Raw genomic sequence first — 52040 nt, 5'->3', positions numbered from 1 at the left:
ACAGGCCCAGCACGGCCAGCGCCATGCCCCACTCGCCGCCCAGGGCCCCAAAGGCGCTGGCGCGCACGGCCTTGATGGACCAGGTGAAGGGCAGCCAGGGGCTGATGTCGCGGTAGAAGGCGCTGGTCAGCTCCACCGGCAGCACGCCGCCGGCGGACGACAGCTGCAGCACCATGAGGATCAGGGCGATGGCCTTGCCCACGTCGCCAAAGGCACGCACCAGGGCCAGGATGACGAGCATGAAGGTCAGCGACGTGACCGCCATGGAAAGCGCCAGGCCCAGGGTGTTGACGGCCTGTATGCCCAGCATGAACCAGACCATGAGCAGCACGCAGGCGGTCTGCACCAGGTTGACGCTCCACAGCACCCCGAGCTTGCCCAGCAGCAGCGACACGCGCGAGTAGCCTGCGGCCTCTTCGGGCAGCCGGCGCAGGTGGAAGATGAAGGCCGTCATCACCGCGCCCAGCCACAGTGCGATGGGAATGAAGTTGGGCGCCAGGCCCATGCCGTTGTTCTTGACCGGCGCATCGATCTCGATCTGCGGCTGGACCGAGATCGCCAGGCCGCTGGCCGTGCCCTCCATCCCCGGGCCGACGGTAGGCAGGGCGGCCTCCAGCGTGTCGAGCCCCAGCACCAGTTGCGAAGATCCATCCTTCACCTTCAGCAGGCCTGTGCGCAGCTCGCTGGCGGCGCCCGCCAGCGCCTTGCTGCCGTCCACCAACTGGTCCACCTTGGCGTCGGCCGGCACCTTGGCTGCCAGTGTGGATGCGCCGGCCGAATAGGCGGCAAAGCCGTCCGCCATCTGGGCCACGCCTTGCGACAGGGCCTGCGCGCCCTCGGCCAGTTTGGCCTCGCCCTGGCCGGCCTGCTGCAGGCCGCCACGCAATTGGGTGGCGCCATCGGCCAACTGCCCGGCGGCGCCCGAAACCTTGTCGCCCACGAAGAGGATGGATTTCGACTCGTCGCGCAACTGCCCTGCCCCATCGGCCAGGCGCTGCGCACCGTCTTCCAGCTGCGGCAGGGCCTGCTTGAACTCGCCATGCCCGCTGGCCAGTTGCGCGGCGCCGGTCTTGAGGGTCTGCAGGTCGGCAGGCTCGGGCTTTTTCGCATCGAGCGTGCGGGCCCCCGCGCCCAGTTGCTTGATGCCATCGCCCAGCTGCGCCACGCCGGTGGAGAGGTCTGTTGCGCCCTTGGCCAACTGGGCCGAGCCGCCCTCGGCCTTGCCCGTGCCACTGTGCAGCGCCGCCGCTCCCTCGCGCAGGCGGGCCACGCCCTCGTGCAGGCGCTGCAGGCTGTCGGCCGCCGAAGAGCTGGCGCCCAGCACCACCTCCCAGCGCTTTTCGTTGAGCGACTCGTTGACCTGGTGGCCCAGCTCTTCGGCAAAGCGCTTGGCAAAACCGGCGCCCGCGTAGTTGTTGCCCTCGGACGCAAACACCACCAGCTTGCCCGCCCCCGGCGAGCCCGCCGCCATGGCCCCGGCGCTGAAATCGGCAGGGATGACCAGCGCAAACAAACTCTTGCCCTGGCGCACGGCTCGCCGCGCAGCATCGGGGTCGCCCTCTTCGTAGAAGCCGAACTGCTGCTTGTCCTTCAAGGTCTGCGCCAGGTCCATGCCCAGGTTTACCGCCTGGCCGTTGGCCATGGCACCCCGGTCCAGGTTGACGATGGCGGCCGGCAGGTTGCCGGTGTGGCTGGCAGGGTCCCACACCGATTCGAGGTAGATGAAGGCATAGAACGCCGGTATCACCACCACGCCCAGCAGCGACCAGCGCAGCTTGGGAAAGCGGCGAAACAACCGCGCCTCGAGCATCGAGACGCGCAATGCGTTGCTGAACAGGCGCATGGGCGGCGGGGCGGCTTTTGTCGTGTTGTTGTGTTTTGCACGGCAAGGCGAAACAGGCCCTTGCGGCGTTGCGCTGCAGGCGTCTGGAGTACCTTGCCGTTATGCCCCGGAGTGTGCCTTGAAGTGCGCGGTTTCGCAGATGCTGCGCCCTCGGCGCTACAGCGCAAATGTGTAAAGATTTATGTAGCGAGCGGCAGTGTGGCCAGGGCTTCGCAGCTGTGCACCACCGTAGGGCGCTACGACCTGGCAACCCGTGACCGCAGCGAAACCGGGAAGGGAACTGCCCCACATGCTCCAACGGCCCACGATGGGCGGCAGGCGCTTATTTGGCGGATGAAGCGCCCAGAGCTGCGGGCGCACCTGCGACGCCAGCGGCCCGGATTCTTTCCAGCTGCCTCGCAAACCACTGGGCGCTGGGCTGCACGGTTCCGTTGCACCGGACCTGGTAGGCCTGGCCCGAGGCGCTGCTCGACGAGGCGGCCAGCTCGATGAATTTTTCTGCGCTGGGCAGCGTGCTTCGCTTTTCGATGTATTCCAGCTTGCGCAGCAGATGGGTCTTGGCCTCCGTGGCTGCGTGCCACGAACCATTGCGCTGGAACTCGCAGTTGGAAGCCTGCAGCGCGGCCAACAAGGCATCGATCTCGCCACGCACCGGCGCGGCCGCAGGCGCTGCAAGCGAGATGGCTGCAGCCAGGCCGAACCAAAGACCGATCAAAGTACGTAGCATAGGTATCGCGATTTTTTAGAGGAGTGCGGCCCCGGCTCAATCAATGGCTCGCTCCAGGAATTCGCGCGGAACGCAGAAGGAGTGGCCGCTGTAGCGAGCTTGCTCTTCCAGATCGACCGTGCCTCCAAAGCCCAGCCAGAAATACCCGTAGGCGTCGATGTCTGTCACCTCGGTGATCTGGCCGACGAAGGCCCGCAGCTCCGTTTGCTCGTCCTGCGGGAGGTCGTGCACCAGCCAGTCCGGCAGGCCCAGCAACCGCACCCGGTCACCTGCCTGGATTTCAGCCACGGACATCCGCATCGCTCCCGGCCACGCTTGCGTTTTCAGCCCGGCTCGCCGGGTGGACGCAGGCAGGCGCGGGGGCCATCCATGGGTTCAGATCGGCTGCGCGATCAAATCGTGCCCGCGCACGCCCACGATGCGGGCGCGCGTGAACTCGCCCACCTTCATGGTCTTGCTGATCTTCTCGGGCGGCAGCAGCTGCACCGTGCCGTCGATCTCAGGCGCGTCGGCATACGTGCGGCCCACGCCACCCTTGCGGCCCAGGCCTGGGGCGGAGTCCACCAGCACCTGCATGGTGGCGCCCACGCGGCGCTGCAGGCGGGCGATGGAGACTTCTTCGGCCACGGCCATGAAGCGGGCGCGGCGTTCTTCGCGCACTTCCATGGGCAGCATGCCGGGCAGCTCATTGGCGGCGGCGCCGTTCACGTCGCTGTAGGCAAAGCAGCCGGCACGGTCGATCTGCGCCTCGCGCACGAAGTCCAGCAGATGGGCAAACTCTTCTTCCGTCTCGCCGGGGAAGCCGGCGATGAAGGTGCTGCGGATCACAATCTCGGGGCAGGCCTCGCGCCAGCGCTGGATGCGCTCCAGATTGCGCTCACCGCTGGCGGGGCGCTTCATGCGCTTCAAGACGTCAGGGTGGCTGTGCTGCAGGGGCACGTCCAGATAAGGCAGCACGCGGCCCGTGGCCATGAGAGGAATCACCTCGTCCACGCTCGGGTAGGGGTACACGTAGTGCAGGCGCACCCAGGCACCGTAGGGCTCGGCGATCTCGCCCAGGGCCTGCACCAGCTCGAGCATGCGGGTCTTCACGGGCTTGCCGTCCCAGAAGCCGGTGCGGTACTTCACATCCACGCCGTAGGCCGACGTGTCCTGGCTGATCACCAGCAGCTCCTTCACGCCACCTGCGAACAAGGCCTTGGCCTCGCTGAGCACGTCGCCGATGGGCCGCGACACCAGGTCGCCGCGCATCGAAGGGATGATGCAGAAGGTGCAGCGGTGGTTGCAGCCCTCGCTGATCTTGAGGTAGGCGTAGTGCTTGGGCGTGAGCTTGATGCCCGCCACGCCGAAGTTGCCGGGCACCAGGTCGATGAAGGGGTCGTGCGGCTTGGGCAGGTTCAGGTGGACGGCGTCCATCACCTCCTGCGTGGCATGCGGGCCGGTCACGGCCAGCACGCTGGGGTGCATCTGGCGCACCATGTTGCCGCCATCCTCGCCCGCGCGCGCGCCCAGGCAGCCGGTGACGATGACCTTGCCGTTGGCGGCCAGCGCCTCGCCAATGGTGTCCAGGCTCTCGCGCACGGCATCGTCGATGAAGCCGCAGGTGTTGACGATGACGAGGTCGGCCCCCTCAAAGGTCTTGGAGGTCTCGTAACCCTCGGCGCTCAACTGCGTCAGGATCAGTTCGGAATCCGTGAGGGCCTTGGGGCAGCCAAGGCTCACAAAGCCGACTTTGGGTGTTTTCGTGGGGGACAGTACTTCGCTCATATCCCCGTATTGTCCCAGTTCCGGGGGCAAAGGGGTATGGAGGGGGCTCTCCAGGCGTTGCACGCGGGCCCAAGGCGCCACGATGCCCGGATTTTGTCCACCCCAATACTGCGCTGCGTGCCCAGAAGCAAAACCACGATTGATCTCTCCTCGCGAGCTCATTGCCCACCCGCTTGGGCATGTGCTGAAGGGAGGCTGTCGCACTCCTTGGTCTCATCAATCGATGAATTTTTCCCAAAGATTTCAGGCTCAAGACCTATTTCAGCATCTGCTGAAATCAGCGGGAAAAGTGAAATCATGGGCTATATTTCAATAAATGTGGTATTTTCAGCGCATGCTGAAAGATGCACTTCCAATGAAACAAGGAGAAACTCGTGCGGGTGAGGCATTGCGCCAGCTGCTTGAGAACATCCCGATTCTTCAGATCGAAAGCATAGAAGCGCAAGCTGTGGCTGGCGACTGGAGGCCAGACCTGATCGCCCGGCTGCTCGTGGACGGAAGGCAGCACTTGCTCGTCTGCGAGTACAAGTCGAATGGACAACCCCGGTACGCCCGGTCCGCGTTGCTGGAACTGCGGAACTACGTGGCGCAAACAGCTTCCCAGGCGACACCCATCTTCATCGCGCCTTACATTTCACCTGCGGTAAGGCAGCTGTGCGAAGAGAAAGGCGTGGGCTATCTCGACCTGGAGGGCAACGCACGCATCGCCTTTGGCAGCGTTTTCATCGAGCGCATGGTGGCAGAAAAGCCAGCGGCCGAGCAACGCGAACTCAAATCGCTGTTCAGACCGAAGTCAGCGCAGGTGCTGCGCACCATGCTGCGCGAGCCCGCCCGTGCATGGCGTGTCACCGAGTTGTCGGAAATCTCTAAGGTCAGCCTGGGACACGTCAGCAACGTACGCACCGGTCTGATTGATCGCGAATGGGCGCGCGCCTCGGACGATGGCCTCGTACTCTCAGCGCCCGATGCACTGCTGGACGCATGGCGGGAGAGCTACACCTCGCCACCAGGTGAACGGCTGCACTTCTACACGCCATTGCATGGCAGCACGCTAGAAGATGCAGCGCGCGGCGCACTTAGCATCGACGACGGTACCGGACGTGCCGCTTTCGCATCGTTCTCGGCAGCGCAGTGGCTTGCTCCTTACGGGCGCACCGGAACACACTATTTCTTCGCCGACGAGGATGGCCTGCGCAAACTCAAAGCAGCGCTAAAGCTCGCACCCGCATCGAAGGGGGAGAACGTGGCCGTCATCGTGCCAAAGGACCTAGAACTGCTTGCCGACACCGTTGAACCCGCGCCTGGCGCAGTGTGCACGAGCCCGGTTCAGACCTACCTCGATCTATCCATTGCCGGCGAACGCGGCGCAGAGGCCGCCGATCACTTGCGCCGAGAAAGGCTTTCATGGCCCAGATAACACCACCCCAGGAACCACAGTCGGCCGCAGAGTACGACGACCGCACAACTGCGGCCGTGAAGTCCGTCCTGATCGAAATCGGTCAGATCCTTGGCAGCTTCAAGGGTAAGTTCGCCATCATCGGCGGCGCGGTGCCCTGGCTGCTGCTGGCCAACGAGGACATGCCACACGTCGGCACGCTCGATGTGGACGTCGGGCTGAATGCAGAAGCACTCGGAGACGGTGAATACGCAAGCTTGATCGGCGCTCTCCAGGGCCATGGATATTCCCAGCGTGAGGGGCTTCGGCGCTTCCAACTGGTTCGCCAAGTGCCCGCGCGCGATGGTGGCGAGGCGATCAATGTCGTGGTCGATTTCTTGATGCCGCGCGACGCGGCAATCGTCAAAAACGATCCGCCTTTGATCAGCGACTTCGCGGTGCAGCGGGCGGACGGCGCCGACCTGGCCATGCGGTTCTACCAGTTGGTAGCGGTAGCTGGCCCAATGCCGGACGGAGGGACAAACCGCGTGGAGATAGCGGTGTGCTCCATCCCCGCACTGCTTGCGATGAAGGGCCACGCGCTGGCGGGCCGCTACAAGCAGAAAGACGCCTACGACATCTACTACTGTGTGCGCAACTACCCCGGAGGAATTGAGGCGCTGGCACAGGAATGCCGCCCACTGCTGAGACATGCGAGCGGCGAACGCGGCTTCCTGCACATCGCCAACAAGTTCGACACCTTCGAAGGGCACGGGCCCACGTGCGTGAGGCGTTTCGTCCAAGACACGCACGCGCTGGGTGATCGCACGCCAGACCAGTGGCAGCAGGATGCGTTCGGACAGATCGACGCACTGTTGCGCGCCATGGCATTGAGGGGTTGAATCGGCCACCATGGACTACGCACAACTTCGTAACCTGCTGGAGCCACTGGTTACTGGGCTGAAGGATGCTGGTACGCACACCATGCTGCCGACGCTTTGCGAAGAATTGGGACTGCCTGCTCCTGCGGCTGATGGCTCCAAGCGAGAGCGCATCACGGCCAGCTTCGACGCGGCGACGGACAGAGACCTGCCCGGCATTGCCTGCAAGCTGCTGATACGCCACCCGCCCACCTCAGCATTGCGCAACCAGATCCAGGACATTCTCTGGAGTGAAAGTGCATGCCCACCCATCCCCAAACGGTACCGGCGTGAAGTCGCACGCAGGCTCAACAGCGAAGACCTGTATATCGATGCTCGCAGGTTTGATGACTTGCTGGAACGCTTGTGGATTTTGGATACTGATGACTGGATGGGCTTGCTGAGCGGGAAGCCCGCGGGGTTGCGAGCCGAAATTCAGCAGCATGTCCATCGCGACCCAGAGGATTGGCCAGCCGAAATTCTGTTCGACCAGTTGGGTGCCTTTGACGCATCGGACCGGCGCTTTGCGCTGTTCCTGGAGGAGCTGGCTTCGGCTGAGGTGCGACCTGACGAGGCAGCACAAAGGCACTTCATTGCTTGCATCAACGAATCGCTGCGCGGTTGCGGTGTTGAGCTGCGCGAGACGGACTCCAAAGGGGGTTATCCAGTCTTCTCATTGGTCTCGCTGCATATGGCGGTCAAAGGCCGGCCGAAGAACCTCATCTTCGCTTCGCCCGAAAAGCCCGACTTGCGCTTTAGTGATGCGCTGGATAATGATGTCGAGATCGTCACCAATGCGGACAAAGTCCTTGTCTATGACCGGTCCATCGGCAACGATGGTCTGCGCTGGAACGACCTGCAACAGTGGTGGAGCGAGGTCGAGCACATCGCTGATGCTACGCAGGCCAAACGCTCGCTGTATGCGCGTCTCAAGGCCAGCCTGCCTCAAAATTCCCCACCGCAAACACTGCTGCTCGACGCTTTCTTCGAGGGGTTTCGCAGTGCGGTGCCTACCCTGCCGGCGCTGCTACCGGAAGTCTGGCTGCACTGGGATCCTCGCACGGTCAGAGAGCGAGGGCCAGACGCGCTTTTGAGGTTTCGAATGGACTTCTTGCTCCTGTTGCCACAGGGTGTTCGAGTTGTCATCGAGGTCGATGGCAAGCACCACTATGCAGACACCACCGGCAGTGCCGATGTGCAGCGCTATGCCCAGATGGTCCGGGCCGATCGCGAACTCAAACTTACCGGCTATGAAGTCTTTCGCTTCGGGGCAGCAGAACTGCAGTTGCCGTCTGCGAAGGCCGATGTAAAAGCATTCTTCGAAGCCCTGTTCAAGCGCTACGGTGTACCAACCCATTGAACATGGCAAAGAGCAGGGGCAAAACAAGACGAAGCCTCGTTCGGAGCTCCCACACGAGCAAAGAACCAGCACTGTGCTACCCACTCACCTCCACCCGCACCACATGCTCCCGCTCGATGTAGCAGGTGAAATGGCGCCGCGCCGCCACACCCTGCAGGCACTCGAACGACAGGTCCCAGGGCTTGAGTTCGTCGCCGTCGGCGGGGATGGACAGGGCCACCCACGCGAAAGCCTCACGCCAGTCGGCCGGAAAGGGCTTGCGCAGCCACTGTTCGTACTCGCCGACCAGCAGGTCGGCACCCTTCTCGAACGCCGCATCGGGGTGGCTGGTGTAGCGCTCGAAGAACGCCACCTGCGCGGGCCCCGGCTCGGTCCCGCCGGGGGCCTCGATGGCCAGGCTGAAGGGACGGCCCAGGAGTTCGGTTTCGCCCTCCCAATAGGCACTGAGCTTGGCTGGCATGAGCCGAAGCTGGCCGAACACAGGGTGGGTGATTCTGCGGTCTCCCCCACCCAATGAGAACAGGCGCCGCAGGAAGCCCATGGCGTGCTCCGGCCCGTATCAGCGCTTGAGGCCGAAGGCCCCCAGCATCTGCTCCGTCTGCTTTTGCATCTGCTCCTGCATCTGCGTGAGCATGGACTGGGACTGCTCGACGTAGTTGCCCATCATGCCCTTGAGCATGGGCGACTGCAGGTTCATGAACTGGGCCCACATCTCGGGCGTGACGCTTTGCGACTGCTCGGCCAGCTTGGCTTGCACGTCGGTGAAGGCCTGCACGTTCTTTTCGAGGTAGGCGCCCATGAAGCCCTGCATGGCATGGCCGTAGAAGCGGATGATGTTGGCCAGCACGGCCTCGGTGAACATGGGGGCGCCGCCGGCCTCTTCTTCCAGGATGATCTGCAGCAGAATGCTGCGCGTGAGGTCCTCGCCCGTCTTGGCGTCGCGCACCACCACGGTGTGGTGGGCCATCACCAACTCGCGCACTTCGGACAGCGTGATGTAGGTGGAGGTGTCGGTGTCGTACAGGCGGCGATTGGGGTACTTCTTGATCACGCGCGGTGCAGACTTGCTGGTGGCAGATGCGGCTGCGGTGGCTCCAGCGGGGGCGCTGCTCTTCTTGTCGGGCACTACGGACTCCTCGGGCGCACAGGCCCATCATGGGTGGTATCTGTCAATCTATTGCAGTGCAACAGATTCTAGGCAGTGCCGGCCCCTGGCCCGGCAAAGGAATACCCTGATTCGCGAGAGTCGCGCAGTTGACAGCACGGTCCCGTCAAAGAATGGCGCTCCGAACCCCAAAAATGAAAAAGGGGCGCGCACTGTGTGCCGCCCCTTGCGTACCGCGCTTGGAGGCGCGGATCAGTGGTAAACGTAGGTCGCGCTGTAAGGCACGGCCAGGCCCGACACACGCAGCGTCATTTTGATGGAGCCCGTGCCCGAGATGACATCGAAAGTGCAGACATTGAGCGTCCAGTTGTTGGCCAGCGCGTTTTGCTGGCTCTGGGTGATGGGCAGGCGCAGCGACGCATCGCTGCAAAACTCCTGCTGGCTCAACGGCCGGGTCACATTGACCAGCGTGATGGGGTTCTGCGCCGTGCTCACGGCCGTCACGCGCACGTCCAGCAGGTGGCCTGTGGAGCCAGTGCCGGTGAAGGGCGGGTTCGTCACCACGCCGCCATAGCTGACCAGGCTGAACGAAGGATTGCCCAGGCTCACCTGGGTGAACAGGTCCTTGCCGATGGTCAACTGGGGCAGGTGCAGCAAATTGCCGGTGCTCAGGAACTGGATGTCTTCTCCCACCACGGCAGGGTCATTGGCCTTGAGCAGGCCCACATCCAATAGCTTGATCACCACACTGAAGTACCTGGCGTTGTCGATCTGCAGCGTGGGCAGGCTCAGCGTGCCGGTGGCGCCATCGAACACCGCCGGGTCTGCTGCCTGGGCCCCTGCCATGGCGCTCACGAGAAACGCCGCAACCGCGAGGTTTTTGGGGTTCGGTTTCACGTCTGATCTCTCCTGGGCCCTTGTCAGGCCTGTAACCGTTAACGTACATCGTAACCAACTGAGTCAGGCAACAATCTGTGGTGCCCGACGGGAGGCGTAGCGCATGCACCACACCTCAATGGGTGTATTGTCCGCCGGAGTGGGGCTGCTTGCTGGTGATCAAGGACACATCCCCGTGCAGAACGCGCCTCATTTTTCAGCACCAAGGGCCACCATTCACCTCACAGAATATGACAATAAGCGCCAGCCCGACGCATAAGGCGCTTCACCATTGCCAATAACACCGCAACGGGGCGCCCAGCCCGCCGCAGGTATAGGCATTGGCTGGCATACGCGGCCCGGGGACAGAAGTACGGTGGTTGCCAGACCACCACTATCCAAGGAGCTCGCCATGCCCGCACCCGCACCCCAGCCCATGCCTCCCATCGACACACCACCGCTGGAGCAGCCACCCCAGCCGGCCTGGACGCCCGCGCCGCCCCAGGGCGATCCGCCACCCGGCCCTGCCGAGTCGCCCGTGCAGGACCCGCCACCGCATTTTTGAGCGGTGGTACAGAGGCGAAGGGGCCGTTGCTGCACGCAGGTGGCAGCCGCCGAAGGCGGTTGCGCGGGCCGCTGGGCGTCTCACAGCCGGGCGCGCCTGCCCAAGGCCCGCCCCGCCCGGCGTACCGCAGGCTCGCGCTGAATCAGAGGTAGTTACCGGTTGGGCTGCGGCACCGCTGCGTAGTTGGACGCAATGGCCTGTACCACGGCACCGATCAGCACGGCATCCCCCGCTTGGGTGGGCAGCACGTCCTTGACAATCTGCACGGCGTACTGAAGCTGCTCCTTGGCCAGCGCCGCAGCCATGGCATTGCCACGTTTTTCATTGGGCGCAGCATCGCGGATTGGCAGGGACATGGGGAGCTTTCTCAAGAGAGGAAAGCACAGAGTATGGACCTCGCCCGATAGCCCTTGCCCACGCACTGCTCGCCTGACGCAGAAGCTGCGCCTGCAACGACAACGGCCTATGGTGCTGAATTGCGTGCGTTTTGCGCCGGGGACTGTTAGAACGTGTTTACGATCTTGAACAGATTCTGACAAGCAGGGGTAGATGCTTCTCCCGCGCCACCGGTGCTGCCCAGACAGCCAGTGCGCGCGGCTCCACTTTTGCGACAGGGATGGATGAAAGGCAAGGCCTGCCAGGTGTTTTCCCCGCGAACCGGCGCTCCACGGTCTGCCAAAGACCGCTCATCGCTGCGGCTCGAGCCGTGGCGGGTGTTCCTGTTCGTGTTTGCATTGGCCGGGGTGGCCATCGTCCTGCAGCTGCTGAACGCGCGCCACACCATCCGCGAGGCTGAGGAGGCGCGGTTGCAGGACGTAAGCCGCTATGTGTCGGAAAACCTCACGCGCCAGCTCAAGGGCCTGAACGAGGCGCTGACCCGCATCAGCCGCGACTACCGTGCCACGGCGCTCACCGCATCCAGCGCCGATGCATCCCGGCAGCTGCACCTGCTCACCGACGTGATCCAGGCCGTGCGCGGGCTGGCGGTGCATGACGCCAATGGCACGGCCGTCGCGTCGGACCGCGCGGCCGACGTGGGCCGGGATTTTTTCGCGGCAGAGTTCTTCCGCGGCGTGCACGGCCGGCCCGACCCGCGCGTGCTCTACCTCTCGCGCCCCTCGGCATCGGACGACGAGGGCGTGGCGCTGTACCTGTCGCGGGCCATCTTCGATGCCGAGGGCCATTTCTCGGGCGTGGTCAGCGCCACGCTGGACGATGAGTTCTTCGCCTTCATCATCCGCTCCGCGCTGTTCGCGCCGGACATGCGGGCCACGCTGGCGCATGCCGATGGCGAGGTCTTCGTCACCGTGCCCAGCATGGGCACCGAGCGCATGGCCAACCTGGGAAGGCCGGGCTCCGCGTTTGAAGCCCATGTCAAAAGCCAGCGACAGACGACCGTGTTCGAAGGCCTGGTGCCCGCCACGGGCCGCGAGCGGCTGGTGGTGCTGGCCAGCGTGAAGCCGGTGGGCCTGGGGCTGGACAACACCGTGGTGCTGGCCGTGAGCCGCGAGCGCTCGGAGGTCTACGCCCCCTGGTACGCCCAGGTGCGCATGTACGCCATGCTGTACGCCGCCCTGCTGGCAGCGGCCACCGGCCTGCGCCTGATCGAGCGCCGGCGCCTGCGCCGGCTGCTGGCGCAGGAAGAAGCCTCGCAGGCCGCGCTGCAGCTGACGGCGGCCCGCCTGGAGCGCGCGCTCGACGGCGCCCAGCTGGGCCTGTGGGAGCTGCAGGTGGACTCGCGCCAGTTGCGCATCGATGCACGGGGCGCGCGCATGCTGGGCTATGGCGACGCCGAGGTGGTGCGCCCCATCGAGGAGTGGACGGCCACCTTGCACCTGGCCGACCAGGCCGCCAACGCCGCCGCCTTCTCCGAGCACCTCAGGGGCGCCAGCCCGGCCTACGAGAATGAGTTCCGCGTGCGGGTGCAAGACCGGTTCGTGTGGCTCTTCAGCCGCGGCAAGGTGACCGAGCGCGCCGAGAGCGGCGCGCCCCTGCGCATCATCGGCACGTTCATGGACATCACACCGCGCAAGACCAGCGAGGCCGCGCTGGCAGACGCCGTGCTGCTGCAGAAGAAGTCCGGCGAAATCGCCCGCATCGGTGGCTGGACGCGGGACCTGACCACCGGCCAGTCGCAATGGACCGACGAGGTCTACCGCATCCACGACCTGGATCCGGGCGGCGCGCCGGACCTGCCGCGCACCCTCGACTTCTACACCGAGGCGTCGCGCCCCCTGGTTGCTGCTGCGGTAGAAAAATGCGTGCAGGACGGCACGCCCTGGGACCTGGAGCTGCAGATCGTGTCCGCCAAGGGCCGCCTGCTGTGGGTGCGCACGCAGGGCGAGGCCATCTGGCAGGACGGCGCCATCGTGCGGATCACCGGCGCCTTCCAGGACATCACGGCCCGCAAGCAGGCCGCGCTGGAGCTGGAGCGGCTGAACGCCACGCTCTCCGAGCTGTCCTACCAGGACGCGCTCACCGGCCTGGGCAACCGCCGCCTGTTCGACGACACCCTGCAGGCCGAGTGGGCGCGCCACGCACGCCAGGGCGCGGCACTGTCGCTGCTGATGGTGGACGTGGACTACTTCAAGCGCTTCAACGACCGGCACGGCCACCAGGCGGGCGACGAGTGCCTCAAGCGCGTGGCGGGCGTGCTGCGCGAGGCCCTGTGGCGATCACACGAGCGCGCCATGCGCTATGGCGGCGAGGAGTTCGCCATCCTGCTGCCCGAAACCACGCGCGAAGGCGCCCGCCTGGTGGCCCAGCGGGTGCTGGACGCGGTGGCCGCCGCGCGCATCGCGCACGGCGCCTCTCCCCTGGGGGCCTGGGTCACGCTGAGCATCGGCGTGGCGTGCATTGCGCCATCGATGGAGGCCAAGCCCGCCTCCCTCACCCGGCGGGCGGACATGGCGCTCTACCAGGCCAAGGCACAGGGCCGCGCGGGGCTGGTCGTGGAAGACATGCCCCCTTGAAGGGGCGCAGGCCCTTACCTGCCGGCGCCGCCATCGAGCAAGGCGCGCACCCTGCGCGCCATGTCGTCCACCTCGAAGGGCTTGGTGAGGATCTCCCTGCCGGGCGAAGCGAAGGGCTGCGAGGCCGACACCTTCTCGGCATAGCCCGTCATGAACAGTATCTTCAGGTCCGGCCGCTCGGCGCTGGCCGCCTCGGCCACCTGGCGGCCGTTGAGCCCCGGCAGGCCGACGTCGGTGATGAGCAGGTCGATGCGGCGCTGCGGCACACGCAGTTGGTGCAGCCCCGAGGGGCCGTCGTGCGCCTCCAGCACCTGGTAGCCCAGGTCGCGCAGCACCTCGGCCACCAGCTCGCGCACCAGGGTTTCGTCCTCCACCACCAGGATCACCTCGCCCTTGCCCGCCGCCGTGGCTGCGGGGGCCGGCGGCGCGTGCGCGGGGCCGTCCTCGGCGTTGAAGTGGGCCGGCAGGTAGATCCTGACGGTGGTGCCCTGCCCATACTCGCTGAAGATGCGGGCGTGGCCTTCGGACTGGCGGGTGAAACCATAGATCATCGACAACCCCAGGCCCGAGCCCTCGCCCACCGCCTTGGTGGTGAAGAAGGGCTCGAAGGCATGCGCCAGGGTCTCTGCGGTCATGCCCGTGCCCGTGTCGGTCACGGCAATGCACACATACGGGCCGGGCTGCACGCCGTGCAGGGCTGCGGCGTAGGCCGCATCGAGCTCGGCGTTGTGCGTTTCAATGGTCAGCCGGCCGCCACCCGGCATGGCGTCGCGGGCGTTGATGGCCAGGTTGAGGATGGCGCTTTCCAGCTGGTTCTCGTCGCACAGCGTGGTCCACAGGTCGGGCGCCAGCTGCAGCGACAGCTCCACCTTCTCGCCGATGGTCTGGCGCAGCAGGTCCTGCATGGACAGCACCAGCGGATTGGTGCGCACGGCCTTGGGGCTGAGCGGTTGGCGCCGCGAGAAGGCCAGCAGCCGGTGCGTAAGCCCCGCCGCGCGCGAGGTGGACGCCAAGGCCCGGGTGACGTAAGTATCGAGGTCGGCCGCCGTGCTGTGCACCCCTTGCCCCAGCCGCTTGCGCAGCACCTGCAGGTTGCCCATGATGCCCTGCAGCAGGTTGTTGAAGTCGTGCGCAATGCCGCCCGTGAGCTGGCCCACCGCCTCCATCTTCTGCGCCTGGCGCAGCGCGTCCTCGTGCAGGCGCAGTTGCTGGCTGCGCTCGGCCACCTGGGATTCGAGCGTGGCGTTCAGCGTCTGCAGCGCCACCTCGGCCTTGCGGCGCTCTTCGATATCGCGCTGGGCGGCCTCGAACAGGCGGGCGTTGTCGATGGCAATGGCCGCTTCGGCCGCCAGCAGGGCCACCGAGCGCTCCGAGCGCTCGGTGAACACGCCCGGCTGCGCGTGGCCGAAGAACAGGCCGCCGATCACATGGCGGGCCCGGTCGATCACCGGCACAGCCAGGTAGCTGGTCACCGCCAGGTGGCCCTGGGGCATGCCGTGCCAGGGCGCGCTCTGGCCGTAGCGCGGGTCCTGGGTGATGTCATCCGAGCGCACGATGCCCTCGCCCGCAAACGTGGGGCCGAAGATGGCGGTGTTGCGCGGCATGGGAAAGCCCTCGAACGCGGCGCGCGGCGCGCCCGACAGGGTGTACAGCGTGTAGCTCTCGCCCGCAGCGTCCACCAGGTTGTAGAAGAACGCGCCGAACTGCGCGCCGGTGACCTCCACGCCCGCATCGGTCACGGCCTGTACCACCAGGGCCAGGTCGTTCTCGCGCGCCAGCGTGGCGGCGGCGCGGTTGAGGATTTCCAGCGTGCGCTTTTCCTCACGCAGCGCGTCTTCGGACACCTTCCACTGCGTGCGGTCGCGCAGCACCTTCACAAAGGCCACGGGCGCTGCGGCGGGGTCGGTCACCGGGGTGAGCTCGCCCACCGCCCAGAAACGCGAGCCATCGGCGCGCATGCGCCATCCCTCGTGGCCGCCACGGCCTTTGGACTGGGCGTCGGCCATTTCCTCGGTCACGCGCGCCTGGGGGTTCGTCTCTTCGGGAAAGATGCGCAGCAGGGTCTGGCCCAGCATCTCTTGCTCGGACCAGCCCAGCAGCCGCACGGCGCCGGGGTTCCAGCTGAGCACGGCGCCCCGGCCGTCCAGCGCGATGATGGCCGTGTCGGTGGCGCTGTTGATGACGGTCGACAACGCGGCTGCGCTCAGTGGCATGGGGTGCGGTTTCTTATATTGGCATATTCGCCCGCGACCTCACGCCCAGCAAATATCGGGTGCGCTCGCGGGACAGGAATCGCCACTTTACATTCTTGGCCGGGTTTGAACCACCCGGGTGTTCATGGATGTCTACACGGAACGGGGCCGGCCTTGCGGGCGCACACGGTCAGGCTTGGGGGTCGGGCAAGGCCATGCAGTGGTCAAAGAAGGCATCCAGTTCCGTAGATTTGTCGAACACGGCATCGGCCCCCTGGGCCAGGCAGCGGCGGCGCATGTCGGGCGTGGCGTAGTTCGACAGCACAAACACATGCTGGCCGGGATTGCGCTGGCGCACGGCCTGCAGCACCTCCAGGCCCGAGCCGGCGGCCAGAAACAGGTCCACCACCATCAGGTGCCATTGCCCGCGCCAGCGCTCCACCGCCTGCCGGGCACCCGAGGCAGTGGTGGCAATGGCAACAACGCGGGCATTGGCCAACTCCTCCAATGCCGGAACCAGGGTCTCACTGATGGTTTTGTTGTCTTCGACGAGAATGGTGATGAAAGGCATCGTGGAACGTGCCGGTTACACCGGTTATTGGGAAGCTGCCTACAATCTAAGCGCGTACATGGCCATGGCCTGTAGGCCGTTGCCCCGCATGCACACGATTGTGTGATTTTTCCCCCATTGAGCCGAGCCCCCACCATGCCCAGCGAGTCGAAACCGTCCCAGGCATCCGAGATCGCAGATGTCCTGAACCAGAACATCGAAGCGGCCGAGCAGATCAAGGCCACGGCCAGCGAGCTCAACGTGGTGCACGCCGTGCTGTCCACGCAAATCCCCACCGAAGCGCTGGAGGGCGACCTGCAGGCCGCTGTGGAGCGCACCGACGAGCTGGAGCAGCAGCTCAGCGAGACGGCCGAAGCGCTCGAAAAATCCAACGATCTGCTGCGCGAGATCGACGCCAAGCAAAGCGCCGCGGCCACGAAAAAATAGCAGCCCGCCTGCCTCCCTCTGTCCGAAGGGAGCCGGTGCGGCGGCATCGTCCTACAGCGGCTAGGCCGCTGCGTCAGCACACTGGGCTTTTTGCAGCGGAGGCCCCATGGCCACACCACCCCCATCGCCCGACGGCAAGCCCCGCAAGGACCCCGACCGCCCCACCCCGGCCTTTACCGAGACCGATGCCCAGGCCGGCAAACGCAAGCCTGCAGACACGGCGCCCGAGCGCGGGGACATCACACCATCGGCTCCTGCACACCATCCGCCCGAGTCGGACGTGGACCCGGAGACTCCGGCAAGCATCAATTCCCCATGACGGAGATGGGTCGGCACAGCATGGTGCAGGCCAGCGCAACCTACAGTCAGAGGGGGCTCACAGCGGAGTCAACGCCTCTGGCAGGCACGACTCCTCATGCCCCACCAGGCGGATCCACATGCCGCTTTTGCGGATGATGACGTAATCGACGGTGACGACTCGGCCTTTGTAGAGAAATCGGGAACCGGGCTTGTACAGAACCATGGGAGCAAAAAGAAGGCGGGTGGCAGGCAGCAAGCGCCTGCAAGAAACAGGCCTTCGATGGTGCCTGCGCATGCGCCATGGGGTTGTGACAACCGCGAAAGACCTGCCGCTCTACTGGGCTGCTACTTGACTGACGCGCGGGGGTACGCGCCATCCCGTCGCGCTGCCGCGCGACAACCCAGACCAGAACCTCTCAGTGCTCGCCCACCACGGCGTGTGGGGCGGATGCTTCCACGCTCGGTGCGGACTGCACGGAAACGAACTGCGTGGCAACCGGCAACTGGCTGGCGAGGGCTGCCTTGATCTCTGGCGCGGCCATCTTGAAGGCCACCACGCACGACACCACCAGCACCGCAATGACCGCAGAGATGCCAAACACCCGCGAATCACCCGCACTGTCGGCGCCCTGCAGCATGCCGTAATTGCCCGATGTGTTGCTCATGGTTTTCATGTGGTTGCTCCTGGCTGTGTGTTGCAGTGAAGTTAACGGCCAGCGGGCGCCCGGGCTGTCGGACAAATACCATTCCTGGGTGTCGAAAACCCGCAGTCCCCGTCGTGCCCCGCGAGCCCCCTTGGCGCCATGAAAAAAGCCGCCTGGCAAGGCGGCTTCTGGGGCCCATGCAGTGCTGGCTTACATCCGGTTCCACGGCCACTCGCCGCACTTGGCCTGCGACACCGTCACATTCGCCAGGCGGCGCATGGCGGTGTCGTCGTAGATGTAGCTCAGGCGCACACCGGCCTGCAGGTCGGGCGACACATGCGGGTCGCGGCACAGCGTGCCCAGCAGCTCGCGCTCCACCACGGCCTCGAAATCCGGCCGCACCCCGGCCGGGCTGACCAGGAACTTCACCGTCACATGCCGCCCCGCGTGCGTTGCCGAGGTGGTCAGGATGCGCTCGTCGCGCCGCTCGCGCGCGTCCGCGTTGTACTCCTCGGCAAGGCGCTTGGCCCGCGCCTCGGCGGTCAGGCGTGCGCCCTTTTCGGACGGCGCCTTGCCCATGAGGTAGTTTTCATCGCACACCCGCAGCGCGATGTGGATGCCCGTGGGCGTGGGCTTTTCGGTGGCGTTCTCCACGCAGCGGTCGTACTGCGCGCGCGCCTTGGGCCCCAGGTCCTCGCGCGAGCGCTGGGGGTAGTCCTGCGCCATGGCGGCAGATGCACAAAGCAGCATGGCGCCGAGCGCCGCGCCGCGTGCCAGTGGTGGCATGGTCTTCATGGTCGATTTCCCCCGGTTTCTTGTAGGTTCAAGCATGGGTGCGGTCCCTGCAGCGAGCCTGCAGTGTGCTCGCCGGCCGCAACTGCGGCAAGCTGCGTTGCGCTCGGTAACCAGTGCAACGTCGGGGCCCCGCCCCCTAGCGCTGTAGGGGCTGTAGGGGCTGCGTCAGCCTGCGGCAAACGCCACCACCGCCACCAGCAGCATCACTGCAGCGGCTGCCAGCCACATCACGCGCGGGCTGTACTGGCCAAACTCCAGTTCCGCATCGTCTGCCAGGCCGGCATCGGCAAAGGACATCTGGCGCTGGAATGGTTTGCTGGTGCTCATGGTGCTCTCCCGGTGGTACATGTGTGCAAAGGTAGCTGGCAAGCCCAGCCGTCCGTGTCAGACAAGTTCCCATCCTCGCAGCAGATGGGGCCGGTGGCGTTTTTGAAAATGGCTGCGGTGTGCAAAACTGCACGGAGAGCAGGCCCAAAACCGGGGGGAACGCTGCCCGGCCCTGTGGCGGCCCGCTGGAGCGAGGAAAAGGGGTCCTTGTCCCACGTCCCCACAGCGGCATGCCTTGCAGGCGCATTGCCACCACTGCGCCACCATGGTGGATGACCTACTCCACCTCTGTTGACCGGAAGCAGGCCCTGGCCACCTGGGCCATGGCCCTGGAAGCATTCCACCAGGAAATGCACCGCGTGCTGCGCGGCGGCCAGCGCGATCGCGTCCGGTCCGTGGCGCTCAAGCGGGCGCTTGATGCGGCCCGCGCCGAGGTGGATGGGTTGGCCCCTTGAACGAGACGGGGCGGTAAGCACGGCGGTGCTTTCACCCGCGGACACCCTCCACTAAGAGCGGATAACAAAACTCAGCGAAGCGGTTCTGGCTAGGCGCTGCGCCGCAGGCAGTACGTTAGTACGACAAGGCGCAGCAACGACGCCAGAAGAGTTTTGTTAGCCGCTCTAAGGCCGCGTCAGCTTCCATTCGCGGTGCATTTCCTGCATCAGCAGCCGCGCCAGAAAGTCCGCGTTGTCCTGCACCTTGGCGCTTTTTGGCGCAATGCCCATGGTCAGGCAGGTGACGGTGAGGGTGCCGTCCTTCACCTGCCAGGTGCCCGTGTGCCCTTCGATTTCGAGTTGCCCGCTGTCTCCGGGCGCCGCATCAGCGTTGGGGGCCATGGGGCTTTAGCGCCGCGCCTTGCACAACGACTCCCACAGCGACGCCGCCGCCGTCGGCTGCGCGCCGCACTCGAAGGCCAGCTTCAAAAATTCTTCAGCAGACACTGAAATCTCCTGCGGCAGCGCCCGCACCACCTGCATGGCGCCGGGCTTGAGCCGCTCGATCTCCCAGCTGGAGAGCCGGCCATCCGACAGGGCCGCCTGCCTGAAGGCCGCAACGATGTCGGCCGGCAGGTTCGGCCCGAAGACGTAGTATTCGAGCCGGGGCAGAAAGCTGGCCTCCAGGTGCGCCCCATTGGCAGGGGCGCCATTGGCCTCGTACCAGGCCTCGCGCGAGCGCCCCTGCCCCCCAGGGTAGCGGTCCGGCACCGTGTAGTAGCGCATGCGCTCCACAGGAATGCCACCGCGCGCCAGCAGCGACTGGTACAGCGCTGCCATGGGCTCAAGCGACCGTACCGTGGCGTCGTCATGCCTGCGGCTGAAGTCGATCTGGCCCAGCCATGCATGTTCCTGATCGGTAAGGTCAATGTCCGGGGTGCGTGTCATGTACCCCATTCTGCCCTCAGGCACGGCCCAGGCACCAAGATAAAAGTTTGGCTTGTCGGAATCCCGATACTCGAAAACCATGGCGAATCTGTTACGCCCTGCCCGGTATGCTGGGGCGCCGGGTCCCCAGCGCCACCAGCGGCACGGCCATGGCGTACACCGCCACCACCAGCAGCCATATGGCGCCGGGCCAGTCCGACCGCACGGCATAGTAGAACGCCGAGAAGCCCAGCGGCGCGATGATGGACGCCAGGCTGATGGCCGAAGCCAGCATGCCCTGGAACTGCCCCTGCAGGTCGGCACCCACCTGGCGGCTGGCCAGCGCCTGCAGCGCCGGCGTGCCGATGCTGCCCAGCGCAAAGACCGGCATGGCTACGAACACCATCCAGCCCTGGCGTATGAAGGCCATCGCCACCAGGGCCAGGCAGGCGCAGGCAATGCCCGCCAGCACAGCGCCCCTCTCGCCCAGCCAGCGGCTGGCCGGCCCGGGAGCCAACGCCTGCACCAGGGTCTGGCACACGCCGAAGGCGCCCAGCGACAGTCCGATCCACAGGCCATTCCACTGGAACGCGTCGGCACCCCACAGCGCCCAGCAGATGCCATAGGCCTCGCCGGTCGCGCTGAGGATGAAGAAGGTCAGCACGATGGGCCGCAGGCGCTTTTCAGAAAGCACCCATGCCAGGGGCCGCAGCGGGTTCAGCGCCGCCAGGCCGATGCCCTCGCCGCTGCCCTTGCGCGATTCGGGCAACGATGTGCATGCGAGCACGAAGTTGGCCCCAGTGAGCACCGCCGCTGCGATGAAGGGCAAGCGCACCCAGTGGTCGCCGAGCACGCCGCCCAGCACCGGCCCGATGATGAAGCCCGCGCCGAACATGGCGTTGAAGAGCCCGAAGCGCCGCGCGCGCTGCGCCTCGGGCGTGACATCGGTGATGTAGGCCGTCGCCACCGACATGTTGGCGCTTGTCAGCCCCGCGATAGCGCGCCCCAGCAGCAACAGCCACAGGCTGGGCGCGCACGCCAGCAGCAGGTAGTTGACGCTGGCGCCGGCCAGGGACAGCAGCAGCACGGGCCGCCGGCCCAGCCGGTCGCTCAGCGCGCCCAGCACCGGCGCGAACACCAGTTGCATGGTCGCATACAGTGCGGCCATGATCCCGATGAACGGCGCGACATTGCCGGCGCCAGTGACTTCGCCGACCAGCGCCGGAAGGATGGGAAACACGAGGCCGATGCCCATGGCATCGAGCGCAACGCAAAGGTAGATGACGAGAAGGGATCGGTTCATGCAGGGGCGCTCCAGTCCGTGCAGGCATGGCGCGCCAGGGGCGCAGCTGCTCGCAGCAGGGTCCGACGGGTGTCGGGGGAAACGCTGGCCGGGGTCACCCCGTGCGGGGGTGGCGGCGTGTGCGCGGCCAATTGCGGTTTCGGTGTCCAGATGGACGGGCGAATGCAACAAACGGCCGTTTTTCGCGGTGTTCGAGTGCGCAGTATCGCACGCCCGCGCTGCTACCTCCACGCCCCGCCCCCCTATCTCACCGTGAGCACGATCTTTCCGCGAATGTGCCCGCGCGCCGCCCGCTCGTGTGCGCTGCGCGCATCGGCCAGCGCAAAGGTGCTGTCGATGGCCACGCGCACCGTGCCCGCGCCGAGCAAGCCCGCCAGTTGCACGAGCTGGGCGCCGCTGGACCTCACCTGCGTTGCCGACACCTTGAAGCCCCGCTGCGCGGCCTGGTCGGCGCCGGTGTAGCCCAGGGGGAACACGGGGTACAGAACGCCACCCGGCTTGAGCGCCTGCAGAAACCGGCCGGTGGTGGGACCGCCCAGGGTGTCGAGCACCAGGTCCACCCCGCGCGCCACCGCTTCGGGCGCGCCCTGGGTGTAGTCGATGAATTCGTCGGCGCCCAGGCCCCGCAAAAAGGCCTCGTGCGCTCCCGACGCCACGGCGATCACGTGCGCGCCCTTGACCTTCGCCAGTTGCACCGCAAAGTGCCCCACCCCGCCCGCCGCGCCGTTGACCAGCACCGTCTTGCCCGCAATGGGCACCGGGCGGTGCATCTGCGGCTGCAAGGGGTTCGGGTGGTCGTGGCCCAGCTCGATGAGGAACTGCCACGCCGTGAGCAAGGCCATGGGTGCAGCAGCTGCCTGCACGTGGCTGATGCCGGCTGGCTTGTGTGCCAGGTCCGATGCGGGTGCGGTCACGTATTCGGCATAGGCCGCGCTGTCGCCATAGCTGGGAAAGCGCACCATGCCGAACACCTCGTCGCCCACGGCCAGGCCTTGCACGCCCGGCGCCACGGCCTCGACCACGCCCGAGACGTCCGATCCCGGGATGGCGGGCATCGCGATCGGCGGTTGCCACGCGGGCGGCAGCATGCGGTAGCCCTCGCGCAGGTACCAGTCGGGCGGGTTGATGCCCACTGCGTGCACGCGCACCAGCACCTCGCCGGGCTTGAGCGCAGGCACCGGCGCATCCTCGTAGCGCAGCACCTCGGGGCCGCCGAAGGCGTGCAGGCGGATGGCTTTCATCATCGTCGTCGTGGTTGTCGTAGCGGTCGTCATCGTGATCTCCTGGGATTCGTCAAAACCGCAGTGTCGATCTTCACCGTCTGTTTGATAATCCCTCCACAACTCACTTGTTTCATGCCATGACGGAATCAATCAGCCTGGAGCGCCTGACCGGCATCGTCGCGTTTGCCCGCGCGGCGTCGCACGGCAGCTTCACCGCGGCGGCGCGCTCGCTGTCGGTGTCGCCATCGGCCGTGAGCAAGACCATCCAGCGGCTGGAGCAGCAGTTGGGCCTGCGCCTGTTCACGCGCACCACCCGATCCCTGGTGCTCACGCCCGAGGGCCGCGAGCTGCACGAGCGCGCCCTGCACCTGCTGCGCGCGGCCGAGGATGTGGTGCAGTCCGCCGCCGCCGTGCGGGCCGAGCCATCCGGCACCATCAAGGTGGCGGCGCCGCTGCCCATCGGCACGCGCCTGCTCGCGCCCGCCCTGCCGGAGTTTCGCCGCCGCTACCCTAAGGTGCAGGTGGACCTGCGGCTGGGCGACCGCTTCGTCAACCTGGTGGAGGAAGGCATCGACGTGGCCATCCGCATCGGTGATCTGCCCGACTCCAATCTGCTGTCACGCGGCCTCACCTCGGCCAAAGTCAGCGCATTCGCCTCACCCGCCTACCTGGCGGCGCGGGGCACGCCCCAAAGGCCCGAGGACCTCAAGCACCACGATTGCGTGAACTTTCGCTACCAGGCTTCGGGCCAGCTGATGCGCTGGGTGTTCAAGGCCGGCAGCCGCACGGTGGAGTTCACGCCCGATGCAGCCATCGTGGTGGACGTGAGCGACGCAGTGGTGGAGGTTATCGCCGCCGGTGGCGGCATCGGCATGTCGGCATCGTTCATCGCCGCGCCGTATGTCGAGCGCGGCCTGCTGGTGCCCGTGCTGACCGAATTTGCGGCCCACATGCCGACCATCACCGCCGTCTGGCCCGAAAGCCGGCGCGCGAGTCCGAGCGTCAAGGCGTTCATAGCGTTTCTGGAGGAGCTGTTTCCGTCGCCCGCACCGTGGGATGCGGTGATTGCGGTACGGCCTTGAGGCCAAAGCACATCCCGTCAACCAGAGGTACGAAAGAATGACCGTTTGGCCGGTCTCGTACGGCATTGCATACTGCGACTTCAACTGCAGTCACCCAAATGGGCTAGATCACCCCCGGGCCTACTCTGACACTATGGACCATGGTCCCCTCCCCCTCCCTGCCGCGAAACACCGCCCTTGCCACCTGGGCCAGGGCTCTGGAGGAATGGCAGGAAGAGGCCACCCGGCTGGCCCAGGGGGGTGCGCCCGACAGCCACCGCGCCGCCGCACTGAAAATGTCGCTGGACACCGCACGCTACCGCCTGGGCCTGGTGTCCGCATAGCAGCCTGGTGCGGTGACTGCAGGCAAGCCCCGCACCTGTTGCCTGTTCGGTCGTTGCCGGACAGTGGGACGACATGCGTTGGACGACGGGAACGGCGTTAGTTAACTGGACACACAGATCGGCTCTCGCCGACATTCCCAGGTCGCTGGCAGTACCTGCTCCGCTTCGCTGAGTCGCCTTCTTGGGTGATAAAGGGCACAGGCGCGAGCGGCTAGACTGCCGCTATCGGCCAAAAGCGGAAGTTCCTTGACCTGCTCTGTAATCACGGCCGCATACCGCAAAACCATTCAACACCGAGCCTCTTCCTATGAAAACTGTCGTCGGCGATCTGCTCCAACTCGCCATCAAAGGCGAGTTCGACGTCATCATTCACGGATGTAATTGCCAGTGTGTGATGGGTAAAGGCATCGCCCTCTCAATAAAACAAAGCTTCCCAGAAGCGTACGCGGCAGACTGCAGTACCACGAAGGGGGATGATCAGAAGCTCGGGACGTTTTCAGAGGCAAAGGTCGTGCGCGGCCCGCACACCTTCCATGTTCTAAATGCATACACTCAATTTCACTGGCGAGGTGCGGGGGTCAAGGCCGACTATGAAGCGATTCGAAAGGTCATGAAATCGGTGAAAGCTCACTTCTCTGGAAAGCGCATCGCCTATCCAAAAATTGGGGCGGGCTTGGCAGGTGGTGATTGGGACATCATCCGCGGCATCATCGATGAAGAGCTTGCGGGAGAGGATCACACTTATGTCGAGTTCGGCGCATAGGGATAGTCCGCTTCAAGACCGCCGCTAACGGCCGAGGCTGTGTGAAAACGCGCGTTACGCCCTTGACTTGCCAGCCGACTCAGAAATCGACCGCTCAGATCGGCCTACAACGCACAATCTCGATGCAAGCAATGGTTGGAGTACCCCTGCAAAAGTTGCCTATCGACGTTTTCACACAGCCTCGGCCAAAAGCGGTCAGTCGATTGGAGAGCCAAAGAATGGGACATGGACTAAATTTCGCGCTTTTGTTCAACTTTCCGGCGGGCCGCGATGCTGCACGGGAGGCATTAAAGCCTCATCTTCCTGGCGCGGAGCCGGTTCGTGCGGCTCTCGTTTTTGAAAACAACGTCTTAAATTTCCAGAAGAACCCCCTTCACGGCGAAATTGACGAAATTTTCGAACATGAACTTTCGGTGTTCCCGTTGCACGAACCAGACGTGGAGACACAGCGGCGTGTTTTTATAACGGTGCTACAGGCACTTCGCAGCTTTGCTGGCGAGGTAGATGTGCTGGCAGAACCCGAATTGCTTGACCCGGAAAGCAGTTAGTTCTGCGCCTCGCGCATCTGGTTCGGGCGCCCCCGGGCGGACGCTGATACGATTGCTGGTATCGGTCAGAAGCGGACACCATGAAATCAAAAAGCACACTCGTGACTGCCGCGCTTGATGAGGTCGCGACGCTTCGCGTATCTGAGTTTGCAAGAAAGGAACTTGTCACTGCTCATCTGTTGCGCGAATACGGCGAGTCCAGCGACCTGACAAACCAGTTGTGGTCTGACCTTTCTGCGGAACTGCGTGTAAACCGTCGCCGTGACATCAGCGATCTACTTGGACTGTGGATTTGGAGAACTCCCGACAACGGCTCGCGCATTCGGAATGCTCTGGATGACTGGCTCCGTGCTTGTGACGACGAGAGTAAGGTATGGATTGCACTTCATCGGGAAGGTATTCCATTTGTACAGGAGGGTGACCTACTTGAGCGTGCAACCGAGAGATTTCCTAGCTTGGCAAATCTCTGTCGTGAGGCTCGCCTGAATCGATAGCTTCAATGTCTGCTATGAGCAAGAGCGAACGGCAGCTTTGGGCCCAAAGCTGCCATACCCATCCGCCCATAACGGGCGCTTATTTGTCAGCCCATTTTAGAGTCGCTGCAGCCCACAAGGCTCGCTCTACGTGTGTCACCGCATCTGAGAGCGTGGGGAATACAGCAGAAGCATAGTTTCCGTAGTCATGCGGCTTCGAGGGTAAAGCCCACTGAACATCAAAGCCTGGCACCGATTGGTCTTCATGCTGATCTGGCGGATCTTGCCAATCGCTGGAGCCATAGCGGATCGAGCAACTAACGATGCGGACGCCCGTTGGAATATGGCCGTCGTACATCCACGTTCCTTCTCTCACGGCGATGAAATCGCTCATCACTATGTCCACTCCTAGCCGATTCCAATCATCGTAGCAGCGTGCGGTCACGAGTCTCGGATCCGCCCCCGGATGATTTGCGACGCTGTTCCGCTCTTGAGGTAGGTGGATGACCGAAACGCATGGAACACTCTTCGATGAGTTCCTGCGCATGCTTCGGCAGAGTGGCTTCACTGGTTTGGGAGACCATCATGGAATCCGTTGCAGCCGTAGCTCATCGCGAACCCTGGAACAAGGGAAAGATGGTTGGTCAGAAGGCGCCCTTCAAGCCCAGCACCTGCAGAAGCTGAGGCAAACTACCACCGGCAACTTGACAGTCAGAGCGCCAAGGTGGTGGCCTGACTTAAACCAAACAGCCTCCGCGTAACCCGGGGCGATTCAATGAGCTACGTCATACATCTTTGGGAACACGAGGCCCCCCAGTCGATGGCGCAGGCGCTGCAACTGCATGAGCGCTTGCTTGAATCGGCGGGACCACCGCCGACAGCACGCTTTGCGGCGCTGCTGGCTCGTCTGGTCCGGCGGTTTCCAGCCGAAGTCGGGGGAGTGGAAGCGGACGAGCCGACCTGGGTCGAGCCAGCGCCGCCGCGTGTCGACACCGAAGGCGCAGTCCTGAGTCTCGCGCTGTACGGGGAAGGCCCGCGGCGGTTGCTGCCCGTATTGATCGACGAGGCTGACGCACTGGGACTCACCGTTTTGGACGACCAAGCCGGTTGCCTGTATTTGCCCGGTCGGCGGCAGTTGGATATGGACGGCATCTCTGATCGGCCAGCCGCCGCGGAGCAGCCGGCCACCGAACCCGAGCGCCTGATACCTCGCAAAATTGCGGCCCGCATCCGCAGCCAATTGCAGGGTCCGTTGGCCCGCCATGGTTTCGAGTTGGTCGAAGGCAGCAGTACCGGGTCGGAGTTCCGGCGAAAGACGCCAGCAGGCCTGCAGAGCATCCAGATTCACCGGGCCCAGGAGGTATGGCAGCACTTCTTTTGCTGCTCCTTGAAGCCCACGTTGCCGCCCGCGTTGGCAGCGGTTGTCGCTCTAGCTCCCGACATCCGGCTGTATGTGCCGGTGCACGCTGCGCTGCAGCGTTTTCAGCGATTCGATGTTTCGGGCTATTTCGACGCCTTCGCCGCGTCGACGCCAGCCGAGTTGGACTCGTTGCTGGCAGCCTTCTTGGCCTCCATCGAATCGCAGTGCTTGTCGGCACTCGATGCCTGCGTCACGGTGGAGGGCCTTCTCGAATTCGACGAGAAGGCCGGTGCTTCAGGCGTGCACCTGGACGACAGCATCGTGTTGCTCGCGCTAAGTCACGTCACTGGCCGCGAAGAGATGGCGACCACGATTCAGCGCCAACTTGCGAAATCTAACTACGACCGCGGCAGAAACAGGATCTTGAATCTGATTGCAACGCGTTTAGCCGTATTGCCGAGGAGCGTGTCATGAGCGCAGGCGAATTCCTCGTCCGCGCCGTTGCCTGTATCAGGGTGGTATAGGACATTCGCGCGATGACTGCAGACTGCAGAGCCCTGATTGAGGACCAGACGGAAGCTCTGGATCGGATTCTCTCAAGCGAAAAGTGATTGGGTGATCAGGCCAACCAGTTGTTGAGACGGAACCGCAGTGAGATGGTGAGCGTACGCCGTGCGTGTCGTCCCTTTACGCTGAACGCCGGCCCTCGTTCGCCAGCGGCTGCTGTTGGCCGATAACGGAAGTCTAGTCCACCGCCCCAACTGTTGCTCAGCGATGTTGTAACCGGCATCTGCTGCCATCCGCTCGCAGTGCCGAACTCGGCGTCCACGGTGCCGAACCGGATGTCCCGGAGAGCCGAAATACGCACCCGTCCCTCACCCCATTTCATACAGGCTCTGCCCCCAGCGCCTCTGACAGAAACTCCGCCGTCGCCCGCACCCTGGCCGTGCGCTGCAGGTCGGGGTGCATCACCAGCCAGACCTCGTGGTCGTTGGCGCGCCGCCGCCCGGGCCAGATGCGTACCAGACCTTCACGCTCGCCCAGGTGCACCGGCATCTCGCCCAGGCCGATGCCGGCGGCCACCGCCTTGCGCACCAACAGGCCCGAATTGACCGCCATGGCGATGCGGGCCTGGCGCGCTGGCACCTGGGCTGCGGTGGGGAACGGCCGCTGCGCCAGGGTGGGGCCGTAGGCCACCAGGTGGTGGCCGCGCAGTTCGTCGTCAGGCACGGGCATGCCAAAGCGCTCCAGATACGCCGCGCTGGCAAACAGCCCCACCGGCCACGAGGCCACGCGGCGCACCACCAGGTCGGGCGCCTCGGGCCGCACGTTGCGAAAAGCGATATCGGCCTGCCGGCGGCTCAGGCTGAGCACCTGGGTGGACACCTCCAGGTCCACGCGAATGCCGGGCCAGCGCTGCTGCAGCCGTTCGATGGCGGGCAGCAGGAAGTCCATGGCAATCGAATCCGAACTCGTGACGCGCACCAGGCCTGAATGGCTCTCGTCTTGCCCCTCGATGCGGGTGCGCAGGTCCGTCGCCGCCGCCTCCATGCGCCGGGCCGCGCCCAGCGCCGCCTCGCCCGCCGCGGTGAGCAGGTAACCGCCCTTGGCGCGCAGAAAGAGCGTGGCGCCCAGTTCGGCCTCCAGCGCCTGCAGCCGCCGGCCCACCGTGGCCTGGTCCACGCCCAGGCTGCGCGCTGCGGCACGCAGCGAGGGTGCGCGGGTCAGGGCGAGAAAGATGCGCGTGTCGTCCCAGTTCATGCGATGCAATTTTGCATCACTGGGCAGCAAAAACGCTGCATTTTACAAGCACCTTTCCGACCTAAGCTGTGCACCATCACTGGATCTGACAAAAGGAAACCCACCATGCAAGCCATCGTCTTCGACGAGTTCGGCGGCCCCGAAGTCCTCGTGGCCCGCGAAGTTGCCCGCCCCGAAGTGCGCCCGCACGACCTGCTGGTGCACAACGCCGCCATCGGCGTGAACCGCGCCGATCTGTCGCACCGCAAGGGCGCCTATGGCCGCGCGTACTTCGGCGACTCGGACCTGATGGGCCTGGAGGTTGCCGGCACCGTGGCCGAGGTGGGCACCGAGGTGCAGGGCTTTGCCGTGGGCGACCGCGTGATGGGCATCGTGGGCGGCGGCGCGTATGCCGAGTATTCGCGCATCGACCACCGCATGGCCATGCATGTGCCGCAGAGCCTCTCGCTGCAGCAGGCCGGCGCCGTGGCCGAGGTCTTCGTCACCGCGCACGAGGCCATGTTCCACCTGGCGCGGCTGCAGGCCGGCGAGTCGGTGCTGATCCACGCGGCCGCAGGCGGCGTGGGCTCGGCCGCCGTGCAGCTGGCCCATGCCGCCGGTGCGCGCGTGTTCGCCACGGCCAGCGCCGACAAGCGCGACGCCGTTCTGAGTTTTGGCGCCGACGTGTTCATCGACTACCGCAGCGAGGACTTCCAGGCCGTAGTGGCTGAGCAGACCGGCGGCAAGGGCGTGGACGTGGTGATCGACTTCATCGGCGCCACCTACCTGGAGCGCAATGTGCGCTCGCTCGCCGTAGGCGGGCGCATGACGGTGGTGGGCCTGCTCGGCGGCGCAACCGAAGGCGCACAGTTGCCCATCGATGTGCTGCTCTACCGCCACCTGCAGATCTACGGCACGGTGATGAAGTCGCGCCCGCCCGAAGTCAAGCAGGCCATGACGCAGCGCTTTGCGCAGCGCTGGCTGGGTGCGCTGGCGGATGGCACGCTGCGCCCGGTGATCGACAGCACGTATCCGCTGGCGGATGCGGCCGGGGCGCACCGGCGCATGGAGACGGGGCTGAGTGTGGGGAAGATTCTGCTGGTGCCAGGGCAGGCTGCGCCGGGGGCTTCAACAGGTTACTGAACCGGTGCACCGATGCACCGACACCAGCCGCCACACCCAAAAACACAAGCGTCGAATTCGGCCCGGCCATGAACGGCTGGAACCTGTGAGTCCGCGTCAAGCACTCCGAACCTTGTCCCTGGCCTGCGCAACAGCGCCCTGCAATGCCGCGTTGGGCGTGAACGCGCCTTCCAGCGCACTGGCAAACGCCGCGAAGTCGCGCTGGGACAAGGTGATGCGCGACTCGCGCTCCAGCAGTTGCTGGGCCTTTTCCGTGGCCGCAGCGCGCACAAACCCGGCCATGCTCGTGCCCATCAGGGCGGCTGCCTTGGCGATGACAGCCTTCTCATCAGCATTCATCCTGAGGTTGACGCGGGCAGCGTGCGGCATGGCAGGGCTCTTCACAAATACAGCGTTCTACCGTATCCGATAATTTGCCGAGAGGCAAGCGCCCCCTCGCTTCACCCTACCTCATCACCAACCCACCATCGACAAACAGCACCTGCCCCGTCATGAACCCGCTCCAGTCCGAGGCCAGAAACAGCACGGGCCCGGCGATGTCTTCGGGCCGGGCGATGCGACGCAGCGGCGTGGCCGCCATCAGCGATTCGCGGAACGACTCCTTCGTGGATTCGCTGGCCTGCGTGGGGTAGACCAGCCCGGGCGCCACGCAGTTCACGCGGATGCCCAGGGGCCCCAGCTCGGTGGCCAGGTTGCGGCTGAAGGCCACCAGCGAGGCCTTGGCTGTGGTGTAGTCGTGGTAGGCCACCACAGGGTGCTCCACCAGGTTGCTGGCGATGTTCACGATGGCGCCCTGCGCCCGCTGCTTGAACAGCGGCAGCACCGCACGGCACACGTTGAAGGCGCCGCCCACCGCACCGTCGAACTGCGCCTGGTAGTCGCTCCAGTGCAGGTCGTCGAACAGCGTGCGGCGCTGGGGGTCGAAGGCGTAGGGCCGAAAGGCGTTGTTCACCACGATGTCGATGGGGCCGAGCTCGCGCACTACCGCATCGACCATGGCCTGCACCTCAGGCGCCGACCCCACATCGGCCTTGGCGGCCCAGGCATCGCCACCGACGGCACGGCACGCTGCAACGACCTCGGCCGCAGCTGTGTCGTTGCTCAGGTGGTTGACGGCGACCGTCGCCCCCTCCTGCGCAAACGCCGTCGCGATCGCGGCACCGATGCCCCGGCTGGCACCGGTGACCAGCACCACCTTGCCCTGGAACTTCATGGGCAAGCCCTCACGCCACCGGCAGCAGGCTGGTGTCCACCACGTCCGCCACCTTGATCTGGCGCTGCACCAGGCCCAGCGCGCGGTAGGCGTCGGCGCCCTTTTGCAGGGAGTCGAGGTTGAAGGCGCCCAGCTTGGCGCCGGCTGCGGACGGCAGCGACGAGGCATTGCGCAGGCGGATCACCTCCAGGTTGATGTCGCGCTGCGTGCCGTCGATGGCGACCTTGACGGCCAGGGTCGCGGCCTCCTCGGGGTTGGCGATCATCCAGGCCGCGCTGTCGCGGTAGCCCTTGAGGAAGGCGCGCAGCAGCTCCTTCTTTTGCGGGAGCGTCTCGTCGCGCACCACAAAGAGGTCGCTCGACACGTTCAGGTAGTCGCGCACCTGCATCACGTTGACCTCGCCGATGCCCTTGCGCTGCCCCACCACCAAGCCGGTGTCGGTGGCGGCCGTGGCATCCACCTGGCCCTGCAGCAGCGGCGCGAAGTTGAGCAGGCCGGTGACGACGATGGTCACGTCCGACTCCTTGAGCCCCGCCTGGTGCAGCATTACCAAGAGGTTCTGGCGCGTGCCGCTGGCCAGGCTGTACACGCCGATCTTCTTGCCCTTGAGGTCTGCGGGCTTGTGGATGTTGGCGGACTTGAGCGAGACCACGTTGAACACGTTCTGCGGGTAGATGTCGTAGATGGCGGTGAGCTTTTCGCCCTTGTCCAGCGCCGTGAAGAAAGAGCCGGGGTCGGTGAAAGCCACGTCGGCCTGGCCGCTAAGCATGTTGCGGATGGCATCGCCCCCGCCCGCCCCGGGCGCGTAGCCCAGCTCGACGCCCTGGGCCTTGAAGAAGCCCTTGTCGGGCTCGGCCAGCAGGTTGGTGATTTCGCTGATGGGCTTGCTCCAGCCGCCGACGGTGATCTTGCCCTTGGCCTGCGCGGTGGCCAGGCCGGCGAACGGCAAGGTGGCCAGGCCCGCAGAGGCGCCGAGCACGGTGCGGCGGGAGATGGGCAGGGAGTAGGTGGTGGTGTTCATGGCAATCAAGGGTTGTCGAGGTAAGGGGTCAGAAGCCGGCGCTCCAGCAGCAGCGTGGCCTGGTAGAGCACCAGCCCGATGAGGGCGATGAGAAAGAGTGCGGCGAACATGAGGGCGGTGTCCATCATTCCCTGCGAGGCGATGACCACGGCGCCCAGGCCCTGGCTGGCACCGATGAACTCGCCAACGACGGCGCCGACCAGCGCCAGCACCACGGCCATGCGCAGGCCCGCCAGAATGGAGGGCAGCCCCACCGGCAGCTTGAGCCGCAGCAGCGTCTGCCAGCGTGTGGCGCCCAGCATGCGAAAGAGCTGCAGCCGCTGCGGGTCTACGTGCTTCAGGCCCGTCAGCGTGTTCTCCATCAGCGGAAAAAAGCAGATCAGCCCCGTGATCAGCGCCGTGGGCGCGATGCCAAAGCCAAACCACAGCACGAACAGGGGTGCCAGCGCCAGCTTGGGCACCACCTGGCTCACCACCACGTAGGGCCTGAATACGCGCTCGAGCAGGGTCGATTCGGCCAGGGCCATGCCCATCAACAGGCCAGCCACGCCGCCACCCGCCAGCCCCAGCAACAGCGCAGACAGCGTGGCCCGGATATGCGGCCAGAAATAGCCGGTAGCCACCCCGTTCCACAGCGCGGCGCCCACGGACGAAGGCGCGGGCAGCACCAGCGCCGACAGGCCGGAGCGGCGCACGGCCAACTCCCACGCCGCCAGCAGCACCAGCAGCAGCGCAGCGGAGAGGAGCCGGGCTTGCAAGGTGCTCAGCTTCATGCGGCGACCCCATCCATGCTCTTGCGCACCTGCGCGCAGTAGCGGTTGAACGGCGCCTCGTCGCGCATGGCCTGCACGTGCGGGCCGGGCAGGTCGATGCGGATGTCGTCCACGATGCGGCCGGCATGCATCACGGCGATGCGGTCGCCCAGGTACACCGCCTCGTTGATGTCGTGCGTGACGAACAGCACCGTGGTGCCGCGCTGGCGGCAGGTGTGCAGCAGGTCGTCCTGCAGCTCGGCGCGGGTGATGGCGTCGAGCGCGGCAAAGGGCTCGTCGAGCAGCAGCAGCGCGGGCTCGAGCACCAGCGCGCGCGCCAGTGCCACGCGGCTTTGCTGCCCGCCAGACAAATGCCGCGGGTAGTGCTGCGCATGCGCGGCCAGGCCCAGCTGGTCCAGCAGCGCCCGCGCCCGCTCCACATCGCCCGCCCCCGGGCGGCGCTGCAGCGACACGGGCAGCAGCACGTTGTCGATGACACGCTGCCAGTCGAGCAGGGTCGGCGCCTGGAACATGAAGCCCAGTTGCGGCCCGGGCGCCAGCAGCTCCTGGCCGCGCAGCAGCACGCGGCCCGACTGCGGCCGCAGCAGGCCGGCAGCCAGCTGCAGCAGCGTGGTCTTGCCACAGCCGCTGCGGCCCACCAGGCAGTGGATCTCACCGGCCGGCATGCGCCAATCGATGCCATCCACCACGAGCGGGCGGCCCGGGTAGGTGAAGACCACCTGCTCAATGGCAAGAAAACTCATGGGGTGCACTCAATCCGCATAGGGTGCCAGCGGTTCGGCCGCCAACTCGGCGGACTGCTCGATCTCGGTCATGCGCACCAGGTCGAGCAGGTTGAAACGGCCATCGTGGTGCCAGCCGGCCTCGGGCGCGCTCATCGAGCCAATGGCACTGATGCGCGTGACCCCCACCGCGCCCAGCAGCCCGGCCAGGCGGAACAGCTCGGCCGGCGCAGCGGCGATGCCGGCGGTCTGCAGAAAGCGGCTGTGCGGCGCCACCAGGGGCACCACATCGTCCAGCGCATCCACGCCCACCACCTGGATGGTGCGCTGCATCGCGGTGGGGGCCAGAGGCTGCAGCGTGTCGCTGTAGGCCACGCTCCAGGCGGCAGAAGAGGCACAGATCAGTTGGTCTGCGGGCCCTTCGGCCCCGGCAGACAGTGCTTTCCACTCCACGCCCTGCTGCCATTTGGCCACCGCAGCGGAATCCTCGACCGCCAGCGGCCGGCGCGGAAAGCGCCGGTGCAGGTTGGCCAGCTCGCCGGCCAGGTAGCCGGCAAAGGCGCGCGGCGAAACCGCCCCGCCCCGCTGTACATAGAAGACATGCGGCGAATAGCAGCCCTGCTGGTCGTAGCGCATCACATCCCATGCGGCCAGCCGCGCCAGGGCGGGAGCCTTCAGCGTATCGAGCGCCGTGGCGCTGACCACACCAAAGCCCAGCTTGTGCCCGTGGGGCAAAAACCGCGTGGTCACCGGCAGGCGCCGCCGGATCGCGTCCAGCGCCTCATTGCCGCCATAGGCCAGCACCGTATCGGCCTGGGCATAGAGGGCCGAGGCGCCGTCATCCCCAGCGCCGCGCCACCAGACGACGGCAAAGCATTCGGCGATGGGCGGATGCACCTCGGCCAGCAGGCGCGCGAACCAGCCCGCGAACAAGGGCTCGGCACTGGGCAGCTTGCCGATGTTGCCGGCCTTGACCAGCAGGCCGCAGACCATGCTCCACAGCGCCAGCGCGGGCACGTTGCCGGCCCAGTTGTGCACCAGCAGGTCGGGGCCGAAGGCGCGCACCGCGCCGCCCTTGGGCGTGGGCTGAAAACCGTCGAGCACCTTGGGGTTGGCAAAATCCTCCGCAACAAAGCGGTGCAGCTGCGCTGCGCGAAAGGTCTTGAAAAAACCCGTGAGGCCCAGGCGCACCATGTCGCGGTCATAACCGCTGACCACGGGCAGATACGCCTCGGCCTGCTGGCGGTAGGGGTCGCTGCGGTCCAGCAGGCGGGTGATGGCCTGGTCGATGACGGCAATGATCTCCGACACCGCCATGGTCTTCAGGTGCAAAGCGCTCGCCTGCCGCACGCGCGCTGCGAGCGCATCCATCTGCGCGGCAGACAGCACCGGCACCTCGACTTCGAGCGCCTGGTCGCCCTGCACAAAGCGCAGCACCTGCCAATCGACCTCGGCAGCATCCAGCCCCGGCAGGTAGCCTGCCTGGATACGCGGGATGGTCATGCCGCCGTGGCCCGCACGAACTCCTCGACTGCCAGCGAGCAACCCTTGGCCTCCACGCCCTCGGCACGCCCCAGCAGCAGAAATCCACCCTCGGCGTACAGGCCCACGTCTTCCGTGAGGATGGTGGTGACCGAATTGAAGTTGGCCAGGTCGCAGTGCACCAGAATGCCGCTCTCGCCCGCAGGCACCGTGCGCCCCGTGACCGGGTCGACCAAGCGCGAGCGTATCCAGTGCGGCCCCGACTTGACCGACGGCACGACGGCATTGCCATCGTCATAGAACTGCGTGCTCAGCTCCGTCATGCCATACATGTTGATGCACTGCGTGCGCGGCACACCGAGCGCCTGCGACAGCTCGCTGTAGAAGGCTTCGAGCGGCAACTCACGCGACTGGCCCTTGTAGCCGCCGGTGTCCAGGATGCGGCTGCCGGGCGGCAGCTTGAAGGTGCGGCCCTGCTGGCGCAGCGCATCGATCACATGCACGAAGCTGAAGCTCGCGCCCAGCAGCGCATAGGGCTCGCCGCTGCGCTCGGCAGCGGCCAGCGCCGCCCAGAGCCCATCGAGGTCCATGCCCTGCGGCGTGACGAAGGTATGGCTGGCACCATTGCTGCCGAAAGCCGACTTGGCCAGGTCCAGGTAGTGCGCCAGCGACGAGTTGGGCATCGCCACCTCGTCGGGGAACAGAATGCCCATGGGCATGCGCTCTGTGCCGCGCATGAAGCGCTGCGCGAAGTTGCGGGTCATCGACAGGTCGTACACATCGAGCAGCGGGTGAAAGTGCTGCCCGCGCGTGCTGCCGCCGCGCGTGGTGCCGCTGGTCATGAAGATGCGGTCGGTATCGGCCGGTGCCTCGCAGCGCAGCGGCAGGGCCTTGAAGGCATCGATGGGCACGGCAGGAATGTCCGCCCACGACTTCACGCTGCGGGCGTTGACGCCGCGCAGCCGGCAAAAACTCTGGAACGGCTGGTTGGCGGCAAACTGGTGCGCGAACAGGCGCAGCGCCATCTCGTCGAACTGCTCGTCCGTGCAACCATCCATCGCGATGAATTCGAGCAGGTCTGCCACCGGCGGAGTGACCTTGTGCATGAGCGAGCGTCCTTGTGTTGTCTTTGACAGGATGCTCCGAGGTCACCCGGCACATCGACGGCACAGCGCAGCAAAATGCGCCCGCATCGGGAGGGGTGAAAGCTCTTCTTCCGCCGGAATTACCCGGTTCAAGTTCTCGGGTGTGGATCTCAGCACTTGCGTGCACCCCGGAGCGATGGAGCGGATTTTAACCCGCGGCCGCAAAGCACCGGTGTCGACCACCTTCTTCAGGACATCGCCTTAACTCAGAGCTTCATGCAGTCATCGACATACGACATGAACCCCATCTCGGTGCTGGGCCTGAGCTCCACCCTGGGCTTTGCACCGGGATCGCCGGTCGGGCTGGCGGGATGCCCGGCGTTGGCTGCGGCGACGGAAGACCCTCTCCCTGGCTTTTCCCGCCATATGCGACCTTGGAGTGCTCCGCGGCTGCCGGGTGGGCGACCTCTGCAGCGCCCCGAGTGCTGGAGGATTGTTGTGCCAAGCATGAAAAATAAAGCATGCTTTATAAACTATGTCCGTCAATCTTGACAAGCATTCTTGTAAGCTTGCTTGATGACCTACGCCGAACGCTTCCAACTCGCCCTTGATCAATCCAAGCTCTCGCGCCCCCAGTTGGCACGCGAATTGGGGGTTTCTGCCCAGGCCATCGGCGAAGTCTTGAAGGGCGCTACACGGTCGCTCAGCGCCGAGAACAATTCGAAGGCCGCGCGCATTCTTGGTGTCAGTTCAGACTGGCTGGCCACCGGTCAGGGCCAGATGAACATGTCCAACGTGGCCGCCGCCCCGTCCCTGGGGACATCCCGCCTCATCCCCGTCGTGGGGCACGTCAAGGGCGGCACGGATGGCTTTTTGGAGGAAATGCAATACCCCGTGGGGCATGGAGAGGGCTTTGTCCAGTACTGGACCAAAGACCCGAAGGCCTACGCATTGCGGGTCAAGGGCGAATCAATGCACCCACGCTACCGGGCGCGCGAGTTCATCGTGGTCACGCCCTCCATCGAGGCGCAGCCAGGCAACGACGTGGTGGTAAAGCTCAAGGACGGCCGCAAGCTGCTCAAGCAGCTCAACCGCATCCACGACGACGAAATTCAACTGGTCAGCATCAACGATGGGTACGAGCCCGCAACCATCCAGCGCGACGAGATCGAGGACATCCATCGGGTCGGTGGCGGTGTGCCGCCAGATGCCCTCATCGAAAGCTGACCGATTCATCAAGAATACTTGACTACAAAAAGCAAGCATGCTTTAATTCACTCCAATGCCAACACGGTAGTGGAGTGAAAAAATGCCAACATCGATTTCCTGTACCGAGACCGCTCGCCCGACCCGCCCCGCCCTGGCGGCGGACGTCGAGGTGGCGAAATTCACAGTTGGATCCACCAACTGTTCGGGCAGCAGGTCCGTCCACACCTGTTGGACCGAAGTCCCTAACGCCGAACAGGCGGACGCCATAGCCCGGCACCCCATCAGCGTCCATTTCGACAACGCGCATGCGGTGCCAAGCAGCGCCTGCGCGCGGCGCGGCCACGAGATGGTCCGCGTCGGCGCCAACGGCTTCGTGGTCTTCCACCGCACCCCTACCCTGTTCCTGCTGGCCAAGGCCAGCGCCCCGGTCGCCCATGCATGCGGCCTGGCCCCAGGGCGCGGCGGCACGCATCCGTTCGGCCACCGCGCCGACCTGGGCAAACACAGCATCCGCGTGCAGCAGCCCCATGGTTGACTTCGTGAAGCGGTGCCCCATGGTCGGCCGCACCACCCCTGGCGGTGGTCACCGCGTGCGCCAGGCGCCTGAAAACACCAGCCAGGCGGGCGCGCAGAGCGAAGGCATCGCGCGCCAGAAGCCCTGGGTTCTGTTGTTCGCCGTGCAGCGGCGGACCTGACCCACCACCACACCAACCGCCGCAAGCAGCGGCGCAGGAACCATCTTGAACGATGGGGATGTGGCTCGCGCGTCTCATGCAGAACGCGAAGGCCATGTGCGTGCAATGCATCCCGGGAGGCCCCGCGCGCCCTCCCAATCAACCGAAGGAAACTCCATGCCCATCATCGCTAACAAGCTCGCCTTCTACACCGACTCGATTGGACACTACCCTCCCATCCCTGCCGTCAACCTTGCAGCCAACGTCTGCGCCAAGCTGCCCGCCGTTACCTACGACGCCCAGCAGCTAGGTAGCCAGAGCATGGGCTACGCCTACAACGGCCAGTTCAACGACGGCGCTCCCAACTGGCTGGGCGGGCTCACCATGTCCCAGCACACGGACATGATCCAGGCAGACACCATCGTGCTTCATCTGGGCGGTGGCGACGTGGACCCGTTCATCCAGGGTACCAACCCCGATATCTCACAATCCCCCGTGGCGTACCTGATGACCGTGTACGGCTGGCACGCTGCGGCCGCGGGCCGAAAGATCGCCGTGGTGCAGGCCCCTCTCGTCGTCGTGACTGACTATCCCAAATGGAATGATAGCCCTGATGAGCAGGCGGCAGCCCTCGCCTACCGAGACTCGGTCGGCCGCCTGCAACAGGTCCGGGAATCCGTCGTTGCGCAGATCAATGCCCACTACCCCGGTGCAGCCCAACTCATCTACTACCACGGGCCAAACGCCATTGACCCGGTCACGATGGTCCCTGGCGACACGCTCGACGGCCTGCACCCCACAGAAACCAAGCACTTTTTGATTGCGCGCAGCATCGCCAGGGCGCTGGGCGCATGGCGCGGTTGGTCCGTCCTGCCGTAAGGTGTAGCCAGGGCCAGCCTGCGCACGGTGCACGCCCACCAACTGGCCCGGGCTACCTCCGATAGCGCTCACGCGGCGTACTTGCGAGCCCGGAGCAGCACAGACCGTGGCCGACCTCTCGGGGTCGGTCACGGGCCAGCGGCCTGGATTGCATCGGGCCGCGCAACTTCAGCGGCATGCTGGTCGCGTACCGCATGCCGGCCATCTGCCACACCTTGAAGCGCCCCCCGCGTGGAGTTGGTTCCGATGGATTTCTTCCTGGGGTGAGATGCCTGTCCCTGCCGGGTGCAACCCGGGTTCGCGACAGATCAGATCTTGTCGCAGGACTCACTGTAGCTGGCGAGCCAATTTCGACTGAAACCGAGGAGCATGCGAGCTGAGGATCCAGGGGCATCAGGGCCACCCGCGGGTACGAACACTGCGGCTGCGTAAAAATCGCCTTCTTGGTAATCGTATCGCGAGGCTCCAGCAGGAGTGTCTGGGCGATCAGCGCGACCGGGAGGGAGCGTGAAGAGAGGTGTCTTGGGCCCCGCAATCCACCATCTGGCCCCAAAGCTCAAACCAGACCGATCTTTCGCCCCGCTCACATCAATCGCGGCCCCAGTCGGCATGACGTCGATCTTGGCACTCCAGTCCGGGCCCTTTATGTCTTGACCATAAGACAAATAGGTGTTGGCGTAGGTAGCTCGGCAGTTGTAAATGCCGCTGTAGGCCAATGACAAAGGGTCGGTCGATGGGGCGGCTACGGTGAGGACTTCGCGGATCTGCCCGCTGTCCACCATTTCTGCAAACGAGCGTCCCCAGCCTAGATAGACCTTGGCCCCGATCAGGCCACGCGCGTCCAGGTTGCGCACCGCGACAAGCTGCGGATCGGCCACCACGGCTTGGTAGGCCGGCGCGTCGCAAAACCCTGGGCATTGAAAAAGGACAAAGCCCGCCTCGCCATGAAAGTACAACTGGCTGTTGTGCAAAACGGCGAGCCACAGCTTGTAGCCCTCTGCACCGGTCGGCACGCCGCGCACGTTCACCGCCACGCGGCTGCTTTGCAGGTCGCCCTCCATGGCGGCAACCGCCGTCACCTGGGCCATGGCAGTGCAGGTGCCGAAGGTCGTCAGCGCTGCCAACGCGATATGGGAAAGCCGATAGGTCATTGTCCAGATCCTTTTCAGAAAATACCGTGCCTGCACCATTACCAGCATCAATCATCTGCACAGGATGAAAAAAAATAGTAATGCCACAAAACGCGAAGGGCGTAACGGGTTGCGTGTCTAGCAGTGATTGTTCTAAATTGTGCAGGGTGGCGCTGTGCGCAGCGTCACACATGCGGCGCATTGCCCAGCGCCTTTGTTTCGAAGTGTGAGGTGGTGAACATCAGACTCGCCCATATGGGTGATTGCACACACGCGTTACGACGCCAGTCGCCATATTATTCAAGCCGATGCGGAATAATCCCCGCGAGGGCGCGGCAAAATCTGCGTCAGTAATCAAACCGTGGAGACCGGCAACCCACGACGCCATCTGTGCTGGACACAACATCCATGACCTCGCCTTTTCCACTCCCCCCGGATGTCACCGCATGGCTCGAACGCTGGGCCCTGCTGCCCGATGGCAAACTGTTGACGACCCGGTCCAGCTGGGTGCTGCCCGTACGGCACGGCCATCTGCCCGCCATGCTGAAAGTCGCCCGCATCCCTGACGAACAGGCTGGCTACCGCCTGCTTGCGTGGTGGGAGGGCCAAGGTGCCGCCCAGGTCTTCGCATCCGCCGAAGGGGTTCTGCTGATGGAGCGGGCGGCAGGGAGCCAAAATCTCGCGCAGATGGCGTGGTCTGGCAAAGACGACGACGCCTGCCGCATTCTTTGCGCAACGGCTGCCCGGCTGCATGCTCCGCGAAGCAAACCCCTACCCGAACTGCATCCGCTGGCCATCTGGTTCCAGCCACTCATTGGGCCATCACACACGCATGCGGCACTGGTCGCTGCCTCGGACATCGCGCGCCAACTGCTGGCTGACCCGCGCGAGGCGGTGCCGCTGCACGGCGATCTGCACCACGAGAACGTGCTTGACTTTGGCACACGCGGGTGGCTGGCCATCGACCCGCACGGCCTTGTGGGAGAACGCGCGTTCGACTATGCCAACATCTTCACCAACCCCGATCTGAGCGACCCTGCCCGGCCCCTGGCCACGCTGCCGGGCCGCCTGGAGAGCCGGCTGGACACCGTTCTTTCCGCCACGGGCCTGGAGCCCGGTCGCCTTGTTCGCTGGATCGTCGCCTGGACGGGACTGTCCGCAGCCTGGTTCATGGGCGATGACGACGACCAGGGGGCGGCCATCGATCTCGCCATCAACGCCAAGGCCCTTGGTTTGCTCTGAAACCGTGGTGTGGCACACGCAATAGCGACGACCTTGTTCAGGAGATTGTTTTCGGATCTTGTCGATTTCCGGTGATCTGCTTCGTCGTGAAGAATGGAGCAATCAACCCCCCAAAGGATTCCGCCATGAAATACCTCGGCCTCGCCTACTTCACCCCCGAGAAATTCGCCGCCATGGCGCCCGCCGACGTGCAGGCCCTGGTGAGCCAGTGCCCCGCCCTGGACGAGAAGATGCGTGCCACGGGCAAGGTGCTGGTGTCCGCGTCGCTGGGCGACACCGAACACTGGGTCAGCCTGCGCCCATGCAGCGGCAAGGCGCAGATCAGCGACGGGCCCTTCACCGAGTCCAAGGAGATGGTGGGCGGCCTGTTCATCATCGAGGCGGACAGCCGTGAAGAGGCGGTGCAACTGGCCTCCATGCACCCGGCTGCCACGCTGGGTGAGGCGGGCGGCTGGGGGGTCGAGTTGATTCCCATGGATTTCTTCCTGGCCGCCACCTGAGCCTGCCCCCGGCCCGCATGCCGGGTGCTGCCCCACGGCCCCGCCTTGGTGCGAGGGGCTGCGAGATAACGCCCCATCCACCTCGTCTTTGCCTATGATGTCTGGACAACCGCTCCAGAAGGCGCCATGAACATCGACACAACGTCTTTGATTCAGGACATGGGAATCAATGCCGGGCTGCTGTCGTTTCTGGCGGCGCTGTACAGCATCGTCATCAGCGGCCAGCGCCACCCCGACCACGCCGTCGTGGCGAGGCGGCGCAGATGGCTGCCCTGGGTCACGGGGCTCATGTTCGGCGTGACCGGCATCCTGACCATGCTGGTGCCCCTGCGCCTGGCCGAGGGCGTGATCGTCGACACCCGGCTGGTGATGACCGGGCTTGCCGGGGCCTACCTGTCGCCCTTGAGCGCCTTGCTGTGCGCAGCGGTGCTGGGCGCGTACCGGCTCAGCCTGGGCGGCATCGGCAGCGGCCCCGCCATGGTCGGCATCGCCCTGACCACCGCCATCGGCTGGCTCTGGCAGCGCCACCGGCCGTTCTTTTCCACACTGCGCCTTGGCGGCACCCTGGCCGATGGGCTCTGGCTGGTGGGGCTTGGCTTCAGCCTGGCTGCTGGCGGCATGCTGGCCATACAGACCTTGCCGCCAGACATCGCACGGGCGGTCACCGCACGGTCGTGGCTGGCCGTGCTGGTGGTCTACCCCATCGGCACCGTCCTGCTGGGTTTTCTGCTGGACAACACGCAGAAGCTGAACCAGCGCGAAGAGGCCCTGGCCCAGACGGCAGAGACCTTGAAAAACATGCTCGCCGAAGCGCGCCAGGCCGCCAGCGTGTTCGTCAACAGCAAGGACACCATCGCCATCGTGCAGCCGGACGGCACGGTGCTGGATGTCAACCCCGCGTACGTCCATGTGCTGGGCTACTCGCGCGAGGAGCTGATCGGCAAATCATCGGCCGTTCTGCGCATTGACGAGGGCGGCCAGGCCGCATTTTTGCGCCGGGTGGCGCACGCCATTGAGCGCGGGGGCCGATGGCACGGCGAGCTGATCCGGCGCCGCAAGAACGGCGAAGATTTCGTCTCCGAAGTCACCATCGAAGGCATCCGGGACGCCGACGGCGTGGTGCGCAAGTGGGTCTCGGTCGGCAAGGACGTGACCGAGCAACGGCACCTGGAGCAGGTGCTGCAGCAGTTTGGCAACTACGATGCCCTCACAGGCCTCTCAAGCCGGCGCCTGTTCACCAAAGAGCTCAATGCCAGCCTGCAGCATGGCGTGCAGACCGACAGCATCCTGGCCCTGTGCCTGCTGGACATCGACCAGTTCAAGGACCTCAACGACCAGTGGGGCCAGCCCATGGCGGACCGCTTTCTTCGGGTCTTTGCACAGCGTCTCAGAAAAGAGGCGGGGACCGAGAGCCTCATCGGGCGCGTTGGAGGCGATGAATTCGCCGTCGTGCTGAAGAACTGCCCGCACACCGATGCCGCACTGCAGCAGCTGGAAAGCCTGCGCCTGGCACTCGCACAGACGGCCACCCTGGATGGCACCCCATTGCGCCTGACCTGCAGCGCAGGGGTCACCTTCTACCCCGGCGACATGGCCGACGCCGACGGCCTGCTGCGCCACGCGGACCTGGCCCTGTACGCCGCCAAGGAACAGGGCAAAGACCGCATCGTGGTGTTCGACGTGCAGCAAGGCCAACGGGTGCAGGCGCGCAGGCACACCGCCAAGCTGGTCGAAGACGCATTGCTGCAAGGTGAGATGGAGCTGTTCTTTCAGCCCAAGGTCCGCATCTCTGACGGCCAGGTCATCGGTGCAGAGTGCCTGATCCGGTGGCACCACCCCGAACGGGGGCTGTTGGCGCCGGGCGCGTTTCTGGAAGACATCGTGGGCACCCCGGTGGCCAACAAGCTGGACTACTGGGTGCTGGACGCCGCCTTCCAGGCCGGGCACACCCTGGCATCCCAGGGCAACCCGCTGCCGCTGAGCATCAACATCACCGTATCCACCCTCATCGACAGCCGCTTTCAGCTGCAAGCCGCCCAACTGCTCAGGCAATACCCCGCCCTGCCCCCGCAGTTTCTGGAGGTCGAACTGCTGGAAACCGAAACCTTCAACGACCTGTCTGCCGTGGCCTATGTCATGCAGGGCCTGAGCGAACTGGGCATCCTGTGCTCCATCGATGATTTCGGCACCGGCTACTCCTCGCTCACCTACCTGCAGCGCCTGCCCGCACACACCGTGAAGATCGACCAGTCCTTTGTGCGGGACATGCTGGACAACGAGCGCGACCGCACCCTGGTGCGCGGCATCGTCAGCCTCGCCCACGCCTTCAACCGGAGCGTGATCGCCGAAGGCGTGGAAACCCTGGCGCACGCCCAGGCCCTGCGCGACCTGGGGTGCGATGGCCTGCAGGGCTATGGCATTGCCAGGCCCATGCCGCTGCAGGATCTGATGGCGTGGATGCGGGCGTGGGATCCGCCGCCTGAGGTGGGTGGGCTCGGCCGCCAATCGCGTTGATGGGCATTCCGAATGAAGCAGGTTTTGTCTTGCTCTGCCTGCAACAGCCACCCTGCGATGCATGAACTGGCGCGGCCAAGGCCAGTGCCCCCGTGCAAGGGCCGCCAAGCCGCGCAGGCGGCGCTGCGCTTGCGTGCACTGGGGGCGTCCCCCTCCCGCATTGCGCAGCAATGCGAGAGAGGGGTGAAGGCGCGAAGCGACTCAGGGGGTGCTTCGCTTCACGCCAGCACCAGCCTGATCAGCGTGATCTCCGACGGCGCCCCCAGCCGCATCGGCGGCCCCCAGTAGCCCGTGCCGCGGCTCACATAGACCCACATCGTCTGCAACCGGTGCAGCCCTGCAACGAAGGGGTTCTGCAGCGGCACGAACAGGTTCCACGGCCAGAACTGCCCGCCGTGCGTATGGCCCGACAACTGCAGCAGAAACCCCGCTTGCGCCGCAGCCGGCGCACTGCGCGGCTGGTGCGCCAGCAGCACGCGGGTCAGGGCCTCGGGTGGCGCCCCCACCAGTGCGCGTTGCGGGTCGCTGGCGTGGCTGGCATCGAAGTGCCCGGCCGTGAAATCGGTCACACCTCCCAGCACCAGCGCATCGCCATCGCCCTGCCCGGCAGCCTGCCGCAGCACCGCATGCTCGTTGAGCAGCACGCGCAGGCCCAGCCGGCGCAGTTCGGCGATCCACGGGAGCGCGCCGGCGTAGTACTCGTGGTTGCCCGTCACCACAAAGCTGCCGTGGCGCGCCTGCAGGTCGGCCAGCGGCGCAATGTGATCGCGCAGCTCGGCCACGCTGCCGTCCACCAGGTCGCCCGTGATGGCGATGGCATCGGCCTTCAGCGCATTCACACGGTTGACGATGCGCGCGATGTAGCCGCGCCGGATGGTAGGCCCCACATGCAGGTCGCTGAGCTGCACGATGGTGAAGCCCTGCAGCGCCGCAGGCAGCCCGGCCAACGGCACATCCACGTGCCGCACACCAGCCGTGCGGCGCGCGTTCCAGAACCCGATCAGGGACGCCAGCGTGGCCACGACCACCACCCCTGCCGCAATGTCGGCCCGTGCCGAACCGCCCTCCTGCAGCCAGCCGCCGGCCCACGCCCCGGCCAGCACCAGGTCACGCAACAGCGTCAGCAAAAAGAGCGACGAGAACCAGCCCATGGCCAGCAAGCCCAACCATGTCCACACGGGGTGCGCGGCGCCACGGCGGCCGGAGCGGTGCTGGAACGGCATCGGCAATGCAATGGCCGAGACCAGCAGAGCAACCGCGAGCGCAGGCCCGGCACCCGGCCATGCAGACAGCGCCCCCACCAGGCGCAGGCCGATGTACAGGTGCAAGAGGGTTGTCAGGATGGTCAGGGGGCGCAGCGGCATGGCGGGCAGGGGTGGCGCGGCGGGGCCGCAGAAGTCGGTAGATGCGGGCATACCACGGGATATCCAGCCCCGTGGCGATGGAGGCGCGTTTGCTGTTGTTTATCGATGTTCCAGAGCGGTCCGGTGGGCACCGTGGTCACCGGTTTGGGTGACGCGACCACCTCTCAAAGATCACCAAGTCCGATTACATTCATTCAGTCACCGCCATGGGATTGGGCCCCTGACGGACTGAAGAATAGGAGACCTGCGTGCGTTTGCTGAAACTGTCCTGCGCAAGCTGTACGGCCCCCCTGGAGGTCGAGGGGGACCTCGGGTACTTTACGTGCGACTACTGCGGGACCGCGCAGATCATCGAGCGCTCTGGCGTCGCCATCCCGGCACCAAAAGCCGAGACCGACCTGAAGGCCGTGCAGCGCGCAACGGCCCGTACCGCAGCAGAACTGGCCATACCGCGCCTGACCAAGGAGCTCACCGAGGCAGAGCTGGCCAGGGCTGGCATCCTCCTGGCTGCCAAGGCGAAGCTGGAAAGCGCCAAGCGGGCCCGCCGCACTTACGCGCAGATCACCTTCGGCGTGGTTTTCGTTCTCGGTCTGCTCACCATCCCTGACATTGATGGAGTGATGGGGACCGTCCTGGCATACGCCTGGCTGGCGGCCTTGATTGCCGCTCCGATCTGGGTCTACACAAGAGCCTGGCTGCCCGTGGACAACGGCCGCGAAGCCACGGCAGCCATTGACGCCCGAATCACCCAGATCGAGGAGCACCTGCGGGTCAACCGCAGCATGCTGGACACCTTGCCCGTGTGAGCGCGCACCGGTCAGATGTTTTTGCAAAGGCCAACAGCGTCATCAGGCGATCTGCGGCCTGCGCGGGGCCGCTTCCAGGTCCTTGTCCAGCAGGCAGTCGATGAAAGCACTGAGAAGGGCGGGTCGATGTTGCCTGTTCGGGTAATACAGGAACAGCCCCGGGCGCGAGATCGACCAGTCCGCCAGCACCTGGATCAACCTGCCCTGCGCCAGGAGCTCACCCACGCCGTCTCGCTCGAAGTGGTAGGCAATGCCGAGCCCATTGAGCGCAGCAGCAACGCCAATGTCGGCGTGATTGGTGACGACGGGGCCGTCCACCGCGACATCAAGTCGTTGCCCCTTTTTCTCGAACTCCCAGTGGTAGTGCCTGCCGTACATCTGCAGCCGCCAGTTGATGCAGGCGTGGCTGTGCAGATCGGCGGGTGTTCTGGGTGTGCCCCGGGCCGCAAGGTAGCCGGGGGACGCCACGGCAACCATGTCCAGGTCGGGTGTGAGGCGTACGGCAATCATGTCCTTCTCAACCCGCCCACCCACGCGGATGCCCGCGTCGAAGCGGCCCACGACGATATCGGCCAGCGCGTCGTCGACCACGATGTCGAGCACCACATCAGGGTACGCCTGATGAAAGCGTGAGAGCCTGGGCGCAATGATGGTTCTCGCGGCAATCCCCAGCGTGTTGATGCGCAGCGTGCCCGTGGTCTGTCCTGCGGCTTCACTGGCTTCTGCCACTGCAGCATCCATTTCCCGGAACAGCGGGGCGATGCGCCCATAGAGCTGCTCGCCACTGGCCGACGGCGCAACACTGCGTGTGGTGCGATTGAGAAGGCGCGTGCCAATCCGGGCTTCGAGCTGTCGGATGGTCTGGCTGAGCGCAGAAGGCGACAGGCCCAGATGCTCGGCCGCCCGGGCAAAGCTCTTGCGTTCGACCACGGCAGCGAAGGCTTTCAGCTCGGCAAATTCGAACCCGCGCATTATGTATTCCTTTCTACACAGCCCATTCGGATTCTAGGATATTCCCTAAATGGACCCCGGCGCGCATCCTCAGGTCTTCATCAACCCCCTGGAGCCATCGACATGAACGCCTTGACCCTTCCCGAACCCATCGCCGCGTACTTTGCGGCCGAACACAACCCCGAGGCCCTGGCGCGTTGCTTCACGGCGCAGGCCGTCATGAAGGACGATGGCCACACGTACACGGGCGTCGATGCCATCAAGGCTTTCATGGCCGAGGCATCTGCCAAGTACAGCGCTACCACCGTGCCGTTCGCGTTGGAGCGTGAGGACGGCTTGCAGGTCATCCGCGCCAAGGTGACGGGCAACTTTCCAGGCAGCCCTATCGCCCTGTCCTACCGCTTTCGCCTTGAACGCGGCCTGATCGCATCGCTGGAGATCAAGGCATGAGCTTCGACCTCCAACTTCAAGGCAAGCGTGCCGTGGTCACGGGCGGCACCAAGGGTTTGGGCGCGGCCCTCGTCCAGAGCCTGCGGGATGCGGGCGTGCAGGTGATGACCACTGCGCGCTCCGCTCCCGACAATCCGCTGGAGGGTGTGGCGTATGTCCAGACCGACTTGACCACTGCAGAGGGCGTGGCACAGCTTGCGCGCGCAGTCACCGAACGCTGGGGCGGCGTGGACATCGTGATCAATTCCCTCGGCGGCTCCAACGCGCCAGCGGGTGGCTTCGCAGCCCTCGATGACGCAATGTGGTTCAGTGAGCTCAACCTGAACCTCATGTCTGCGGTTCGTCTTGACCGGGCACTGCTGCCCGCCATGCTGGCACAGGGCGCAGGCGTCATCCTGCACGTGACCTCGATCCAGCGTGTGCTTCCATTACCGGAGTCGACCACCGCCTACGCCGCGGCCAAAGGGGCCCTTTCGACCTACAGCAAATCCTTGTCGAAGGAGGTCACGCCCAAGGGCGTTCGGGTTCTGCGCGTCTCGCCAGGCTGGATCGAGACCGAGGCTTCGGTGGTGTTCGCCGAGCGAATGGCAGCCCAGGCGGGCACCGACTACGAGGGCGGCAAGAAGATGGTGATGGACTGGCTCGGCGGAATCCCCGTCGGCCGGCCCGCCAGGCCGCAGGAGGTTGCGGACCTGATCACCTTCCTGGTGTCGCCGCGCGCTGCGTCGGTGGCGGGTTCAGAGCATGTGATCGATGGCGGGACGGTTCCTACGGTTTAGTTTGGAACCCTCGACTTGGTCGGCCGGCAAGTCGTTCGAAAGGGGGGCCCCAGTCGAGGCTGATTGGGGCTTTCTTGACCAACAACAGCGGAGGTCGACGCAGATCGGGTCGGAAGTACGCTAGTCCTCTGAAACCGAGAAATCGGCTGTGCGTGAAGGCCTGGCACGGACGCTGCCTAGCCATGCAATGATAGCGGCGCGAGCGTCCAGTCAAGGCGCAGTGTCTGGCGCGCTCGGGCCCAACGGCTCGTTGGGGCGGGCTGGCTGCTCCGTGCTGGGCGGCAGGTCGCCCGGCGGCCGGGGCAGGTTGTCAGGCACTTGGTGCAGGGGGTGGTCTTTGGGGTCGGTGACCATGGTGAGCTCCTGTTGCGCAAGATGCCTTCTTGTAGTGAAAGCATCGCAGTACATTTGGTCGATGCGAACACTTGCCTACCTCCTCCTACTACCATTCGCTCTGTACGGCTGCGGCGGCGGTGACGCCACCGAAGACCATACCATCGGCCCCTTTGTGGGCCGGTGGGAGCTGGTAGGCGGACTGTATCCACCTTGCACCATCGAGATCAGCCCAGCTTCCGATCTGCCAAACACCGGCGTGTTCATCGGCTTTTGCCGGTACAACGATACGCGGAACAACCCGGTCGAGGTCTCGGGTCAGATCGACAGTTCCGGCAAGCTGACCCCCTCAAAAAACCCGGGTAGCCGCTCCCTACAAGGCAGGCTCAAGGACGGAAGCGGATCCGGTTTTTGGGACGAGGGATTCATTGTTTTTCCATGGACCGCCACGAAGCTGTAGTTCCCGGGAAGATCCCGTCGACCAACGAGGGCGCATGGGCGGCCTAACGGATGGCGGCGCTCATGCTGATGGTGTCGAGGGTGCCCCGCTCTTCCCATCCGTTCATGACGTGGGCCCGATAGTGCCCAGGTTCTACCTTCACAATGTGCAGAGATAGAAGCATGGCTAGGGAAAGTCAGGCGCCGCGCTACCGACTTGCCAAGCACGCACCGCCAACCAGTAGCGATGTCGCGTCTTCCCGTGCTTGTGGATCTTGAGGTGGTACTCAATCCGCACTGGCCCGCAGCGCTGGCTGTCCACTTCCACGACCATGACGGGGTCGACCGCACCCCCAGGACTGGGCAGGCTGATATTGCCCGCTGCTACCTCATCGCCGAGCAACAGGGCAAGGCAGCCCTTATCAGGTTCGGTCCACATCAGAACGGTACGTCCGAGGGCGCGATTTCCACGGGCCCAATCCCGTCATAGATCAGCGCGCCCGAAGCAATGATCCGCACCTTGGATCGGCCGCCCAAGTGCTCCGCCTGATAGGCCTCGGCCGAGAACACCAGCGGCGATTCGTCAGGCGGGCCACCATACCAGGTGGGCGTGCGCAGGACGGCAGGCGGTTGAAAAAGATTGGACATGAGGCATCTCAAAACGGGGCGGTTGACTGGACGAGATGCACCGGGCCCGGCCCCAAATACACAGTGCATCTCGTGGAGATTTCTCGAACACGCCAGATGAATTCCCCGGCCTCGATTTCGTAGCTGTCCACTGGCAGCGGCAGCGCTTGCTCAAGCGGCCACCAGATCCGCCCGCGCGGCTTAGCGCGGGGCAAGGGCGGCATGCGCAGCAGAGCCGGCAAGGGCTCACAGATAGAGGGGGGCATAGGGGTCGTCGTCGAGGTGGTCTGCTTCGGGGCTGAAACCTGTGGCGCTAGAGAGGCTCACCTTGTCGAGGAAGGGCAGCGCATCCGCCGGATCTTGCGCAGCCAGCCATGACTGCTTCCAGAGGCTGGGCCTTGCCTTCGTGTTGGTGCGACCGCCCTCCTCTGTACCCACGATATGAAGAACGCCATCCACCCGCGCAAAGCGCGCCCGGAACAATGGCAACATCAGCGCTTTGCCGTTTGGCCTGTCGAGCAGATGCGCCTCCCAGCGCGGGCCATAGTCATCGGCAGGAGTGCGCTTGTAAAGCAGCCAGCCATGCACGGCTTGGCGTAGCGCCGGATCGGAGCCTGCAATGCGGTGACCGCCGGATCTCATCCTGAAAACATACAAAAGCACTGTACGAATTTACAGTGTTTTCCCAGTTTGGGAGTAGTATTCGCACCTTAGGTTGTCTCCTACTGGCGCGCCGCGAGCAGGGGCCTACGATGGGCGCTCCCCTTTCAGGAGTGCGGAATTCCCCGCAGTTCCTGTCAACCATCTGGAGCCGAGATGTGCAACAGGTATGTGTCTGCAGAGGAACTCGATACCGAGCGCGAGTGGAATATTGGCGCCCGCAACCAGCCCAAGCTGTTCGACAAGGTGCTGTTCCCGCGCGGCCAGGGAGCATTCATCCGCCGAGCGCGCGACGATGCCGGGTATTCGCGCGAGCTGGTGGTTGGCCAGTGGGGCCTGATCCCCTGGTTCGCCAAGGAGCCCAAGCTGAAGTACCCGACCAACAACGCACGCAGCGAGGAACTGGCGGACAAGGCCAGCTACAAGCTGCCATGGGCACGCGGGCAGCGCTGCATCATCCCCGCCGCCAACTTCGATGAACCCAACTGGGAGAGCGGCAAGAACGTGTGGTGGCGCTTCGCTCGCTCAGACGGCCACCCCTGGGGCTTGGCAGGCCTGTGGAGCACCTGGACCGACAAGGGCACGGGCGAGGTGCACGAGAGCTACACCATGCTCACCCTGAACGCCGACGCGCACCCGCTGATGTCCCGCATGCACAAACCCGACCCGAAGGTGGGCCCAGCCGAGCAGGACAAGCGTAGCGTGATCCCCATTGAGGCCAGCGACGTGGATGCGTGGCTGGCCGGAACGATGGAGCAGGCACAGGGCCTGCTGCGGTTGGCGCCCGTGGAAGTATTCGCGGCCGGACCCGCCGAGCAGTGAGCCCGCCATGGCCGAACAGATCTTCGCAATCGATGACCCCGCGGGCCTGCTGCTTGAGGACGTGCGCATGCGCGCCATCGCGGCTGCCGAAGCGGTTCTTGAACACTACGGCGTGACGGTTGAGGAATGCGCCGCCATTGGCACCAAGCCATTCAGGGAAGTCGCTCCAGGTGGTGTCCATAACTTCTTCGCTGGCGTGGGGAAGGCCGCCATCACATGGCTGGAGGCATGCGCCGTAGTGCAGGACCTTGGCGGCCCGGGTGTGCGGCTTATCATCGTGGA

Annotated in this window: 62 protein-coding genes (2 of these 62 only partly in view); 28 read left to right on the top strand and 34 right to left on the bottom strand. The window is 65.2% G+C overall.

Annotated features, from left to right (window positions below):
* The 5 genes from ACSQ3Y_RS13650 to ACSQ3Y_RS13630 form a co-directional block, all read right to left on the bottom strand.
* Nucleotides 1-1843: the 5' portion of a YhgE/Pip family protein gene (locus tag ACSQ3Y_RS13650; protein WP_436177644.1), read on the bottom strand. Its footprint begins 89 nt before the window's first position; only the first 1843 of its 1932 coding nucleotides appear in the window; the start codon lies at nucleotides 1841-1843; the stop codon falls past the left edge of the window.
* A gap of 322 nt (nucleotides 1844-2165) precedes the next feature.
* On the bottom strand, nucleotides 2166-2570 hold the full coding sequence (locus ACSQ3Y_RS13645) for a DUF5329 family protein (RefSeq protein WP_436177643.1): 405 nt from the start codon (nucleotides 2568-2570) through the stop codon (nucleotides 2166-2168).
* Between the two features lie 36 nt (nucleotides 2571-2606).
* A complete protein-coding gene (locus tag ACSQ3Y_RS13640) occupies nucleotides 2607-2864 on the bottom strand; it encodes a hypothetical protein (protein ID WP_057264530.1) in 258 nt (85 codons plus the stop codon).
* Between the two features lie 81 nt (nucleotides 2865-2945).
* Entirely contained in the window at nucleotides 2946-4337 is a 1392-nt protein-coding gene (gene rimO / locus ACSQ3Y_RS13635; protein WP_436177642.1) for a 30S ribosomal protein S12 methylthiotransferase RimO, read from the bottom strand.
* Nucleotides 4338-4495: 158 nt separating this feature from the next.
* The gene (locus ACSQ3Y_RS13630) at nucleotides 4496-4636 is read right to left on the bottom strand and encodes a hypothetical protein (protein ID WP_436177641.1); all 141 of its coding nucleotides are present in this window, start codon (nucleotides 4634-4636) and stop codon (nucleotides 4496-4498) included.
* A 35-nt stretch (nucleotides 4637-4671) separates the two neighbouring features.
* On the opposite strand from ACSQ3Y_RS13630, the gene ACSQ3Y_RS13625 reads away from it, so the two are divergent.
* Genes ACSQ3Y_RS13625 through ACSQ3Y_RS13615 form a run of 3 tightly spaced genes read left to right on the top strand, consistent with a single transcriptional unit; the run spans nucleotide 4672 to nucleotide 7992 of the window.
* The gene (locus ACSQ3Y_RS13625) at nucleotides 4672-5754 is read left to right on the top strand and encodes a hypothetical protein (protein WP_436177640.1); all 1083 of its coding nucleotides are present in this window, start codon (nucleotides 4672-4674) and stop codon (nucleotides 5752-5754) included.
* On the top strand, nucleotides 5742-6614 hold the full coding sequence (locus ACSQ3Y_RS13620) for a hypothetical protein (RefSeq protein WP_436177639.1): 873 nt from the start codon (nucleotides 5742-5744) through the stop codon (nucleotides 6612-6614). Before ACSQ3Y_RS13625 ends, ACSQ3Y_RS13620 begins: the two co-directional genes overlap by 13 nt.
* Nucleotides 6615-6624: 10 nt before the next feature.
* Entirely contained in the window at nucleotides 6625-7992 is a 1368-nt protein-coding gene (locus tag ACSQ3Y_RS13615) for a hypothetical protein (protein WP_436177638.1), read from the top strand.
* Between the two features lie 76 nt (nucleotides 7993-8068).
* Here ACSQ3Y_RS13615 and ACSQ3Y_RS13610 read toward each other — a convergent pair whose 3' ends face one another.
* The 3 genes from ACSQ3Y_RS13610 to ACSQ3Y_RS13600 form a co-directional block, all read right to left on the bottom strand.
* Nucleotides 8069-8533 (bottom strand): hypothetical protein, encoded by a 465-nt coding sequence (locus tag ACSQ3Y_RS13610; RefSeq protein WP_436177637.1) that lies wholly within the window; start codon nucleotides 8531-8533, stop codon nucleotides 8069-8071.
* An 18-nt stretch (nucleotides 8534-8551) separates the two neighbouring features.
* Nucleotides 8552-9118: a polyhydroxyalkanoate synthesis repressor PhaR gene (phaR, locus tag ACSQ3Y_RS13605; RefSeq protein ID WP_057264517.1), complete on the bottom strand. Its 567-nt coding sequence runs from the start codon at nucleotides 9116-9118 to the stop codon at nucleotides 8552-8554.
* Between the two features lie 231 nt (nucleotides 9119-9349).
* A complete protein-coding gene (locus ACSQ3Y_RS13600; RefSeq protein ID WP_157421841.1) occupies nucleotides 9350-9994 on the bottom strand; it encodes a hypothetical protein in 645 nt (214 codons plus the stop codon).
* 391 nt (nucleotides 9995-10385) lie between these two features.
* Here ACSQ3Y_RS13600 and ACSQ3Y_RS13595 point away from each other — a divergent pair, with 391 nt between their 5' ends.
* Nucleotides 10386-10538: a hypothetical protein gene (locus ACSQ3Y_RS13595; protein WP_157421840.1), complete on the top strand. Its 153-nt coding sequence runs from the start codon at nucleotides 10386-10388 to the stop codon at nucleotides 10536-10538.
* Between the two features lie 152 nt (nucleotides 10539-10690).
* Here ACSQ3Y_RS13595 and ACSQ3Y_RS13590 read toward each other — a convergent pair whose 3' ends face one another.
* Nucleotides 10691-10894 (bottom strand): hypothetical protein, encoded by a 204-nt coding sequence (locus tag ACSQ3Y_RS13590; RefSeq protein ID WP_057264513.1) that lies wholly within the window; start codon nucleotides 10892-10894, stop codon nucleotides 10691-10693.
* A gap of 357 nt (nucleotides 10895-11251) precedes the next feature.
* On the opposite strand from ACSQ3Y_RS13590, the gene ACSQ3Y_RS13585 reads away from it, so the two are divergent.
* Entirely contained in the window at nucleotides 11252-13510 is a 2259-nt protein-coding gene (locus ACSQ3Y_RS13585; RefSeq protein ID WP_436177636.1) for a diguanylate cyclase domain-containing protein, read from the top strand.
* Between the two features lie 14 nt (nucleotides 13511-13524).
* Here the strand turns inward: ACSQ3Y_RS13585 and ACSQ3Y_RS13580 are convergent, their stop codons facing one another.
* Both ACSQ3Y_RS13580 and ACSQ3Y_RS13575 read right to left on the bottom strand, forming a co-directional pair.
* A complete protein-coding gene (locus ACSQ3Y_RS13580; RefSeq protein WP_436177635.1) occupies nucleotides 13525-15723 on the bottom strand; it encodes a response regulator in 2199 nt (732 codons plus the stop codon).
* Nucleotides 15724-15892: 169 nt separating this feature from the next.
* A complete protein-coding gene (locus ACSQ3Y_RS13575; protein ID WP_428001476.1) occupies nucleotides 15893-16273 on the bottom strand; it encodes a response regulator in 381 nt (126 codons plus the stop codon).
* A 135-nt stretch (nucleotides 16274-16408) separates the two neighbouring features.
* Here ACSQ3Y_RS13575 and ACSQ3Y_RS13570 point away from each other — a divergent pair, with 135 nt between their 5' ends.
* Complete coding sequence (locus ACSQ3Y_RS13570; protein ID WP_057204198.1) at nucleotides 16409-16699, top strand: hypothetical protein; 291 nt, start codon at nucleotides 16409-16411, stop codon at nucleotides 16697-16699.
* Between the two features lie 106 nt (nucleotides 16700-16805).
* Nucleotides 16806-17018: a hypothetical protein gene (locus tag ACSQ3Y_RS13565; RefSeq protein ID WP_057264505.1), complete on the top strand. Its 213-nt coding sequence runs from the start codon at nucleotides 16806-16808 to the stop codon at nucleotides 17016-17018.
* Nucleotides 17019-17075: 57 nt separating this feature from the next.
* Here ACSQ3Y_RS13565 and ACSQ3Y_RS13560 read toward each other — a convergent pair whose 3' ends face one another.
* The 4 genes from ACSQ3Y_RS13560 to ACSQ3Y_RS13545 all read right to left on the bottom strand — a co-directional run bounded on the left by ACSQ3Y_RS13560 (nucleotide 17076) and on the right by ACSQ3Y_RS13545 (nucleotide 18765).
* Nucleotides 17076-17222 (bottom strand): hypothetical protein, encoded by a 147-nt coding sequence (locus ACSQ3Y_RS13560; protein ID WP_164470692.1) that lies wholly within the window; start codon nucleotides 17220-17222, stop codon nucleotides 17076-17078.
* Nucleotides 17223-17415: 193 nt separating this feature from the next.
* A complete protein-coding gene (locus ACSQ3Y_RS13555) occupies nucleotides 17416-17664 on the bottom strand; it encodes a hypothetical protein (protein ID WP_436177634.1) in 249 nt (82 codons plus the stop codon).
* Between the two features lie 189 nt (nucleotides 17665-17853).
* Nucleotides 17854-18438 (bottom strand): hypothetical protein, encoded by a 585-nt coding sequence (locus ACSQ3Y_RS13550; RefSeq protein WP_057264501.1) that lies wholly within the window; start codon nucleotides 18436-18438, stop codon nucleotides 17854-17856.
* A gap of 165 nt (nucleotides 18439-18603) precedes the next feature.
* Entirely contained in the window at nucleotides 18604-18765 is a 162-nt protein-coding gene (locus ACSQ3Y_RS13545; RefSeq protein WP_157412621.1) for a hypothetical protein, read from the bottom strand.
* 272 nt (nucleotides 18766-19037) lie between these two features.
* Here ACSQ3Y_RS13545 and ACSQ3Y_RS13540 point away from each other — a divergent pair, with 272 nt between their 5' ends.
* Nucleotides 19038-19220, top strand: coding sequence for a hypothetical protein (locus ACSQ3Y_RS13540; protein ID WP_057264497.1), 183 nt, complete (start codon nucleotides 19038-19040; stop codon nucleotides 19218-19220).
* Between the two features lie 165 nt (nucleotides 19221-19385).
* Here ACSQ3Y_RS13540 and ACSQ3Y_RS13535 read toward each other — a convergent pair whose 3' ends face one another.
* The 4 genes from ACSQ3Y_RS13535 to ACSQ3Y_RS13520 all read right to left on the bottom strand — a co-directional run bounded on the left by ACSQ3Y_RS13535 (nucleotide 19386) and on the right by ACSQ3Y_RS13520 (nucleotide 22703).
* Nucleotides 19386-19601 (bottom strand): hypothetical protein, encoded by a 216-nt coding sequence (locus ACSQ3Y_RS13535; RefSeq protein WP_057204194.1) that lies wholly within the window; start codon nucleotides 19599-19601, stop codon nucleotides 19386-19388.
* 6 nt (nucleotides 19602-19607) lie between these two features.
* On the bottom strand, nucleotides 19608-20147 hold the full coding sequence (locus ACSQ3Y_RS13530; RefSeq protein WP_157412620.1) for a hypothetical protein: 540 nt from the start codon (nucleotides 20145-20147) through the stop codon (nucleotides 19608-19610).
* A 91-nt stretch (nucleotides 20148-20238) separates the two neighbouring features.
* Nucleotides 20239-21429 (bottom strand): TCR/Tet family MFS transporter, encoded by a 1191-nt coding sequence (locus tag ACSQ3Y_RS13525; RefSeq protein ID WP_436177633.1) that lies wholly within the window; start codon nucleotides 21427-21429, stop codon nucleotides 20239-20241.
* A 242-nt stretch (nucleotides 21430-21671) separates the two neighbouring features.
* A complete protein-coding gene (locus ACSQ3Y_RS13520; protein ID WP_436177632.1) occupies nucleotides 21672-22703 on the bottom strand; it encodes an NADP-dependent oxidoreductase in 1032 nt (343 codons plus the stop codon).
* Between the two features lie 86 nt (nucleotides 22704-22789).
* Here ACSQ3Y_RS13520 and ACSQ3Y_RS13515 point away from each other — a divergent pair, with 86 nt between their 5' ends.
* From ACSQ3Y_RS13515 to ACSQ3Y_RS13495, 5 genes are all read left to right on the top strand, one after another.
* Nucleotides 22790-23734, top strand: coding sequence for a LysR family transcriptional regulator (locus ACSQ3Y_RS13515; RefSeq protein ID WP_436177631.1), 945 nt, complete (start codon nucleotides 22790-22792; stop codon nucleotides 23732-23734).
* A 140-nt stretch (nucleotides 23735-23874) separates the two neighbouring features.
* Nucleotides 23875-24057 carry a hypothetical protein gene (locus ACSQ3Y_RS13510; RefSeq protein ID WP_436177630.1) on the top strand — a complete coding sequence of 61 codons (183 nt, stop codon included), beginning with the start codon at nucleotides 23875-23877 and terminating at the stop codon, nucleotides 24055-24057.
* Nucleotides 24058-24364: 307 nt separating this feature from the next.
* Nucleotides 24365-24820: a macro domain-containing protein gene (locus tag ACSQ3Y_RS13505; RefSeq protein ID WP_436177629.1), complete on the top strand. Its 456-nt coding sequence runs from the start codon at nucleotides 24365-24367 to the stop codon at nucleotides 24818-24820.
* Between the two features lie 218 nt (nucleotides 24821-25038).
* Nucleotides 25039-25368, top strand: a complete 330-nt coding sequence (locus ACSQ3Y_RS13500) for a hypothetical protein (protein WP_436177628.1) — start codon at nucleotides 25039-25041, stop codon at nucleotides 25366-25368.
* A gap of 80 nt (nucleotides 25369-25448) precedes the next feature.
* Nucleotides 25449-25862 carry a hypothetical protein gene (locus ACSQ3Y_RS13495; RefSeq protein ID WP_436177627.1) on the top strand — a complete coding sequence of 138 codons (414 nt, stop codon included), beginning with the start codon at nucleotides 25449-25451 and terminating at the stop codon, nucleotides 25860-25862.
* Nucleotides 25863-25941: 79 nt separating this feature from the next.
* Here the strand turns inward: ACSQ3Y_RS13495 and ACSQ3Y_RS13490 are convergent, their stop codons facing one another.
* On the bottom strand, nucleotides 25942-26235 hold the full coding sequence (locus tag ACSQ3Y_RS13490; RefSeq protein WP_436177626.1) for a hypothetical protein: 294 nt from the start codon (nucleotides 26233-26235) through the stop codon (nucleotides 25942-25944).
* Between the two features lie 381 nt (nucleotides 26236-26616).
* Here ACSQ3Y_RS13490 and ACSQ3Y_RS13485 point away from each other — a divergent pair, with 381 nt between their 5' ends.
* Entirely contained in the window at nucleotides 26617-27675 is a 1059-nt protein-coding gene (locus ACSQ3Y_RS13485) for a hypothetical protein (protein WP_436177625.1), read from the top strand.
* A gap of 411 nt (nucleotides 27676-28086) precedes the next feature.
* On the opposite strand, the gene ACSQ3Y_RS13480 is transcribed toward ACSQ3Y_RS13485, so the two are convergent.
* Nucleotides 28087-28962 (bottom strand): LysR family transcriptional regulator, encoded by an 876-nt coding sequence (locus tag ACSQ3Y_RS13480; RefSeq protein ID WP_436177624.1) that lies wholly within the window; start codon nucleotides 28960-28962, stop codon nucleotides 28087-28089.
* Nucleotides 28963-29067: 105 nt separating this feature from the next.
* On the opposite strand from ACSQ3Y_RS13480, the gene ACSQ3Y_RS13475 reads away from it, so the two are divergent.
* Nucleotides 29068-30084 carry an NAD(P)H-quinone oxidoreductase gene (locus tag ACSQ3Y_RS13475; RefSeq protein ID WP_436177623.1) on the top strand — a complete coding sequence of 339 codons (1017 nt, stop codon included), beginning with the start codon at nucleotides 29068-29070 and terminating at the stop codon, nucleotides 30082-30084.
* Nucleotides 30085-30180: 96 nt separating this feature from the next.
* On the opposite strand, the gene ACSQ3Y_RS13470 is transcribed toward ACSQ3Y_RS13475, so the two are convergent.
* The 7 genes from ACSQ3Y_RS13470 to ACSQ3Y_RS13440 all read right to left on the bottom strand — a co-directional run bounded on the left by ACSQ3Y_RS13470 (nucleotide 30181) and on the right by ACSQ3Y_RS13440 (nucleotide 36401).
* Nucleotides 30181-30453, bottom strand: a complete 273-nt coding sequence (locus ACSQ3Y_RS13470) for a DUF1778 domain-containing protein (protein ID WP_436177622.1) — start codon at nucleotides 30451-30453, stop codon at nucleotides 30181-30183.
* A 76-nt stretch (nucleotides 30454-30529) separates the two neighbouring features.
* Nucleotides 30530-31297, bottom strand: a complete 768-nt coding sequence (locus ACSQ3Y_RS13465; protein WP_436177621.1) for an SDR family oxidoreductase — start codon at nucleotides 31295-31297, stop codon at nucleotides 30530-30532.
* A 10-nt stretch (nucleotides 31298-31307) separates the two neighbouring features.
* Complete coding sequence (locus tag ACSQ3Y_RS13460) at nucleotides 31308-32318, bottom strand: ABC transporter substrate-binding protein (RefSeq protein WP_436177620.1); 1011 nt, start codon at nucleotides 32316-32318, stop codon at nucleotides 31308-31310.
* 5 nt (nucleotides 32319-32323) lie between these two features.
* Nucleotides 32324-33091 (bottom strand): ABC transporter permease, encoded by a 768-nt coding sequence (locus tag ACSQ3Y_RS13455; RefSeq protein WP_436177619.1) that lies wholly within the window; start codon nucleotides 33089-33091, stop codon nucleotides 32324-32326.
* Nucleotides 33088-33834 carry an ABC transporter ATP-binding protein gene (locus ACSQ3Y_RS13450; protein ID WP_436177618.1) on the bottom strand — a complete coding sequence of 249 codons (747 nt, stop codon included), beginning with the start codon at nucleotides 33832-33834 and terminating at the stop codon, nucleotides 33088-33090. Before ACSQ3Y_RS13450 ends, ACSQ3Y_RS13455 begins: the two co-directional genes overlap by 4 nt.
* 9 nt (nucleotides 33835-33843) lie before the next feature.
* Nucleotides 33844-35316, bottom strand: a complete 1473-nt coding sequence (locus tag ACSQ3Y_RS13445) for an acyl-CoA reductase (RefSeq protein WP_436177617.1) — start codon at nucleotides 35314-35316, stop codon at nucleotides 33844-33846.
* Nucleotides 35313-36401, bottom strand: a complete 1089-nt coding sequence (locus tag ACSQ3Y_RS13440; RefSeq protein ID WP_436177616.1) for a long-chain fatty acid--CoA ligase — start codon at nucleotides 36399-36401, stop codon at nucleotides 35313-35315. The genes ACSQ3Y_RS13445 and ACSQ3Y_RS13440 overlap by 4 nt, the downstream gene beginning before the upstream one ends.
* Nucleotides 36402-36956: 555 nt before the next feature.
* Here ACSQ3Y_RS13440 and ACSQ3Y_RS13435 point away from each other — a divergent pair.
* From ACSQ3Y_RS13435 to ACSQ3Y_RS13420, 4 genes are all read left to right on the top strand, one after another.
* The gene (locus tag ACSQ3Y_RS13435) at nucleotides 36957-37607 is read left to right on the top strand and encodes a LexA family transcriptional regulator (RefSeq protein ID WP_057264473.1); all 651 of its coding nucleotides are present in this window, start codon (nucleotides 36957-36959) and stop codon (nucleotides 37605-37607) included.
* Nucleotides 37608-37689: 82 nt separating this feature from the next.
* Nucleotides 37690-38124 carry a hypothetical protein gene (locus ACSQ3Y_RS13430; protein ID WP_436177615.1) on the top strand — a complete coding sequence of 145 codons (435 nt, stop codon included), beginning with the start codon at nucleotides 37690-37692 and terminating at the stop codon, nucleotides 38122-38124.
* Nucleotides 38117-38284, top strand: coding sequence for a hypothetical protein (locus ACSQ3Y_RS13425; protein ID WP_157421838.1), 168 nt, complete (start codon nucleotides 38117-38119; stop codon nucleotides 38282-38284). The genes ACSQ3Y_RS13430 and ACSQ3Y_RS13425 overlap by 8 nt, the downstream gene beginning before the upstream one ends.
* Nucleotides 38285-38440: 156 nt before the next feature.
* Nucleotides 38441-39142 carry an SGNH/GDSL hydrolase family protein gene (locus tag ACSQ3Y_RS13420; RefSeq protein WP_057264470.1) on the top strand — a complete coding sequence of 234 codons (702 nt, stop codon included), beginning with the start codon at nucleotides 38441-38443 and terminating at the stop codon, nucleotides 39140-39142.
* Nucleotides 39143-39450: 308 nt separating this feature from the next.
* On the opposite strand, the gene ACSQ3Y_RS13415 is transcribed toward ACSQ3Y_RS13420, so the two are convergent.
* Entirely contained in the window at nucleotides 39451-40293 is an 843-nt protein-coding gene (locus ACSQ3Y_RS13415) for a hypothetical protein (protein WP_157421837.1), read from the bottom strand.
* A gap of 387 nt (nucleotides 40294-40680) precedes the next feature.
* Between ACSQ3Y_RS13415 and ACSQ3Y_RS13410 the strand changes: the two genes are divergently transcribed.
* The 3 genes from ACSQ3Y_RS13410 (at nucleotide 40681) to ACSQ3Y_RS13400 (ending at nucleotide 44528) form a co-directional block, all read left to right on the top strand.
* The gene (locus ACSQ3Y_RS13410) at nucleotides 40681-41514 is read left to right on the top strand and encodes an APH(6)-I family aminoglycoside O-phosphotransferase (RefSeq protein WP_436177614.1); all 834 of its coding nucleotides are present in this window, start codon (nucleotides 40681-40683) and stop codon (nucleotides 41512-41514) included.
* Nucleotides 41515-41639: 125 nt separating this feature from the next.
* Nucleotides 41640-42014 carry a YciI family protein gene (locus tag ACSQ3Y_RS13405; protein ID WP_436177613.1) on the top strand — a complete coding sequence of 125 codons (375 nt, stop codon included), beginning with the start codon at nucleotides 41640-41642 and terminating at the stop codon, nucleotides 42012-42014.
* A gap of 126 nt (nucleotides 42015-42140) precedes the next feature.
* Nucleotides 42141-44528 carry a putative bifunctional diguanylate cyclase/phosphodiesterase gene (locus ACSQ3Y_RS13400; RefSeq protein ID WP_436177612.1) on the top strand — a complete coding sequence of 796 codons (2388 nt, stop codon included), beginning with the start codon at nucleotides 42141-42143 and terminating at the stop codon, nucleotides 44526-44528.
* Between the two features lie 218 nt (nucleotides 44529-44746).
* Here ACSQ3Y_RS13400 and ACSQ3Y_RS13395 read toward each other — a convergent pair whose 3' ends face one another.
* Complete coding sequence (locus ACSQ3Y_RS13395) at nucleotides 44747-45943, bottom strand: metallophosphoesterase (protein ID WP_436177611.1); 1197 nt, start codon at nucleotides 45941-45943, stop codon at nucleotides 44747-44749.
* Nucleotides 45944-46146: 203 nt separating this feature from the next.
* Between ACSQ3Y_RS13395 and ACSQ3Y_RS13390 the strand changes: the two genes are divergently transcribed.
* Complete coding sequence (locus tag ACSQ3Y_RS13390) at nucleotides 46147-46698, top strand: hypothetical protein (protein WP_436177610.1); 552 nt, start codon at nucleotides 46147-46149, stop codon at nucleotides 46696-46698.
* A gap of 42 nt (nucleotides 46699-46740) precedes the next feature.
* Here ACSQ3Y_RS13390 and ACSQ3Y_RS13385 read toward each other — a convergent pair whose 3' ends face one another.
* On the bottom strand, nucleotides 46741-47670 hold the full coding sequence (locus ACSQ3Y_RS13385) for a LysR family transcriptional regulator (protein WP_436177609.1): 930 nt from the start codon (nucleotides 47668-47670) through the stop codon (nucleotides 46741-46743).
* Nucleotides 47671-47772: 102 nt separating this feature from the next.
* Between ACSQ3Y_RS13385 and ACSQ3Y_RS13380 the strand changes: the two genes are divergently transcribed.
* Complete coding sequence (locus tag ACSQ3Y_RS13380) at nucleotides 47773-48099, top strand: nuclear transport factor 2 family protein (RefSeq protein WP_436177608.1); 327 nt, start codon at nucleotides 47773-47775, stop codon at nucleotides 48097-48099.
* Nucleotides 48096-48878: an SDR family oxidoreductase gene (locus ACSQ3Y_RS13375; RefSeq protein WP_436177607.1), complete on the top strand. Its 783-nt coding sequence runs from the start codon at nucleotides 48096-48098 to the stop codon at nucleotides 48876-48878. The genes ACSQ3Y_RS13380 and ACSQ3Y_RS13375 overlap by 4 nt, the downstream gene beginning before the upstream one ends.
* A gap of 210 nt (nucleotides 48879-49088) precedes the next feature.
* On the opposite strand, the gene ACSQ3Y_RS13370 is transcribed toward ACSQ3Y_RS13375, so the two are convergent.
* Nucleotides 49089-49232 (bottom strand): hypothetical protein, encoded by a 144-nt coding sequence (locus ACSQ3Y_RS13370; RefSeq protein WP_157421835.1) that lies wholly within the window; start codon nucleotides 49230-49232, stop codon nucleotides 49089-49091.
* A gap of 61 nt (nucleotides 49233-49293) precedes the next feature.
* On the opposite strand from ACSQ3Y_RS13370, the gene ACSQ3Y_RS13365 reads away from it, so the two are divergent.
* The gene (locus ACSQ3Y_RS13365) at nucleotides 49294-49671 is read left to right on the top strand and encodes a hypothetical protein (RefSeq protein WP_157421834.1); all 378 of its coding nucleotides are present in this window, start codon (nucleotides 49294-49296) and stop codon (nucleotides 49669-49671) included.
* 416 nt (nucleotides 49672-50087) lie between these two features.
* On the opposite strand, the gene ACSQ3Y_RS13360 is transcribed toward ACSQ3Y_RS13365, so the two are convergent.
* A complete protein-coding gene (locus ACSQ3Y_RS13360; RefSeq protein ID WP_057264448.1) occupies nucleotides 50088-50297 on the bottom strand; it encodes a hypothetical protein in 210 nt (69 codons plus the stop codon).
* 225 nt (nucleotides 50298-50522) lie between these two features.
* On the bottom strand, nucleotides 50523-50918 hold the full coding sequence (locus ACSQ3Y_RS13355) for a hypothetical protein (protein WP_436177606.1): 396 nt from the start codon (nucleotides 50916-50918) through the stop codon (nucleotides 50523-50525).
* A gap of 174 nt (nucleotides 50919-51092) precedes the next feature.
* Here ACSQ3Y_RS13355 and ACSQ3Y_RS13350 point away from each other — a divergent pair, with 174 nt between their 5' ends.
* Nucleotides 51093-51758, top strand: a complete 666-nt coding sequence (locus ACSQ3Y_RS13350) for an SOS response-associated peptidase (RefSeq protein WP_436177605.1) — start codon at nucleotides 51093-51095, stop codon at nucleotides 51756-51758.
* Nucleotides 51759-51765: 7 nt separating this feature from the next.
* Nucleotides 51766-52040, top strand: partial view of a hypothetical protein gene (locus tag ACSQ3Y_RS13345; protein WP_436177604.1) — the 5' portion only. Its footprint extends 25 nt past the window's final position; 275 of the gene's 300 nt are visible here — the first part of the coding sequence; it begins with the start codon at nucleotides 51766-51768; the stop codon falls past the right edge of the window.

Source organism: Acidovorax sp. LjRoot66 (genome assembly GCF_964253305.1).
Classification (GTDB): Bacteria; Pseudomonadota; Gammaproteobacteria; order Burkholderiales; family Burkholderiaceae_C; genus Acidovorax.
Note: the sequence above shows the minus strand (reverse complement) of the source record. Positions and strands in the feature narration are given on the sequence as shown.

Bases quoted from the DNA above. Each gene is read 5' to 3' on its own strand.
- ACSQ3Y_RS13350 (WP_436177605.1), top strand. From the start codon at position 51,093: ATGTGCAACAGGTATGTGTCTGCAGAGGAACTCGATACCGAGCGCGAG.
- ACSQ3Y_RS13535 (WP_057204194.1), bottom strand. From the start codon at position 19,601: ATGGCCCCCAACGCTGATGCGGCGCCCGGAGACAGCGGGCAACTCGAA.
- ACSQ3Y_RS13480 (WP_436177624.1), bottom strand. From the start codon at position 28,962: ATGAACTGGGACGACACGCGCATCTTTCTCGCCCTGACCCGCGCACCC.
- ACSQ3Y_RS13365 (WP_157421834.1), top strand. From the start codon at position 49,294: ATGCGAACACTTGCCTACCTCCTCCTACTACCATTCGCTCTGTACGGC.
- ACSQ3Y_RS13520 (WP_436177632.1), bottom strand. From the start codon at position 22,703: ATGACGACCGCTACGACAACCACGACGACGATGATGAAAGCCATCCGC.
- ACSQ3Y_RS13410 (WP_436177614.1), top strand. From the start codon at position 40,681: ATGACCTCGCCTTTTCCACTCCCCCCGGATGTCACCGCATGGCTCGAA.
- ACSQ3Y_RS13525 (WP_436177633.1), bottom strand. From the start codon at position 21,429: ATGAACCGATCCCTTCTCGTCATCTACCTTTGCGTTGCGCTCGATGCC.
- ACSQ3Y_RS13465 (WP_436177621.1), bottom strand. From the start codon at position 31,297: ATGAAGTTCCAGGGCAAGGTGGTGCTGGTCACCGGTGCCAGCCGGGGC.
- ACSQ3Y_RS13515 (WP_436177631.1), top strand. From the start codon at position 22,790: ATGACGGAATCAATCAGCCTGGAGCGCCTGACCGGCATCGTCGCGTTT.
- ACSQ3Y_RS13360 (WP_057264448.1), bottom strand. From the start codon at position 50,297: ATGTCCAATCTTTTTCAACCGCCTGCCGTCCTGCGCACGCCCACCTGG.
- ACSQ3Y_RS13415 (WP_157421837.1), bottom strand. From the start codon at position 40,293: ATGACCTATCGGCTTTCCCATATCGCGTTGGCAGCGCTGACGACCTTC.
- ACSQ3Y_RS13460 (WP_436177620.1), bottom strand. From the start codon at position 32,318: ATGAACACCACCACCTACTCCCTGCCCATCTCCCGCCGCACCGTGCTC.
- ACSQ3Y_RS13445 (WP_436177617.1), bottom strand. From the start codon at position 35,316: ATGACCATCCCGCGTATCCAGGCAGGCTACCTGCCGGGGCTGGATGCT.
- ACSQ3Y_RS13420 (WP_057264470.1), top strand. From the start codon at position 38,441: ATGCCCATCATCGCTAACAAGCTCGCCTTCTACACCGACTCGATTGGA.
- ACSQ3Y_RS13500 (WP_436177628.1), top strand. From the start codon at position 25,039: ATGGGACATGGACTAAATTTCGCGCTTTTGTTCAACTTTCCGGCGGGC.
- ACSQ3Y_RS13485 (WP_436177625.1), top strand. From the start codon at position 26,617: ATGAGCTACGTCATACATCTTTGGGAACACGAGGCCCCCCAGTCGATG.
- ACSQ3Y_RS13565 (WP_057264505.1), top strand. From the start codon at position 16,806: ATGGCCACACCACCCCCATCGCCCGACGGCAAGCCCCGCAAGGACCCC.
- ACSQ3Y_RS13440 (WP_436177616.1), bottom strand. From the start codon at position 36,401: ATGCACAAGGTCACTCCGCCGGTGGCAGACCTGCTCGAATTCATCGCG.
- ACSQ3Y_RS13355 (WP_436177606.1), bottom strand. From the start codon at position 50,918: ATGAGATCCGGCGGTCACCGCATTGCAGGCTCCGATCCGGCGCTACGC.
- ACSQ3Y_RS13540 (WP_057264497.1), top strand. From the start codon at position 19,038: ATGACCTACTCCACCTCTGTTGACCGGAAGCAGGCCCTGGCCACCTGG.
- ACSQ3Y_RS13575 (WP_428001476.1), bottom strand. From the start codon at position 16,273: ATGCCTTTCATCACCATTCTCGTCGAAGACAACAAAACCATCAGTGAG.
- ACSQ3Y_RS13625 (WP_436177640.1), top strand. From the start codon at position 4,672: ATGCTGAAAGATGCACTTCCAATGAAACAAGGAGAAACTCGTGCGGGT.
- ACSQ3Y_RS13595 (WP_157421840.1), top strand. From the start codon at position 10,386: ATGCCCGCACCCGCACCCCAGCCCATGCCTCCCATCGACACACCACCG.
- ACSQ3Y_RS13530 (WP_157412620.1), bottom strand. From the start codon at position 20,147: ATGACACGCACCCCGGACATTGACCTTACCGATCAGGAACATGCATGG.
- ACSQ3Y_RS13615 (WP_436177638.1), top strand. From the start codon at position 6,625: ATGGACTACGCACAACTTCGTAACCTGCTGGAGCCACTGGTTACTGGG.
- ACSQ3Y_RS13570 (WP_057204198.1), top strand. From the start codon at position 16,409: ATGCCCAGCGAGTCGAAACCGTCCCAGGCATCCGAGATCGCAGATGTC.
- ACSQ3Y_RS13545 (WP_157412621.1), bottom strand. From the start codon at position 18,765: ATGAGCACCAGCAAACCATTCCAGCGCCAGATGTCCTTTGCCGATGCC.
- ACSQ3Y_RS13610 (WP_436177637.1), bottom strand. From the start codon at position 8,533: ATGGGCTTCCTGCGGCGCCTGTTCTCATTGGGTGGGGGAGACCGCAGA.
- ACSQ3Y_RS13620 (WP_436177639.1), top strand. From the start codon at position 5,742: ATGGCCCAGATAACACCACCCCAGGAACCACAGTCGGCCGCAGAGTAC.
- ACSQ3Y_RS13395 (WP_436177611.1), bottom strand. From the start codon at position 45,943: ATGCCCGCATCTACCGACTTCTGCGGCCCCGCCGCGCCACCCCTGCCC.
- ACSQ3Y_RS13405 (WP_436177613.1), top strand. From the start codon at position 41,640: ATGAAATACCTCGGCCTCGCCTACTTCACCCCCGAGAAATTCGCCGCC.
- ACSQ3Y_RS13505 (WP_436177629.1), top strand. From the start codon at position 24,365: ATGAAAACTGTCGTCGGCGATCTGCTCCAACTCGCCATCAAAGGCGAG.
- ACSQ3Y_RS13645 (WP_436177643.1), bottom strand. From the start codon at position 2,570: ATGCTACGTACTTTGATCGGTCTTTGGTTCGGCCTGGCTGCAGCCATC.
- ACSQ3Y_RS13630 (WP_436177641.1), bottom strand. From the start codon at position 4,636: ATGATTTCACTTTTCCCGCTGATTTCAGCAGATGCTGAAATAGGTCTT.
- ACSQ3Y_RS13470 (WP_436177622.1), bottom strand. From the start codon at position 30,453: ATGCCGCACGCTGCCCGCGTCAACCTCAGGATGAATGCTGATGAGAAG.
- ACSQ3Y_RS13510 (WP_436177630.1), top strand. From the start codon at position 23,875: ATGGTCCCCTCCCCCTCCCTGCCGCGAAACACCGCCCTTGCCACCTGG.
- ACSQ3Y_RS13450 (WP_436177618.1), bottom strand. From the start codon at position 33,834: ATGAGTTTTCTTGCCATTGAGCAGGTGGTCTTCACCTACCCGGGCCGC.
- ACSQ3Y_RS13580 (WP_436177635.1), bottom strand. From the start codon at position 15,723: ATGCCACTGAGCGCAGCCGCGTTGTCGACCGTCATCAACAGCGCCACC.
- ACSQ3Y_RS13590 (WP_057264513.1), bottom strand. From the start codon at position 10,894: ATGTCCCTGCCAATCCGCGATGCTGCGCCCAATGAAAAACGTGGCAAT.
- ACSQ3Y_RS13495 (WP_436177627.1), top strand. From the start codon at position 25,449: ATGAAATCAAAAAGCACACTCGTGACTGCCGCGCTTGATGAGGTCGCG.
- ACSQ3Y_RS13400 (WP_436177612.1), top strand. From the start codon at position 42,141: ATGAACATCGACACAACGTCTTTGATTCAGGACATGGGAATCAATGCC.
- ACSQ3Y_RS13475 (WP_436177623.1), top strand. From the start codon at position 29,068: ATGCAAGCCATCGTCTTCGACGAGTTCGGCGGCCCCGAAGTCCTCGTG.
- ACSQ3Y_RS13640 (WP_057264530.1), bottom strand. From the start codon at position 2,864: ATGTCCGTGGCTGAAATCCAGGCAGGTGACCGGGTGCGGTTGCTGGGC.
- ACSQ3Y_RS13455 (WP_436177619.1), bottom strand. From the start codon at position 33,091: ATGAAGCTGAGCACCTTGCAAGCCCGGCTCCTCTCCGCTGCGCTGCTG.
- ACSQ3Y_RS13430 (WP_436177615.1), top strand. From the start codon at position 37,690: ATGCCAACATCGATTTCCTGTACCGAGACCGCTCGCCCGACCCGCCCC.
- rimO (WP_436177642.1), bottom strand. From the start codon at position 4,337: ATGAGCGAAGTACTGTCCCCCACGAAAACACCCAAAGTCGGCTTTGTG.
- ACSQ3Y_RS13490 (WP_436177626.1), bottom strand. From the start codon at position 26,235: ATGAGCGATTTCATCGCCGTGAGAGAAGGAACGTGGATGTACGACGGC.
- ACSQ3Y_RS13555 (WP_436177634.1), bottom strand. From the start codon at position 17,664: ATGAGCAACACATCGGGCAATTACGGCATGCTGCAGGGCGCCGACAGT.
- ACSQ3Y_RS13380 (WP_436177608.1), top strand. From the start codon at position 47,773: ATGAACGCCTTGACCCTTCCCGAACCCATCGCCGCGTACTTTGCGGCC.
- ACSQ3Y_RS13435 (WP_057264473.1), top strand. From the start codon at position 36,957: ATGACCTACGCCGAACGCTTCCAACTCGCCCTTGATCAATCCAAGCTC.
- ACSQ3Y_RS13370 (WP_157421835.1), bottom strand. From the start codon at position 49,232: ATGGTCACCGACCCCAAAGACCACCCCCTGCACCAAGTGCCTGACAAC.
- ACSQ3Y_RS13560 (WP_164470692.1), bottom strand. From the start codon at position 17,222: ATGGTTCTGTACAAGCCCGGTTCCCGATTTCTCTACAAAGGCCGAGTC.
- ACSQ3Y_RS13385 (WP_436177609.1), bottom strand. From the start codon at position 47,670: ATGCGCGGGTTCGAATTTGCCGAGCTGAAAGCCTTCGCTGCCGTGGTC.
- ACSQ3Y_RS13375 (WP_436177607.1), top strand. From the start codon at position 48,096: ATGAGCTTCGACCTCCAACTTCAAGGCAAGCGTGCCGTGGTCACGGGC.
- ACSQ3Y_RS13550 (WP_057264501.1), bottom strand. From the start codon at position 18,438: ATGAAGACCATGCCACCACTGGCACGCGGCGCGGCGCTCGGCGCCATG.
- ACSQ3Y_RS13425 (WP_157421838.1), top strand. From the start codon at position 38,117: ATGGTTGACTTCGTGAAGCGGTGCCCCATGGTCGGCCGCACCACCCCT.